Genomic DNA, 57671 nt, shown 5'->3' on the forward strand with positions numbered 1-57671 from the left:
TACGTTTTAACGGGCAGGTAGTGCGTAACAACGCCTTCCGACATCAGAATATCATCGAAAAGCCGGTCATAAAAGAGCTGATTGCCGCGCTGATTGGCCTCGTGCGCGTTGAGCCGCCCCCGAAAATAATGGGCATCAACAATCTGACATAACCGCTCATTAACTCCTTCTTCTTCAGCAACCTGACGGCGGATAAAAGCGTGCAGTCCTGAAATACTGATGCGGCTGCGTCGCTCGTGTGAATAATTATAATAGTTACTTACGTGTAGAAAATAATTACCGTCATAAAAAACCCCAATACGGGTCAACCTGGATGCTGCTGGCATAATTTACTGGTAGTTTATAAACATGTTTTTTTAAGAAAAATGGCGTCGTTCCTTTAGCTTTCTGTAAAACAGCCCGTACCCGGTAGCACTGCTCGGATAAGCGGCTGCGCATTAATCGATAATCAGTCTTATATACATACGATTGTCTAACCAGCCCGGACGGCGGAAAGAAAGACTATTATTAAGCGAGTGTGAATAGATAAATCAGGAAGTCAATAACGAATAAATTACGAACAGGCGCTACTACAGACTATATATAAACAGCTATAAAAAGAACTACCGCGCAAAAGTAGTACATTTTCGGTTGCAACCGTACGAGACCGTATCTTTGTCGATTTACAATGCTTCTCTATGCAAAAACTGTTGTTTGTTGACCGCGACGGAACGCTGATTGTTGAGCCCCAGCCCGACCAGCAGGTCGACTCGCTGGCCAAACTCGATTACGTTCCCAAAGCGATTTCGGCCATGCGCCGGATTGCCGAAGAAACTGACTTCGGTCTGGTAATGGTTACCAATCAGGATGGGCTCGGTACGGACTCGTTCCCCGAAGACACCTTCTGGCCCGCTCACAACAAGATGCTGGCCACATTTGCGGGCGAAAATATTCACTTTACAGCGGTTCATATTGACCGCCATTTCCCGCACGACAACGCGCCTACCCGTAAGCCCGGAACCGGTATGCTGACCGAATACTTCGGCGACACGTATGACCTGGCGAACAGCTACGTGATTGGCGACCGATTGACCGATGTGCAGTTAGCCGTAAATTTAGGCGCAAAAGCTATTCTGTTTCTGCCGCCCAACGGTCTGTCATCGGTGCAGAACGCGGATGTCGACGGGCTGACCGAAACCATGAAGCAGGCAATTGCCTTCACGACCGACGACTGGGACAACATCTATGAGTTTCTGCGCCTGCCCGCCCGTACGGCTACGGTAGAACGGAACACGAAGGAAACCCAAATCCGGATCGAGCTGAATCTTGACGGACAAGGCCGGGCCGACATGCATACGGGTCTTGGCTTTTTCGACCATATGCTCGATCAACTCGCCAAGCACTCAGGTGCCGACCTATCCATTCGGGTCATCGGCGATCTGCATATCGATGAGCACCATACCATCGAAGACACTGCGCTGGCGTTGGGCGAAGCGTACCGCCGGGCACTTGGCGATAAACGGGGGACTAACCGGTATGGGTTCTTGTTGCCCATGGATGAGGCCCTGGCGCAGGTAGCGATCGACTTCTCGGGACGACCCTGGCTCGTTTGGGAGGCCGAATTCCGGCGCGAAAAGATCGGCGACATGCCGACCGAGATGTTTTTTCATTTCTTCAAGTCATTTTCGGATACGGCGCAGTGCAACCTGAACGTCAAAGTGGAAGGCGATAACGAACATCACAAAATCGAAGCGATTTTCAAAGGATTTGCGAAAGCGATCAAGATGGCCGTTCAGCGCGACCGCAAAGCGCTGGATAACCTTCCCAGCACGAAAGGCGTTTTGTAATATCTACCCCAGTAAGGTGCTCATTTCAGCACGTTTCGTATTTTTGCACTCGATTTCAACCGAATACTGACATGGATTTATCAACCCCGTTGACAATTTTATTTTACGTCGTTCTGCTGGCAGCTTCGTTTATGACGGGCAAGTGGTTGGAGCGTAAAGACCGGAAGTATTAATTCAGGCAACAGGTAACCAGGAGCAGTCAGGTTTTCTGCTCCCGGTTACCTGTTCCAGCTTATAACATGCTCGGTCTGTTCACCCGTTGGTTATTTAAAGTTGCCGGCTGGCGCGTAGTTGGCCCGGTTCCCACTGTCCCGAAGGGCATCTGGGCGGTTGCGCCCCACTCCACAAACTGGGACTTCCTGATTGGCCTGGGCGTTCGGCCAACCATTCATATCTGGATTCAATACCTCGCCAAAAGCTCGCTTTTTACGTGGTACGCTGGTTGGCTTTTTCGCGTGCTGGGTGGCGTACCAGTATACCGTGACCGGTCAACCAACATGGTAGATGCCATCGTCGACGTGTTTAACCGTACTGACCAACTCCACATCTGCATTGCTCCGGAGGGCACCCGAAGCAACGTATCGAAACTGAAAACAGGCTTTTACTTTATAGCCTTGAAGGCCAACGTTCCCATCATTCCCGTAGTCTTCGACTGGCCGCGTAAACTCGTTATTTTAGGCGATCCGTTGTGGGTGACCGGAAATTACGAGCAGGACATGCTGCCCTTCTACCAATTTATTTCCCAGGGACACGGTATCAAAAAGGATTGGTTGCTGAAGTGGGAGAAGACCGGAGTTATTGAGTAAGGTTCTGGAATCTGGTGACCCGTTCAGAAGCTTTTACTGTCAGTTTGACCGGCTATGTCCATTACATCACACATCGAATTTTTAGGGATCAAGAAAATCAGCCAGGTGGTTGGCATAACGCTCAAGGAGATGCGTGAGTATGCCAGACCTGGCATGACAACCCGTGAATTGGATGACTATGGCGGCCAGATTCTTGAACGGTATGGCGCGAAATCGGCCCCCCGGCTCGCTTATGGCTTTCCCGGCTGGACGTGCATCAGCGTCAATACTGAAATTGCCCACGGAATCCCGTCGCCGAATACGGTACTTAAGGAAGGGGATTTAGTGAACATTGACGTATCGGCCGAATTGGATGGCTATTGGGCAGACAATGGAGGATCCTTTGTGTTGGGAGCTGACTTCTATCACCATACTGATCTGGTTGAAACCTCCAAGAAGATTCTGCGTAAATCGATTCAGCACATACGCGGTGGGGTAAAGATTGCCGACATCGGCCGACTCATCGAAACCGAAGCAAAGCGGTCGGGCTACAAGGTTATCCGCAACTTAGCGGGGCATGGTGTTGGTAGGAGTTTGCACGAAGAGCCCACCGAAATTCTCTGCTGTTATGACCGGTCCAATACGTACCGGTTCAAGAAAAACTCGGTTGTAGCCATTGAAACGTTTATTTCGACTCGCGCAACGTACGCGCATGATAAAGGCGATGGCTGGACACTGGTAACGCGGGATGGCAGTTACGTTGCCCAGCATGAGCACACAATCGTAGTAACTGACGGTCAACCCATCATTTTAACCGAAGCCAACCAAATCTGGGCGTAGCGCCGGCCTGATATGTTGGTTCTACGCACGATTGCTGCCAACAGATTCAGTACGTAATTCGTCCACCATCAGTCGACCTGCCCGTTCAGACGCGCCAGGGTCACCCATTTTTTTCTGCACCTCGGCATACCCGGTCAGCATTACGTCCCGGCTCGAACCGCCCGGTACGATTTTCGTTAACTCGGCCGCCACCCGATCCGGCGTAAGCTCGTTCTGAATTAATTCTTTTACCACTTCCCGGCCAGCAATCAGGTTGACGAGCGAGATAAAGGGAACGGCAATCAGTTGTTTGGCAATGGCGTAAGATATGCCGGTTGTTTTGTAGCAAACCACTTGCGGTACGTTCAGCAGCGCCGTTTCCAGCGTAGCCGTCCCCGACGTAACCAGGGCAGCCACCGCTATATTCAGCACGTCATAGGCCGCATCCGACACACGCTTAACGGCGGGATAGTCGGCCAGCAGGCTGTCGTATAACGCGTCAGGCAGATTGCTTACCGTACCAACCACAAATTGATAATCAGGGAAGTGACGCGTTGCGGCCAGCATGACCGGAAGGATAGAAGTAATTTCCTGGTGCCGACTGCCGGGTAATAGGACCGCAACCGGACGCGCGTCGAGGCCTAATCGCTGGCGAAACGTCGGGTCAGGTGTAAAGTCAGCCAGCGCGTCGAGCAGCGGGTTGCCAACGTATTCGACTTTGTAATCGTATTTAGCGAAGAATTCGGTTTCGAACGGTAAAATGGTGAACAGCCGGTCGACGGTAGCTTTAATTTTCAGAGCCCGGCGCTGATTCCAGGCCCACACTTTCGGCGAAATGTAATAAAAGACCCGGATGCCGTGCTTTTTTGCGAACCGGGCCATGCGAAGGTTAAACCCGGCGTAATCGATCAGGATCAGTACGTCAGGGCGGTTTTTGAGCAGATCAGCCTGGCACTCGCGCATAATCCGGCGGATGGTACCCAGGTTTTTAATGACCTCCAGAAACCCCATGAACGCCATCTCGCGGTAATGCCGCACCAACGTAGCACCGGCCGCTTCCATTTGCTCACCCCCGTAGGCCCGGCAACTTGCCGAGGGGTCCTGCTTCCGAATGGCCCGGATCAAATTACCGCCGTGTAAATCGCCGGAACGCTCACCGGCTATCAGATAATACGTCATTGCTCGTTATTCGTTGTCATACAGCGTCACTCATTGTTTTGACCAGCAATGACGTTGTATAACAACGAATGACGCTTATTCTCTATTCGCCAAAATAATCGACAAAGTTTTTCGGTGTTTCATACAGGCGAAGCTGGTGCAGATGCGCTTCGGTAACGGGTTCCAGAGCGCGCTCCAGAATCTTCCAGATCTCCATGATGAAGATTTCGCAGCTTGCCATCTTTCCCTGCATGAAGTCTACGTCGAGGTTCAGGTTTTTGTGATCAACCTTATCGATAACCTCCCGCCGGACAATATCACCCAGCATTTTTAGATCGATAACAAAGCCCGTGTCTGGATCAGGTTCGCCTTTTACGGTTACGATCAGCTCAAAATTATGGCCGTGCCAGTTCATGTTGGCGCACGGGCCAAAAACTTCTTTATTCCGCTCTTCCGACCAGGCTGGGTTATAAAGCCGGTGGGCCGCGTTGAAATGTTCGATTCTGTTAATATAGACCATTTTTCTGGTTTAGATAGGGCGGTTGCCAGAAACGCCGGGTATGAAATTAAGCGGCAAAGGTACAAATTCTCAAAGCGGGATAAAAATGACAATTGTTCTGTAGGCGTGGTTGTCATACGAGTCTACATATCAGAAAAATGCAAATTAATCCCTAAAAACGCTATTCTATAGTCCAATCGAAAAGCTGTATCTTTACAGCCAATTTCACTTCATTTCACCTGATTCCTACCTCTTTATAGCAATAAACACGTTTACGACTACCAATTTATGATTATCGTTACGGGGGCCGCCGGTTTTATCGGAAGCTGTTTGATCAGCAAGTTGAATCAGGAAAATTTCAATTTTGTCATTGCCGTCGATGACTTCTCGAACCCACGTAAAGAAGCGAACCTTACGGGGAAACGGATTCAGGAGCGGGTCGATCGGGAGGTGTTTTTTGACTGGCTCGATCAGAATTACCAGGAGGTGGAATTTATTTTTCACATCGGTGCCCGCACGGATACGACCGAGCAGGATTACCACATCTTCGATCACCTCAACGTCGAGTATTCCAAACAGATCTGGAAACGATGTATCGACTACCAGATCCCTCTGGTTTATGCGTCTTCAGCCGCCACGTATGGTTTGGGGGAGTTCGGCTACGATGATAATGAATCGGTGATTCCGCACCTGAAGCCGCTGAATCCGTACGGAGAGTCGAAAAACACCTTCGACATCTGGGCGCTGGAGCAGGAACAGAAGCCGTTTTTCTGGGCTGGTCTGAAGTTTTTCAACGTCTACGGTCCGAACGAATACCACAAAGACCGGATGGCGTCGGTTATCTTCCACGCCTATAACCAGATCTGTAGCTCAGGGCAGATGAAGTTGTTCCGCTCGCACAATCCGGATTTTGCCGATGGCGAACAGATGCGTGATTTCGTATACGTAAAGGATGTAGTGGAAGTCTGCTTGTTTCTGATGCATCACCGACGTAACGCCGGCATCTACAACCTCGGTAGCGGCAAAGCCCGCACCTTCCTCGATCTGGCCACTCTCACCTTCCAGGCCATGGGGCGCAGCCCTCAGATCAGCTTCATCGACACCCCATCCGACATACGAGACAAGTATCAGTACTTCACCCAGGCCAGTATGGGAAAGCTTCGTTCCATTGGCTACGATAAACCGTTTTCTTCGCTTGAAGAGGGCATTTCTGATTACGTAACGAATTACCTGATGAAGGGCCAGTACCTGTAATCGTTTGCCCGTTAGCTTACCATTTCTTAAAAATAAAGAAGACCGCCACCACGATAAAGAAGAAACCTACGAGGTGATTCCAGGCTAACTTATCGGTCTTGAAGAAATAAACGGTGATGATTGTAAACACCGTTAGCGACACAGCCTCCTGAATGGTTTTGAGTTCAAACAGCGAGAAAGGCCCACCTGTCTCGTTCGAGCCGATCCGGTTGGCGGGCACTTGAAAAATGTATTCGAAGAACGCCAGCCCCCAGCTTAGCATGATAATGCCGAACAGCGAAAGTTTCGCCAGTGTTGGGTATTGCTTAAGTTGAAGATGACCGTACCAGGCCAGAGTCATAAATACGTTGGAAAACGTCAGCAGCAGAACGCAATAAATCCCTTTCATTCTAGAACCAGCAAGTTCGTCTGATCAATCTATTCCCAGATTACCTCGATTACTTCTTTTTTGAGGTCAACTGTTGTTTGTTTCTCGTTATTCTCCCGACGCAGCGTCAGCTTACCCGCGTTGATTTTCGTAACCTCCTGCTGCAATACGTGCGTAGCATCTTTCTTATGGAAGACCGATACGGCCTGTTCACTGGTGGTTACAGGTAGGGTGAAGGTTTTTCCGGTGGCTTTTACGGAGCGTGCGCTGGCTGACAGGGGTTCGTTTCTAAGCAGCGTCAATGCCCGCGATGCCTGCGGAACTCCGTACCCAACGTAGTTATTTCCGTAGGGATACAGATGCGACGACTTTTCAATAATGTCCATTAACTGCTTGTTGGTCAACTTTGGATTGGCCTGCATCAGACAGGCGGCAAAGCCCGTAATTACCGGTGCCGACAACGAGGTTCCATAAAGCGAGAAACATGATACGTTCGGTTTCAGGTACGGCAGACTTTCCGGTCCGATGCTGCTGTAACCAATGCGGTTCCAAAGCTTGTTGTTGGTCGCGCCGATCGCTAACACCCCCTGCGCATCGGCGGGGGTGCTAATGATCCGCCAGGAGCGGTCGTCGCCCTCATTACCGGCCGATACAATAATCAGGATTCCCTTTTTATCAGCGGCAATCTGAGCCGCCCGACTAATCAGGCTGGTATGCCCGTCCATCTGCCCTGGCTCGTAGTTCTCTTTGGGATTGCTCATGCCTTTGGCGTAGCCCAGCGAGGTATTGATCAGCCGCACGCCCAGACTGTCCATCCACTCCATAGCGGCTACCCAGTTGTCTTCTTCACCCCGATACTCCCGATTTCCCTGGTCGGTACGGGCGAGGTAGAACGTAGCATCGGTGGCCAGACCGTACTGAATATTTTCGGTTGGGTCGCTGCCCGCGATGGCGGCCAGCACCTCCGTACCGTGCGTATCCGAAAACGTTTCCAGCGTACGAAACAGATTGTTGTGTGTTTTCTTTTCGTTCACGTAATCCCGAACGCGTTTTACGCCCTCGCGGGCGAAAACGTGCTTCAGCGCATTGGCGGAGTCGGCTCCGAAAAAACCCGCGTCGATGACGCCGATGGACACAAATCGCCCGGTCAAACCAGCCTGAGCGAAGTCGTTGGCCTGAATCTGGGTCATAACGGGGGCCAACTGCAGCTTGGCCGGAACGGGTTCGTCGGAGCGATTCAGGGACGTAATCACAATAGCCGGGTCAATCGCTTTGATTTCCTTAACGAACGGCAGGGCCGCCACCTGCACGTGTTGCTGGGCTGACAAGCGGGCCGATACGGCATTTAACCAGCGCGATTGACAAACGGGTTGAACGCCAAGCTGCTTCAGCTGAGTAAGGTACGCCGTCGAAACGGGCCGATCGGTATCGTCGATGGACAGGTTCTGAAGTTGGCGCTGCGCCAGGGCCTTCGGCGACAACGAGGGAGCCAGGGCCTGATCTTTTGCATCCAGCAAGATCCAGTATTTGGGCGACTGCTCAGCAACGCGGTTTGGTTGCGCGTTGCCAGCCAGCGTTAGCACACACAACAAAGAAATCAGGCGAACCTTCATGAACCAGTTTAGGTAAGTGTTAAGCGTATTTGCTACACGTGTAAACACGCAAATACTGAAAAACTCTTTCTGCTTTTTAGCTTTCTTTGCAAACGAATCAATTTTGCAGCCTGAATTTACTGCTGTATGCGTTATTTACCAATCGACAATCAACTCTTCGTTCAAAACCGCCAGCGGCTCACCGCTTTATTAAAGCCCAAATCCATGGTGATCGTGAACGCGAACGACATCATGCCCACCAACGCCGATGGCACCATGATGTTCCGCCAGAACAACGATTTGTTTTATCTGACGGGCGTCGATCAGGAAGAAACCCGGTTTGTGCTGTTTCCGGACCATCCCGACCCGAAACTCAGGGAAGTGTTGTTTCTGCGCGAGACCAGCGAGCTGATTGAGATCTGGGAAGGCCACAAACTCACCAAACAGGAGGCCGAACAGGTTTCGGGTATTCCACAAAAACAAGTGTACTGGACCCACCAGTTCGAGCAGGTCTTTGGCCAGATGGTGTTCGAAGCCGAATCCGTTTACCTGAACACCAACGAACATACCCGCGCCACCGTCGACGTACAAACGCGCGACGCTCGTTATATTGAGGAGTTCCGGCAAAAGTACCCCTTGCACCACCTGGAACGGCTATCCCCCCTTATGCACTTCCTGCGGGCCATTAAGCAGCCGCAGGAAGTGCAGCTGCTCCAGACGGCCATCGACATCACCGATAAGATGTTTCGGCGGTTATTAGGCTTCATCAAACCAGGCGTCTGGGAGTACGAGATCGAGGCTGAGATGATGCACGAATTTATCCGGAATCGCTCGCGGGGAGCCGCCTACTCACCCATTATTGCTTCGGGAGCCAACGCCTGCGTATTGCACTACATCGACAACAGCCAGCAATGCCAGGACGGCGACGTAATTTTGCTCGATATAGGCGCTGAATACGCGAACTATAATGCCGATATGACCCGGTCAGTGCCCGTGAATGGCCGCTTTACGGCCCGGCAGCGGGCGGTCTATGACGCCGTGCTACGGGTTATGAACGAAGCCAAACAGATGCTTCGGCCCGGCAACCTTTGGGACGACTACCACCGCGAAGTCGGTAAAGTGATGGAATCGGAATTGATTGGGCTGGGTTTACTCGACCGCGACGAAGTAGCCAGACAGGACCCTGATCTGCCGCTGTACAAGAAATATTTCATGCACGGTACGTCGCACTTTTTAGGGTTGGATGTTCACGATGTTGGCAATAAATACCGCAACATGGAGCCGGGAATGGTATTTACCGTTGAGCCCGGCATTTACATTCGCGAAGAGAAGCTGGGTATCCGGCTGGAAAACAACGTACTGCTTACCGAAACGGGTAACATCGACCTGATGGCCAATATCCCGCTCGAAGCCGAAGAAATTGAAGCATTGATGAACCGATAAAAAAGATTGACGTAGTACGATTTTTGAGGACGCACCCAGAAATCGTACTACGTCAACCGAACCGGCCATGCATTACTTCGCTTCGGCATGTTTTGCCGTTTCGCGTTCGAGGGCAATATTTAAGCTTGAATAAATTCGGCGAATCGCTGTTTCCAGACGTTCCCAACCGGCCTCCGACCGCAGATCAATGTCCACAACATGATCGCGCTGGCTGCTGGTCAGCACCAGGTACGTTACCGCCGATATCATCAGGCTGGTGATTGCGATCGGATCGTAATCAGAATAAGGGGCCAGTCTGTCAACCAGGTTTTTATAGGATTGATCCCTAAATTCAGCCAACCGCCGGGCCAGTTCCGTTTCGCCGTGCGTCATCTCCCAGCGAATCAACTCCTGCGACGGTTTGCGGGCACGAAACTCGCGCATAAACTGAATCGTATATTCTGACCATACTTTACTCCGGTTTTCGGCGGGTAAGTTATCAGGTACCGATTCGAGAAACTTTTCATTGAACATCGACAGGAAAAATCCGCGCTGAACATACGCTTCCAGCAAACCATTCCACCCCCCAAAGTAGCGGTAAATCAGTACTTTATTAACGCCAGCCCGTTCGGCAACGGCGTTAATCCCCGCCTTCTCAGTCCCACGCTCGGCCATTACGTCCCCCATAGCACGTAGAATACGCTCCATGGTCATCTGGCGATTTCTACGCTTGACGACTTTCATATTTGTAACAATTTTTAATTAGGTGTATGAGCTCTGTAAGCCCTGACAACTACAATAACTCTACTGAAATTGTAGTCTGGGTACAAATATGAGTATTCTAAGCGGTGTTACCAAGTGGTAACGTTAACGACGTACCGGAAAATTGAGAAACTGGTCTACCAACTGGTCGATCGCTTCGGCCAGTTTCCGCTTCGAAATGACTACAGGCAACCAAAATGGCGAGAACGGATCAGTGTGCCAGTCGGGCGCAATTTCGAACGCTAATTTAATCTGAAGCAGAAACTCGTCGGAATCCGCCGACAGGCACTCAAAGCTAAGGCAGGGCTCACTAAACAGCAGCCGCGACTGAGGCCGCCCCGTGGCATACAAATGGCGTAGCCAGCCAAGTAATACGTCAATTTCGTAGGTGTGGAGAATCGCTGCCGTTGAGGTAGACTGATGATGCTGCCAGCCCGATCGAACGGCTACCCACAACAAATTACGATCCGATGATACGGTCGCATCCGGTGCATGCTCGTAATCGAGAATGTTCAATTCAAAAAAACTCCGCTGACCGATTAGGAGCATAGTCGAAGAGACAGTTTACACTAGCTAACGCTTACACTAGACATAAACGCAAGGTATATACGTCGGCAAGGTAAGGCTCGGTTGAATAAAACACAAATCCCGGCTTATGAACCATAAACCGGGACTGGGTTGGGGTATTTAGCGCTGGTTAACGTTCTGGGTACGTATCAAGCTGCCGGGATAAATCGCCAATGGCTTCCTGCAACTCACTTTTGGTGAGCACAATATCCATTTCCATCGGAAAATCGGGGTAGCGGTGCCAGGCAGGCGTGAGCGCATGGTCGAGCTGAATTTGCAGGCGGTAACTGTCATTGGCCAGTGCGCTAGCTTCCACGCTTAAACCGGGCTCCGAAAAACTTAGCTGAATGCGGTTGACCAGTTTACTGGTCAGCGAGCGGAGGCCGGTCACTATCCGGCCAATCTCCCAGGTTTGCAGCGGAAGCGACTGCGTGTCACGCTGCTGACTCCAGAACGTTGAGAACCGGCACTGCAACTTATTACGTTCGCGCCAGTTTGTCGTTTTTTTACTGTAGCCGAGGATCGAGAGCTCAAAAGAGCCAGTAGGAGATATAAGTTTCATAACGAGGATGGCTGATAATCAGATTTATCTAGTAAACAAATATACTATTATTTTGTTTAGCAGCCTGTTTATAATTTCTACCACTGCTGATCAGCGATCTGAAGGATCTCTTTACCCAGCTTGCCGACTTTCTCTATCTTTGCGAGCAAAATAACGATCACCAACTAACGAACGTAGACTACATGGCAAACGTGCTCATTGTTGGAGCAGGTGGAGTTGGCAGCGTCGTAGCGCACAAATGCGCGATGAACAGCCAGGTTTTCACGAAGATTATGCTCGCCAGCCGCACTAGAGCGAAGTGCGATCGAATTGCGGCTGAGATTCAGGAAATGCACGGCGTACAGATTCAAACGGCACAGGTTGATGCTGATGTGGTCGCTGACATGGTCGACCTTATTCGCGCCTTTAACCCCGTATTGGTCATCAATGTAGCCCTCCCCTATCAGGACTTACCCATCATGGATGCCTGCCTGGAAGCGGGTGTGCATTACATGGATACGGCCAATTACGAACCCAAAGACGTCGCTAAGTTCGAATATAGCTGGCAGTGGGCCTATAAGGAGCGCTTCGAGCAGGCGGGCCTGATGGCGCTCCTCGGCTGCGGCTTCGATCCGGGTGCTACGCAGGTGTTTACGGCTTACGCCAATAAGCACCACTTCGACCGGATGGATTACCTCGACATTGTCGATTGCAACGCGGGTAATCACGGGAAAGCCTTTGCCACGAACTTCAATCCGGAGATCAACATTCGTGAGATTACCCAGCCGGGCCGGTACTGGGAGAACGGTGAATGGGTCGAGATTCCGGCGATGAGCATTCACAAACCGATTGAGTATCCCGAGATTGGCGAGCGGGAATCGTACGTATTGTACCACGAAGAGCTGGAATCATTGGTCAAGAATTTTCCGACCCTGAAGCGGGCCCGGTTCTGGATGACCTTCGGCCAGGCGTACCTGACTCACCTGGACGTGCTGCAAAATGTGGGTATGACCCGTATTGACCCCGTTAAATTCAACGGGATGGACATCGTGCCGCTCGAATTCCTGAAGGCCGTGTTACCCGCTCCCGATACGCTCGGCGAAAATTACACCGGCCAAACCAGCATTGGCTGCCAGATTAAAGGCGTTAAAGACGGCGCCGACCGGACGTATTACATCTGGAACAACTGCGACCATGCCGAAACGTATCAGGAAGTGCGCGGTCAGGCGGTTAGCTATACGACGGGCGTACCGGCCATGATTGGTGCCATGCTGATGGTTACCGGTGTCTGGATGAAGCCGGGCGTCTGGAACTGCGAGGAACTGGACCCCGATCCGTTTATCGACCAGATGAATAAACAAGGGTTGCCCGTTAACGAACGCGTGGATATCCCGCTCCCGCACGAATACCCGGCTTAATTTCAGACCGAATAAAATTACCAATCCCGTTACGTGACGTAACGGGATTTTTCGTTAGTTAGGGTAACAAACCCGACGTAAGACTCCATGAAAACCCTTATTTCCACACTTATCGTAGTTGCTCTGGCAGGTAACGGATTAGCTCAGATTCGTCAAAATCCCGACTCAACCAAAGCGACCAAGCCGATTAATCAGCCGTTTAACCCCAATACGCAGCGAAACGGCTATGAGACGTACCAGTCAACAAGCCAGATTGTCGGTACGGGACCATATACAATGGTGAACACCATCGACAATCGCTACGAAGGTCTACGCGGAACGCCGTACTTTCTGCCCGAGTGGAATAAAGGCAGAATTGACATGGTTGCCGGTCAGAACTACAAAGACGTTCCGATTAAGTTCGACGCCTTTCGGCAGCAGCTGATTTTATTACGTACCTGGGTAGGCAACGATTCGATTATTGTCAATGCCGATCAGGTGAAGGCTTTTCAATTCCAGAACGCAGCCGGCCAATCGTACTTGTTCGAGCGAATTCCTATGGCCAAAACCGACGATCAGGCGGCTAAAAATGGGTATTTCCTGGTGCTGTATAAAGGAAAATCAGCGCTGTTGAAACGCATTGTGAAACAGTTTAAGAAAGCGGATTACAAAGACCCGTACTCCAATGACGTCCGGTACGATACCTTCAAAGATGCGTTCGCTTATTACGTCCTGAAGCCCGACCAGACGCTGCTGAAAGTAAAACTCTCCGAAAAATCGCTGATCGATGCCTTAAACGACCGCCAGGATGCCCTCAAAGCCTTTGCGAAACAGGAGAAACTAAGCTTCAAAACGGAGAACGATGCCATTACGTTAGTGAAACAGTACGACAATTTGTAGGCTGGCTTATGGAATAACAGACCTGGCTACATCCATGCGGTATACACCAAATCCGCAAAAGCCATGTTTGTAGCTACCACCGCCGGGCGTACGTATACTAAGCTAATTTTTGCTCTGGAGTAACACAACTCACTTTATCAACTCCAGACGCATGCCTGCTTATCTTAACCGCAGCCGTCAACCAATATTCGTTTCTGCTCTAGGCTTAAGCCTATTTCTAATTACAGTAACCGACTGTTTAGCCCAATCTACCGATCAGCTCGACCGCGAGATTTTTACCATTGTCGAAAAGCCACCTGAGTTTCCGGGTGGTATTGAGGCCATGTGGGCTTATCTGAAAGAAAATATCCAATACCCATCAGCAGCGGTAAAAGCCAAAATCAAAGGCCGTGTTTTTGTTTCATTTGTGATCCGGAAAGATGGCCGACTCACCGATCTTCAGGTAATGCAGGGCTTAGGTCATGGATGTGACGAAGAAGCAATACGAGTGGTAAAAGCCATGCCCTTGTGGAAACCAGGTAGCCAATCGGGCAGATTGCTGCTCGTTAACTATACATTACCGATACTGTTTGGTATTGACTATCCACGACCTAAAGGCCATTAGTTTCGTACCTTTGCAGTATGAATACGACCTTACAGCAACACCTCCATACAACCATTCCATCGCCTTGCTTCGTGCTGGAAGAAGCTAAACTTCGGCGGAATCTCGAATTGATTGATTCGGTACAAAAGGCGGCTGGAATAACCATCATTCTGGCCTTGAAAGGCTTTTCTATGTACAGCGCGTTTCCGCTCGTACGCGAGTACCTGAGCGGGGCAACGGCCAGTTCACTCAACGAAATTAAACTGGTGAACGAGTACATGGGCGTAAAAGCGCATAGTTATATTCCCGCTTATCGTGAAGATGAATTCGATGAAGTCGTTGAACGTAGCAGTCATTTAACGTTCAACTCCTGGAGCCAGTGGGAGCGCTTCAGCGGTCGGGTGGCCGGCAAAGGGGTTTCGTGCGGCATTCGGGTGAATCCGCAGTATTCGGAAGTGGCGACGGATATGTATAATCCCTGCGTACCGGGTTCCCGGCTAGGCGCTACCCGCGACCAACTGCCCGATCAATTACCAGCAGGTTTAGAAGGGATTCACTTTCATACCCTTTGCGAAAATGATTCGTTCACCCTCGAACGCACTCTTCAGGCCCTGGAAAGTCGTTTTGGCGATCTGCTGCATCAGGTTAACTGGGTGAACCTGGGTGGCGGCCACCTGATGACGCGTGAGGGGTATGATACCAATCACCTGATTACGTTGCTGACGGCCTTCCGGCAGAAATATAACGTAGACGTTATTATGGAACCGGGTTCGGCCATTGCCTGGCAAACGGGCGTACTGGTGTCGACGGTGCTCGATGTACTGAACAGTCAGGGAATTGAGGTTGCCGTACTCGATACGTCCTTTGCCGCGCACATGCCCGATACGCTGGAGATGCCCTATAAACCCCGGATTATCGGCGCTTACCACGAACCCGTTGCCGATAAACCCACGTACCGGCTCGGCGGCATGACGTGCCTGGCAGGCGATTTCATGGGCGACTACTCCTTCGATCAGCCCCTCGAGATTGGGGATAAAATTGTGTTCGACGATATGATTCACTACACGATGGTGAAAACAACCACGTTCAACGGTGTCAATCTGCCCAGCATTGGTATCTGGAAAGAAAACGATACGTTCCAGCTCGTCAGATCCTATGGCTACGAAAGCTTCAAGGATCGGCTGAGTTAGTCAGGCGCTTGGGGTATAGCGCCCTGATTTTTTTGAAGTATATAAACAAAAAACCTGCGCACAAGAACGTTCGCAGGTTTCTGTCAGACAGCTAAAGGTGTACTGCTCTAAGGCAGTTCCGAGGTAAATTTACGAAGATTTTTAGCAATACAACATCTGCTTATCACTGCTTTACGAATTCGCGGTGATAAGCAGCCCGGTAAAGCTCTTCGTCGGGCAAACTCTTAAAATATTCATACGTAACGCGCAGTCCTTCAGCCCGCGACACTTTCGGCTCCCAGCCTAGAATGGCTCTGGCCTTCGTAATGTCGGGCTGCCGTTGCTTCGGATCATCTTTTGGTAACTCTTTGAAGATCAGCTTCTGCGACGTGCCCGTCAGCTTGATGATTTCCTCGCCAAATTCTTTGATGGTGATCTCGGACGGATTGCCGATGTTGACCGGATATGGATGGTCGCTCAGCAACAGGCGATAGATCCCCTCAACCAGATCATCGACGTAACAGAACGAGCGCGTCTGGCTACCGTCACCGAACACGGTTAAATCTTCGCCCCGCAGTGCCTGGCCAATAAAGGCGGGCAGCACCCGGCCATCGTTCAGGCGCATGCGGGGGCCATACGTATTAAATATCCGTACGATCCGCGTTTCCAGGCCATGATACGTGTGATACGCCATGGTCATCGCTTCCTGAAACCGTTTGGCTTCGTCGTATACACCACGCGGGCCCACCGGGTTTACGTTCCCCCAGTATTCCTCATTCTGCGGGTGAACGGTCGGGTCGCCGTATACCTCCGACGTAGACGCGATCAATACACGGGCGTTCTTCACCCGCGCCAGTCCCAGGCAGTTGTGAATACCCAGCGACCCAACTTTGAGGGTCTGGATCGGAATCTTCAGGTAATCGATCGGGCTGGCGGGCGAAGCAAAGTGCAGGATATAATCAAGCTCACCCGGTACGTGGATAAATTTCGAAACGTCGTGGTGGTAAAACTCGAAATTCGGCAGGTGAAACAAGTGCTCGATATTGCGAATGTCGCCCGTAATCAGGTTATCCATCGCAATAACATGATACCCTTCTTTAATGAATCTGTCGCACAGATGCGATCCCAGAAAACCGGCACCACCGGTTATTAAAACTCTTTTCATGGGTTAAACGGTATAATGAACACTATACAATGGATACGAGCAGCGGCTGCTACTCGTCATTATACATTATTTAGTGACGGATTGCTCAACGGGTGCCAGAACGGCCTCGCGACCAATGCTGTAGTACGTATAGCCCTGCTCACGCATGGTGTCGAGTTCGTATACGTTGCGTCCGTCGAAAATGACTTTATTTTTCAGCAGCAGATTCATTTTATCGAAGTCCGGCGTGCGGAACAGCGGCCATTCGGTAATGATTACCAGCGCATCAGCGTCATCGAGGGCCGCGTACTGCGTATGCGCGTACACAACAGCATTGCCGATCAGGTTCCGCACATTTTCCATTGCCTCAGGGTCATAGACGGTCACCTTGGCACCAGCATCGAGCAACGCCCGGATGTTATCGAGGGCGGGGGCTTCGCGGATATCGTCGGTATAAGGCTTGAAGGCCAGCCCCCAGATCGCGATGGTTTTGCCACGCAGATCGCCCCCAAAGTGGTCCAGAATGAGCGGCATGAGTTTCGTCTTCTGCTGGTAGTTGACGGCCATTACCGACTTCAGCACTTTAAAATCGTAATCATAATCTTCAGCCGTTTTGGCCAGTGCCTGAACATCTTTAGGGAAGCAGCTGCCGCCGTAGCCAATACCGGCAAACAGGAAGCGTTTTCCAATCCGGCTGTCGGTACCCAGTCCCCGGCGAATGTCGTCTACGTTCGCGCCAGCCCGTTCGCACAGGTTCGCGATTTCGTTCATGAACGTAATTTTCGTAGCCAGGAATGCGTTGGCCGCGTATTTGGTCATCTCGGCGGAACGTTCGTCCATGAAAATAACCGGATTACCCTGACGCACCAATGGGGCATAGAGTCGGTTCATCACGGCCTTGGCCCGCTCCGACCGGGTTCCAATCACCACGCGGTCGGGCTTCATGAAATCTTCAACCGCCACCCCTTCCCGCAGAAATTCGGGATTCGAAACCACGTCGAAATCAATGGTTGCGTTATCGGCAATGTGCGCGTGCACCTTTTCGGCCGTACCGACCGGCACCGTGCTCTTATCGACAATGACCGCGTACTGACTCAGAATTGGTCCTAAGTCGCTGGCTACTTTCAGAATATATTTCAGATCAGCGGAGCCATCCTCACCCGGAGGAGTGGGCAACGCCAGGAAGATTACTTCCGCGCCTTTAATGCCTTCTTCGAGGCTCGTTGTAAATGACAGTCGACCTTCCTCTACGTTCCGATGAAACAGCGTTTCAAGACCCGGCTCATAAATGGGAACAATTCCGTTATTCAGTTTTTCAACTTTCCGTTCGTCAATGTCAACGCACGTAACCTGGTTGCCGGTTTCGGCAAAGCACGTACCTGTAACAAGACCCACGTATCCGGTTCCAACAACAGCTAATTTCATAAATTGAACAGTATAAAGTTGCGTTCTACACGTATTGACGGCGTCTTAAACAGCCGGTCACACAGTACAAAAATAGGAGTTTTTTAATAACACGGCGGTTAAGCCCGACAATACTGACTTAGCGGCTATGTCCAGCGCTGCCGCCGGAAAATAAAATCTTGCTCACCACCTCGTACGCGTTCTATCGGAAATTACCAGCTTATAAGCGTGTGCATTACGGATGCGTTACTTTTTTAGCAACGAATTTAACTTATTCAGTATCTATTTTGGCTCAATTGTGGTTAGATAAGAAGATATTGTATGCAACCCTTATCTAAACAACTTCATCAATAAATCACTCCGGTGAACAACGGAAACTATGGTCAGTGAAATTGTAGAAAACCAAGTAAGTGCTTCTGAGCGGGCTGCCGTTGGGGAGCTTATTGTCCAGTCCGTACGTGATCTGAGCGATCGACTCATTCGCCCGAACCGGAGACAGTGGGACGAGGAGCAGCATTTTCCCGCAGATCTGTTCCGGCAGTTGGGCGAGCAGGGTCTGATGGGTATGCTCGTGCCGCTCAATTATGGCGGGGCCGGTTTAGGTTACCGCGAATACGTATCAGCCATTGTTGAACTCTCCCGTGTCGACGGAGCGGTCGGTCTGTCGATGGCCGCTCACAATTCGCTGTGCACAAACCATATTTTATTGTTCGGGAACGAAGCCCAGAAACAGGCATATCTCCCCCGCCTGGCGAGTGGCGAATGGATTGGGGCCTGGGGTCTTACCGAACCGAATACCGGTTCCGACGCGGGCAATATGCGCACAACCGCCGTTCGCGACGGGGATGACTGGCTTTTGAACGGAGCCAAAAACTTCATTACCCACGGCATAAGCGGCAACGTAGCAGTGGTCATCGCCCGAACGGGTGAGCCCAATACGTCCCGTAATGCCACTGCGTTTGTGGTTGAACGGGGTACGCCGGGCTTTTCGGGTGGTCGTAAAGAAGATAAACTGGGAATGCGGGCGTCGGAGACGGCCGAAATGCTTTTTCAGGACTGCCGCATTCCGGACAGCCAGCGCCTGGGCGAGGTAGGCGAAGGGTTTGTTCAATCGCTGAAAGTGCTCGATGGAGGACGTATTTCGATTGCTGCGCTCAGTTTGGGTATTGCTTATGGAGCTTATGATGCCGCCATTGCTTATGCCAAAGAACGCGAGCAATTCGGTCAGTCCATTGCGAAATTTCAGGCGATCAGCTTTAAGCTGGCCGACATGGCTACAGACATTGAAGCGGCTAAGCTGTTGACGTATCAGGCCGCAGACCTGAAAGATGAAGGAAAAACGGTTACAAAAGAATCGGCCATGGCCAAACTGTTTGCTTCCGAAACCGCCGTTCGCGTGGCGAATGAAGCCGTCCAGATTTTTGGTGGTTATGGTTATACGAAAGATTTTCCCGCCGAAAAGTATTACCGGGATGCTAAGCTGTGCACAATCGGCGAAGGGACCAGCGAAATCCAGAAAGTCGTGATTTCGCGGCAGCTGCTGAAGTAGTTCCTTACGAACGTAACAGGCAGCAAAACATGAAGGGCAGTCAGGTAATTTACCTGACTGCCCTTCATGTTTTGCTGCTAATCGTCTTATACCGTCCGGCGTGAGCCTTTGATCAGAGCGGCAATACCCAGAATAATAACGGCCCCGACAAATGAAGTCAGGATTTGATCGAAGACACCACCATCGCGGCCAAAGATCCAGCCACCAACAAAACCACCGGCGATACCAAGCAGAATTTCGGCGAATAAGGAGAATGAAAACCGTTTGAACACAAGGTCAGCCAGCCAGCCGGCGACTGCACCTACCAGAATTGAAACTAAGATTCCCATGATCGTATAACGTTGAGTTGAATGTTTGAAAAACAGGTATATAACGACTCAACTCTACATTTTGTTTAAGGTTTTATTCCGATCACGGCCAACATACGTCCGGTTTGGCCTTGTTCAGCCCGGTAGGAAAAATAGTCCTGGTTGTTCAGGACGGTTGAATAAGCCGATATGGCAATTTGCGCGGACGGAATACCGAAATCCGTTAACAAGCTGGCATTAGCGGCTTTCAGGTTGGCGCACGTTTTCTGCGTGAACGGGTCAACACGTTTGAAAGCTGGCCTGAACTGCTCAGCTACTTCGGGGCCGATCTCAAATGAAGCTTCGTCGATGCAAGTCCCGACATACGCAAAGCACGACTCCGCCAACGTACCAAACTGCTGCTGCATCGCTTCGAGAGTTCTGGTCACAATGCCACCAACCGTTCCGCGCCAGCCCGCATGAACAGCCCCAACGGCTCCATTGACCGAATCATAAATCAGGATTGGTACACAGTCGGCAACGGTTATGCCCACCAGCAAACCCGGCCTGTCGGTTATGAGTGCATCGTAGCCCTGGTAACGACCTGGCTCGGTAGTGTATAATACGTCTGCGCCGTGCACCTGATGCGCTGACGCAAACAGAGCACCCTCAGCACCGATAGCGCCCAAGAATCGGCGTCGGTTCTCGTCTACGTGTGCTGGATCATCGTTTGTGTTGATACCCAGATTCAGCGACGCAAACGGAGCCGGACTTACGCCACCATGCCGGGTGCTTTCGGCGGCAATCAGTTGGTCAAACTGGCGAAAAACGGCCGGAGAACGAAACAAAGGAGATAAATCGGCGGAAGTTGATACCATACTGAGTCGAGAATAATAAACAAATCTGCACCGAAAACAGGCGTTTTCCAATAAACCATTCGCTCAGTCGCATCAGTTTCCTGCCACTCATCCAGACGTTCAACCGTTCAAGTACTTTGTAATGCACAGTACCAAGTTTAGCCTGCATCTTTGTTTCACCAATCGGGACACACCCGACGAAGACAACCAAAAATCAAAAGCCATGAAAACCTACATCAAATCCCTGTTCGTTGCCCTTTCTATCGGTGTCGTTACGTCTGCCAATGCTTTCAACACGCCTAATCCCATCATTCGTCCAACAGCGGCTGCCAGTTACAAAACCGGTATCTACACCTCAAATACGGGCAAACTGAACATTGCGCTGGACAAACAAAAGGGCGGTACCGTCGATATTAGCCTGAAAAATGCCGAGGGCAAAGTTTTATTCAGCAAACACCTGAGCAAAAACGAAAGTATGTACCGCAGCCGCCTGAACCTGGATGAACTGGAAGATGGTGTATACTACGTCGAAATCTCGAACGGGGTTGAAACCACCCGCCAATCGGTTACAATCGCGACCAAAAAACCAAGTACGCCCGAACGCACCATCGCCATGACTACACCTTCAAACCCGTAATTTTATGAAGCACGTATTGTATCTGCCGGACCGATTGATCGGTCCGGCTTTTTTATTGCTGGGCTGATCGGTCCAGTGTTACGTTTGGCTAAGTTGTCGGTAACATCACGCGGTGGCATTTGTTATAGGTTGAAGGAATTCAAACATTCAGTCTGATAAACACGCGTTACGTCTTCTTAACTGATGTACTACCCACTACGCTATGACCTCAGTAAACACTTTAACGGCTCAGACCAACTGGCCTGAGCTGGCTCACGATACAACGTTCTGGTCGTCTTTAGCCGAAACCTTACTGCCGACCTATGTCAATACATGTCGCTGGTTTGCGGGGAAGGCCCGGCAGCAAACCGGCTTTGTTATTCGCACGGTGCACACGGTTCCCCTCGCCGATGGGGATGTGACGTATCTGCTGATTCTGGAAGCGACCTACGCGGATGGCGTTCCTGAAAACTATCTCCTGCCGCTTTCGTTCATCGCCGATCACATTGCCCATACGCTGCCTTTTCAGTTGGCCGACATCCCCGACAAGGGACGTATCGGTGAGGTCATCCTGGGCGGCCAGCCCGGCGTGCTCATCGATGCGATTTACGACGACCGGTTTCGGCAGGCGCTGTTCACGTCGATCTACCAGAACCAAAGCTATCCTCAATCGAATGGCCAACTGACCTTTCAACGGGGTAAAGGCCTCGACGAAGGAGACGAGAACTTGCCTTCTCAGGTGCTGCCGGTCGATTCGAGTAACTCAGCCATGACCTTCGGCGGCAAATATTTCATGAAACTGTATCGAAAGCTGTTTCAGGAAACCAACCCCGAAGTAGACATGGTCGCCTTTTTGACGGATGTCGGCAATTTCGACCATATTCCGGCCTTTGGAGGCAGTATCATCTGGGAGCAGACCGACGATCAGGCAGGAAGCCGCTCGACCGTAACACTGGGCATGGTTCAGCGTATGGTGCCGAACGATAAAGATTCCTGGGCGCAGACCGGCGATTACCTGAACGATTTTTTATACGCTGTTCCAAATCGCCTGTTCGCCATTCGCGAAGACGTGTTCGATAAGGTCGAACTGTTGGGAAAACGTACCGGCGAAATGCACTGCGCACTCTACAAACCCAGCCGCGAAGGAGCCCCGACCGAACCCGCCTTCGCGCCCGAACCTTTCTCGGATGATTACCGCGAGTTTTTGATCAAGCGGCTGGAAGACTTGCTGGAACGCCGATACACGCTCCTGATCGACAACTATACCAAACTCGACCCTCAGGCGCAGCGGCTGGCGTGGGTGTTCATGGAGGCCAAGGAGATTATTGATACGTTCATCGACGATTTTCGCTCTCGGCCGCTCGAATCACAACGGATTCGTATCCACGGCGATTATCACCTCGGCCAGGTGCTGGCTACCGGCAGCGATTTTGTGATCATAGACTTTGAGGGTGAGCCGGAAAGCAGCATCACCGACCGGAAAATCAAGCACTCGCCCCTCAAAGACGTAGCGGGCATGATCCGGTCGTACCACTACGCCGTTTCGGCCAAGTTGTTCAACTCAGCCGAAACCGAAGGTTTAGATCCCGAACATTTGCAGCGCGTATCGGACCGGTGGTTTTACCTTATCCGCGATACGTTCCTGAATGCATATATGGACACGTTCGGCGCTCCGCATCCGCTGTTCAAAAACAACAACGAGGTCAACTTCCTGCTCCAGATCTACCTGCTCGAAAAAGCGGTCTATGAACTGGGCTACGAAATAAGTTACCGGCCCTCGTGGGTGAAAATTCCGCTGAAGGGAATTATTGACGTGGTTCGGGATATTGAAAAGATACGACTGAGCGATGGCGACGTGAAACCCGGCGTTCCGATGCTGCAGACCAATCTGCTTCAGGCGAAACCGGAATAAACCCGAACTATCCTTATTACCATCCCACCGGGTGTAAACCGTTGCCCGGCGCGATGATTTCCTGAACCTACCTTGCCTCTACCCTTCTATGCATTCGTTTGAAAACACCACCGTAATTATCACCGGCGCAGGCTCAGGCATTGGCCGTCAGCTCACTATTCAGGCCGCCGAACAAGGTGCCCGTGTCGTGGCAACGGACATCAGCGAATCCGGTCTGGCCCAGACCAGACAGTTATCAACTGGCGACGTAACCACCGCTCACCTCGACGTTGCCGACGCAGCGGCTATCGACCAGTTCGCTCTCCATACGCTCACTACATTGCAGGGCCAGCGGCTGATTCTGGTTAACAACGCAGGCGTTGCCCTCGGCAGCGGTACGTTCAGCACGACTGACCTGACCGACTTCGAGTGGTTACTCAACATCAACCTCTGGGGCGTTATCCGCATGGCAAAAGCCTTTTTGCCGTATATGCTCGATCAGAAACAGGGACACATTGTCAACGTATCGAGTGTGTTCGGACTGGCCGGAGTCATGCACCAGTCGGCCTACTGCACGGCGAAGTTCGGCGTTCGGGGCTTTACGGATACGTTACGTATGGAACTGCTCGGGACCGGCGTTGGCGTTACGTGCGTTCATCCGGGCGGTATCAGAACAAATATCGCCACGAATGCCCGCGTTGGCCGGGGTGCATCGGTAACTGAATCGATGCACAAACAGGCAGCCGTCAGCTTCGAGAAAGCCGCCCGAACCACTCCCGAAGAAGCCGCCCGTCAAATCTGGACTGGGGTTCGCCAGCGCAAAGCCCGCGTACTGATCGGGGCTGATGCCCGGTTAATCGATCGGGTGACCCGCTTATTTCCGACTCGGTACGTAACGATGATGCGGGGGCAAATTGAAAAAGCGTTTAGCACGCAAGGGTAAGTTTTTTCTAACTTTCCGGCATTGATCGCGTTCAACAACGTAGCTACTCCGTCTTAACCAATGGCAAAACGCAAACCTACGACACCACCGACTGGCCCTGATTCGTCGACTACTGAACAGTTGGTACAGTCCATAGTCCCTCAGCAGGCACCCACCGAAACCGCTTCGGCAGTTCAGTTGGATGCTTATTCCCGCTTTACTGACTTTGATGTACACCTGTTCCGGAGCGGGACGCATTATAAACTCTACGAAAAATTCGGCTCCCACGTTGTTGAGCACAATGGCGTAACGGGTACGTACTTCGCCGTATGGGCACCATCGGCCCGCTACGTATCGGTGATCGGCAACTTCAACGGCTGGAACAAAGGCAGCCACCCCATGAACGTTCGCTGGGATTCGTCGGGCATCTGGGAAACGTTTATTCCGCATACGGGCCGGGGCGAAGTCTATAAGTATTTCATTGTGCACGAAAGTGGCCGCGAACTGGAAAAAGGCGACCCTTACGCGCACCGCTGGGAAGTTCCACCCCTTACGGCCTCGGTGGTATGGGATACGTATTACGAGTGGCAGGATCAGGAATGGATGGCCGGCCGCCATGCCAAAAATGCGCTCGACGCCCCCGTTTCCGTCTATGAGGTGCACATGGCTTCCTGGCGACGCGACCCGAGCAACCCCGAGCGGGAACTGAGCTACGGCGAAATTGCCGATGCACTGGTCCCGTACGTGCAGGATATGGGCTTCACCCACGTCGAGTTCATGCCGGTCATGCAATACCCGTATGCGCCTTCCTGGGGGTATCAGATTACGGGCTATTACGCCCCCAGCAGTCGTTTCGGCACCCCGCAGGATTTCATGCGGCTGATCGAGCGGCTTCACCAGGCGGGTATCGGCGTTCTGCTCGACTGGGTGCCTTCCCATTTTCCGGGCGATGTGCACGGTTTATACGAATTCGATGGGTCTCACCTGTACGAACACCCCGATTCGCGAAAAGGGTATCACCCGGACTGGAAAAGCTATATTTTTAACTACACCCGGCCCGAGGTACGTTCCTTCTTACTGAGTAATGCCTTGTTCTGGCTCGACCGCTGTCATGCCGATGGCTTACGCGTCGACGCGGTCGCGTCTATGCTTTACCTCGATTATTCCCGCAATGCCGGGGAGTGGGAGCCCAACATGTTTGGGGGCCGCGAGAATCTGGAGGTTATTACGCTCTTTAAAGAACTCAATCAGGCCATTTACAAGGAGTACCCCGATGTGCAAACCATTGCTGAAGAATCGACCGCGTTTCCGGGCGTATCGCGGCCGGTATATACGGGCGGTCTTGGCTTCGGCATGAAGTGGATGATGGGCTGGATGAATGATACGCTCCGCTACTTCAAAAATGATCCGGCGTTCCGCAAATACCACCAGGATGAGCTAACCTTCAGCACCGTCTACGCCTTCACCGAAAACTTCATGCTGCCTCTGTCGCACGATGAAGTGGTGTATGGCAAACATTCGCTGATCGGTAAAATGCCGGGCGATGAGTGGCAGCGTTTCGCCAACCTTCGTCTGCTGTTTTCCTATATGTTTACCCACTCCGGCACTAAGCTCTTGTTCATGGGCGGGGAGTTCGGGCAAACGTCCGAGTGGAAATTTGACGCCAGCCTGGACTGGCACCTGCTCGACTTCGCTCCGCATAAAGGCATGGCGGCCTGCGTAAAAGCGCTCAATACGCTTTATCGAACCGAGCCCGCCCTGTACGAACGCAACTTCTCGGCCGATGGCTTTGAATGGATCGACACTACCGACCGCGAAAACAGCGTGCTTACCTACGCCCGTAAAGGCAATAATCCGGACGAGGACCTGTTGATTGTCTTGAACATGACGCCTGTTCCCCGGCCGAACTACCGCATTGGCGTTCCCTCGGCCGGAACGTATCGGGAGGTTTTCAACAGCGATGCGGCCGAGTTTTACGGCAGCGGAACAGGCAATCCAGCCCCTGTGCAAAGCGAAAACGAGAAGTGGCACGGTAAGTCACAGTCAATCCGCATTACCATACCGCCACTGGCGGCTATTGTCTTGAAGAAGAGCTAATCCGTAACTGGATCAGGTGCAGTAGATGAGCCAGGTGTTCGTCTACTGCACTTCCTTCACTATCTTTGCCAGCCTGAATAACCTGATTCGCTTGCATGAAGTACGTACTCATTACGTTATTGACTTTCTTTTCTGCATATACCTTTGCTCAATCACCGGTAGCCGCCCGACTAAGCAGTGGATTTGACCTGGGGATGGGCTATTCTACAAATAATTACAACCCCTCCATTGCGTACTACCAACTGCTGAACATTGGCGAACGCAAGCTGTTTTCTGTTGGCTGGACCGCCCGCCTGGGCGCTTTCTACGGCGATAACATCAACTACTACACCGCACCTGCGCGGCTCACGCGCGGCAAAACCGGGTTCAATGCCTTATCGGCTCCCCTGATCGAAAATAATATTGATACGGTACGGTACGATTACGTGACCATGACTTCGTTCAATGTGGGCGTTCGGGCGCAGCTTAATCTGGGCATAGTCGAGATCGGGGCCAGCGCCGATGTGCTGGGGTTAACGCTTGGTAAATCACGCACTGGCCGATACCGCTCTTCAACGGGTGCCTTTCAGGTCGACTCAGCAGCGACGCGACCTTTTCGGGGTGAGGACGTTTTTCAAAAGGCCCGTCCCAGCACCCTGAACGCGCGGCTGCTAGGCGACAATGACATTGGTACCTTATCCACTGAGGTCTATGCCCGCGTTCGCATTAGTCAGCGCTTTGCCATTAAAGGTGGCTATCAGTGGCTAACTACCGAAACAACGATGAGCAACCGGGACGTAGTGGCCGATAATAATCGGTTCCGTAACCGGGCTGGCCTGGCTTACCTGGCTATTACGTTGCCTATCTTTTACTGATTGCGGCTGACAGTTCTATCTGACCAGTCCTGACTTCGTATACGTAGCATCGTTACAGGACAGAATTAAATTTGCTATTGCCATCTGGTGTAAGACTTGTCAGCTTTGCCGATTTGCCGATTGGCAAAAAATAAGTTTGCCTATTCAAATTCTAATTCAGGCTACTCGTCTTTATAAAAGACAAAACGTTCCCTAATAAGTAGCATGAACCGGCGATTTCTGGTATCTTACGGACATTCTCAACTCTGACAAGATTTTATTTATGAACTCCCCTATCACCTGCTTTCTGATCGACGATGACGAGGACGATCAGGAAATCTTCGCGCTGGCGTTGAAGCGGGTGAGTTCGTCTATTTCCTGCGCTTTTGCAGACGATGGCAACGACGCGATCCGGAGGCTTCAACAGGATGAGACATTCGTACCCAGTTACATCTTTCTGGACCTGAATATGCCGGGGATGAATGGAAAGCAATGTCTGCGGGAACTCAAAAAAATCAACCGCTTACAATACACCCCCATTATTATTTACTCGACGTCTTCCGAAATCAGAGACGTTCAGGAAACCCGGCAACTTGGTGCCAGTGGGTTCATCACAAAGCCGGTTCTGGTATCGACGCTGACGGATCAGTTGATTCAATTGCTGCTGGATTCCCCAAGCAGCTAAGGCCTGTTTATCATGGAAACGAATCGGTACGCTAAGATATCGTCTGCTTTCCCGAGTGGAGGTGGCGAAATGGGCGAACGCATCCGTTCGTATGACTGGTCGACGCATCCGCTGGGGCCCGTTGAGCACTGGCCGCAGCCCTTGTGCACTACCCTGAATCTCGTGCTAAATTGTCCGCTACCCATGGCGTTATGCTGGGGGTCAGATCAGTTTTGTTTCTTTAACGATGCCTACCAGCTTCGTCTCGGTTCAGATGTGGTCCATATAGCGGCTCCTGGGCAACCCATCGGCCCTCATTCACCTGATATCTGGCAACCGGATAACTCGTTGCTCGATGCGGTGTTGACTACCGGTGAAGCAGTTTGCCAAAGCGATCAGCGGGTTACGGTGTATCTGCACGGTGAGCGGAATGAGCTGAACTGGACTTTCAGCTATAGCCCAGTCGTTGGCGAAACCGGAAAATCAGCGGGTGTGCTCATAACCATCGTTGAAACCACCGAAAAAGTTAAGGCGTCCGGCCGTCGGGAAGCGCCCCATGAACCAATACAGCGGGCTGGATACATTGCCCAGCTTGCCCTCGAAGGAGCTGATGTCGGAAGCTTCGTTATTGATTTAACCGACAACAACCTGACCCACTCGCCTACCCTGGCGCGGCTTTTTACGGGTCGTGAGACTGTAAACTTAACGCGCGCTCAGTTGCTTACGTACGTCCACCCCGATGATCTATCCATTCGGGAGAAAGCGTACCGGGAGGCTGCTCGAACGGGTCGGTTAAGCTATAAGGCACGCCTTGTCTGGGACGATGGTACAATTCGCTGGCTGAAAGTACATGGCACGTATTTACTGGATGAACAGGGCGTCAGAACCCGGTTTTCGGGTATTGCCCAGGATATAACCGAAGAAGTACAGGCCCAGCACGAACAGCAGAAACTTTTGTCGCTGGTTGAGAACAGCGCCGACTACATTGCAGTATCGGATACGGAGGGGCGGCTGACGTACCTGAACCAGGCCGGGCGAGCGTTATCAGGCCTGGCGGATCAGCCCCTGGACAATCTCCGCATCCAGGATTTCACGGTTACTTCTGCGGACCAGCTTCCGCATCTGAATGACCTGTTAGGACCTACCGGCCACGATCGGCTGCCGCAGCTTGTCGATCTACGTCACCTTCAGACTGGCGAACTTATTCCCTGTCACGCCAATTACGTTGCCATTACTGACCCCATGAACGGGCAGTCTATCGGGCAGGGCGCTACGTTACGTGATTTACGACCGGAGCTAGCCTCCCGTCAGGAGCTGATCGAGAGTGAAGCCAAGTTACAGAAAGCGAACCAGCGGCTTGAGATGGCCCTGGACGCAGCGCGTTTAGGATCATACGAGCTGGACTGGGCAACGGGCCGGATGACGTGCAACCCGCAATGCAAGGCTAATTTTGGCCTGCCAGCTGACGCTCGGTTCGATTTTCCTGATTTGCTGAGCGTAATCGTGCCCGAAGACCGGAAACGGGTCGAAACGGTGGTTCAGGAGTCGATAGAGACGAATGGCGTCTATAGCTGCGAATACCGCGTCACCTGGCCCGATGGCTCGCTCCACTGGGTACGCGCTTCGGGGCGTAGTACGTATGACGAAAGCGGCAATCCGTTAAAGATGGTTGGTGTTTCGTTGGATATTACCCCGGAGCAAGTAACCCAGCTAAAGCTGGAGCGGCAGGTCGAAGAGCGAACAAAAGAACTGAAAACAGCGAACCAGGCGCTGCTGCGCACGAACAACGAGCTTGAACAGTTTGCCTACATCGCCAGTCACGACCTGCAGGAGCCATTACGTAAAATTCAGAGCTTTGCTTCACTTCTACAGGAGAGTCAGCAGAGTGAGGAGTTGACCGATTTGTATCTCGATAAGATTACAAAGTCGGCCCAGCGAATGTCAGCACTGATCAAAGCGGTGCTTAACTATTCACGCCTGTCTAAAACCGACGATCAGTTTAGACAAATCGACCTGAACGGCATCCTGGAAAGTGTCCTGACAGATTTTGAGTTATTGATTGACCAGAAAGAGGCCCATATCCAGTTCGACAGGCTACCGACGGTACTGGGCATTCCGCTGCAGCTTAATCAACTGCTGACCAACCTCATTGGCAACTCGCTTAAGTTCAGCAATACCGGGGCCCAGATTAGTATTTCGACCGGCCCAGCGACCGCGGACCAGATTAGCCAGCAGCCGAACCTGAACCCAGCCCTATCGTACGTATGGATCGCTGTGCAGGACAATGGCATTGGGTTCGACCAGCAATACGCTGATCGTATATTTACTCTGTTTCAGCGGCTTGGCAACAGCAAAACCTACAGCGGCACCGGTATCGGCCTGGCCCTTTGTAAGCGCATCGTCGACAATCACAATGGAGTCATTACGGCACACAGCATCGTTGGGCAGGGCGCTACGTTTACGGTATATCTGCCCACGACCCAGCCTTAGTCAACCCAATTTCTTCTGCCTACGCTTCAACCGGTTTCAAATCGAAATAGGTCTGAAAGATTGCCGCCCCTACTTCATTGGCCCGTGTCTGGAAGTTATCGAGATACTGGTGCAGGCCAGCTTTAAAAATATCAGCGGTTTCGGTAAACTCTAACTCGGCCCGCAGCTTTGATAACGTCCGCTCGGCACCATTGCCGAATCCGTGCGTGATGTTGTTGCCAGAAACTTCGTAGAGCGATAACTCAGCCTGCCGGATGCAGTGGGCTACCGCGCGGGGAAACATCTTATCCAGAATCAGAAACTCGACAATGCTCGACGGCGTCAGCATCCGGTACTGCTGGCGGTGCATATTGTAGGCACTGACCGACTTCAATACCGCCGACCAGATCATCAGATCGAGCGTCGACCCAACCGAATCCACTTCGGGCAGCAGAGTAAAGTATTTCACGTCCAGGAAGCGGGACGTTTTATCGGCCCGTTCCAGAAACCGCCCCAGTCGACCAAAATGCCAGGCATCGTTGCGGGTGATGGTTGCATCGATGATTCCGTAAAAAAGCTGCGTACCATTCCGAATTTCGGTAAAGAAATTCTGGGTCTGGCTTTCGCCCCACGGCTGCTTGGGCGACGTATCGCGGACCATCAAATAAAACTGATTGAGGTGCTCCCACATCTCTTTCGAGATAGCCTCCCGAATGGTGCGGGCGTTCTCGCGGGCATTGCTCAGGCAGGAAACAATCGAGTTCGGGTTGCGCTTATCGAACGTCATAAATTGAATCACGTTCTCGCGGGTGGGCTCGCCGTAATACCGATAAAACAAGTAGTTATCGGCCGTAGCAATCAGCAACGGCTCCCACTGCTGATCGACGTTGGGGGGCAAGTCGAGCGCCAGATTAAAATTGACACTCATAAAACGAGCGTAATTTTCGGCCCGTTCGATATAGCGGTGCATCCAGTAAACAGAGTTGGCAACGCGACTCAGCATAAGGTACTAGTTTAGAGTAAAGCCGTGGGTGACTAACAAAAATAGGACTTCGCTCGTGTTTTACAAGTAGGGAATGACTTGTCCGGCGTTTTTAGCTATGATTCATCTTAAAAAGAGTAATTTACCAACCTGTCTTTTTTATAATTCAACTATGTCTAAACGGTATCTAGTTCTTACGTTCGGTTTACTCTTCAGTGCGCTTGCCTTTGCAAACCCAACGCCGGTTAAACCTGTTTCCAGCGAACCTACGGCAAGTTCTAAGTTCTACGAAGTACGGATCTATTACCCCACGCCGGGTAAGTACGCCGAGATTGTCGATCGTTTCCGGCAGTATACCCTAAAGATTTTCGAAAAACACGGTATGGAAAACATCGGTTACTGGACTCCGACCGATACGACCCGCAAAGAACTTATCTATATTCTGGCGTATCCCAGTCGCGAAGCCCGCGATGCGTCATGGAAAGCGTTTGGCAGCGATCCGGAATGGAAAGCCGTGGTCGCCAAAACGGAAGCCAACGGCAAGCTGGTCGATCACGTCGATCAGATTTTCATGACCGAGTCAGATCTGTCGCCCGCCATTAAAGTCAACCAGCAATCGCCCGAACGGACGTTTGAATTACGTACCTATACGGCTGCTCCCGGCAAACTGAATGATCTGCTCACCCGGTTCCGCGACCATACCCGAAAGCTGTTCAGTAAGCATGGCATGACGAACATCGGCTATTGGATCACCCAGGAAAAAGATCCGGCGGCACAACCCAAACTGGTGTACATTCTGGCCCACCCGAGCGAAGCCGAAGGCAAACAGCATTTCGACGAGTTCCGCAAAGATCCGAAGTGGGTAAAGGCGAAAGAAGAGTCCGAAAAGAATGGCCCGCTGACCACAAAAGTGGAATCGGTTTACATGAAACCAACCGATTACTCACCAATGAAGTAACCGGCAACAGCCACGATCATTACTTGCTTGTTACGTCAAAAACGCAGAAAGACGCTGAGTCAGCGTCTTTCTGCGTTTTGCATTAATGGGGCAGCTAAGATCACTCTTCGGCACGACGTTGTCGCCGTTCAGGATCAGGCTCCTGCCAACAGTCGCCCATCCCCAATAAAAGCAGCTGAAACGCAGTGCGGCATCGCTAAAGCTCTTTAGCTAAGCACGTTGCGTGGTAGTCTAACAACTACCATTCGTGGAGTGATACGACCCTTCAACCCAATGAACGTATAGAGTAAGTCGGACACTTGTCTTTGAGGCATCCATTTCGTTTCAGATGCAATCGCTAACCTCCTCAAAACCCAAGTCCGATGAATACGTTTTTTGGCCTCCTGCTTATTGCCCTTAGTCTTAGCTCGGCAACCGCAGCAACTCCCGACTACCAGGGCTACGTACGCAACCCTCATCCGACCCGGCTTGCCCGTTACCAGATGTCGGCTTATTTATCGACAAACAACACGAAGCTTAACGTAAACGTCGATAAGCAACTAGGCGGACAAGTATACATCCATTTAAACGACCGGAGTGGCAACGTGCTCTTTGAGCGAATCGTAAATCCAGTAGAAACTAAAATTCGTTTAGCATTAGATTTAACGGATCTGAGCGATGGCGATTACCTGTTAACGGTATCGAACGGACTGGACACGATGGTGCGGGAGATAAAGATTGCTACCCCAAAACCCGTCGATAAGAGCCGGTCGATAACCGTAGAATCCTCCATGTAAAGCCGTTCCAACCCCAGCCTGCTCATGCAGTTCGTCACGTCAGAACGGTAAACACGTTTCTGTTTATCCTATTTGAAACGCGCATGCAGTCCGTTTACCGCCAATCGGACTGCATGCGCGTTTTCTGTATAAATTATGATGTCAAGCGAATCAAACAGTTCGAATATACCAGATGCGATACGTTTAACTGACGGGCTAAAGGGCGTAATGACACGTAACGTCGGCTACTTCGCGACAAGAGATACAGGTAATTGCTGTATCTGACGACTGTATCCGGAATCGACAAGTACGTGTCGTAAAACGGCCTGATAAAGGAAAATGCGCTATCAAAAAACCTTCCTTCTTTATCCAGTAATACTGTTCGTTACGCTGGCTTTTGTCGGATGTCCCAACGAAGCCTTACCGCAATCTGAACGTAAAAGCGTACCGAAACGGATCGTGATCTGGCCTTACCTACGAGCAATGGCCGCCCTCAGCAAAAATCAATCACAAACGAATCTGCTGATGACGTATCATCAGCTAGTTCCGAAGCCAGATCCTGGGGCAAAATCACCACTGGGAGACTGCGGCTCTAGTCCCTGGGACGATCCCTGTGATCCAGCCATTTTCGACGATCGAGATATTACCTCCGCACGATTAGATATTCCGCTCGTATTCGACGACGAGACGTTGTGGTTATCGATCAGCTTAACGTACCGACTCAGGACAGGACAGATTCTACAAACATCATCTTCCATTCGGGGCAATACCAGAACAACAACCTGGACTACTCTCAATAAAGGTTATCCAGTTGCGCATATAGCCCAAGGCAAGGCCACCATTATTACGTACATGGTATACAAAACCCCTATCAATGTGACCCATACATTTGGTGCGGGTGGGTCAGGTCGTGGCGAGGTTAGTGGCAGAGCGATTCAAATTAACCTGGCTGATGGGAAAGAAATAGAACAGACGCTAACCCAAACCGGTATTTTGGACAGTCGCATCGACATCGATTTATCAACAGTCAGGGGGGCTGGCTACATCCAGATGAACGACCTTAGCAGTCCAAAACTTACCTACCAGTTTAGCCCCGACAACTGAACAGCGCAGAGCTAACAAGTTTAACGTCACCAGAATAATAATCGCGTTACATATTTACGCTGGCTTACAACAGGGCCCGATCAGCACGTGCTGATCGGGCCCTGGTATGTTTGACCACAGCCGTTGAGCGGCTGCGCCGAACCTATTCAGCGACACGTTGCGAAGTTGTTTACAAGGCACTTAGTGGCCCGGCTTAGCTGGCCAACTGCTGCTCACACATTCGATAAACCTTATCCCGGCTTCGCTTGAGTCTCATTTTTACGGCGCTGGGGTTAATATTATACTGCTCCGCAATGGCATCAATGCTCATCCCCTTCTCATATTTCAGTTGAAGCATTGCCTTTTCTTCCATCGATAGTTTCGACATGGCCTGATTAAGCAGATGTAAGGTTTCCTGCTGCATCAGAGCGTCGTCCGAATCGGCCAGATCGTGGTCATCGTCGGCGTCGAACGCAACCGTATTCCGCCGTTTGGCAACCCGGAGTTGATCTAAACAATAGTTGGATGATATAGCGTGTAACCAGGTAGAAAAGGTTGAACGCTCTTTGAAGTTGCCGAGTTTGCTGAATACCTTGATAAAGATGTCATGCGTAAAGTCCTCAGCGAGTGCCGAGTCCTGCGTCATGGACAAACAACGTCTGTATACCTTAGTTACGTAGCGATTATACAGGGTCTCAAAACATTGACTGGGGTCCTCCGACAGGTATTGACGAATCAATTCTTCGTCGGTCAGGGTAGCGGCCATGGATGTTAATAAAATCGTGATTTGGTAGGTTAGTCGACAACTCTTTTGAGTTGTATTTACTTTAGACTCAAAAAGGTAAATTTAGATTCAAAATATTTACTAAACGGTGGTCATCAATGTAATGCTTTTATTCGCTACGCCTTGATTTATAGTTTCTATCATTCACGAGCTTATTGCAATACTTGCTGATAATGAACCGATTAGGTACATATTTAGCGCATCCGAATACAACAGATTTAAGTCACAACAATTTTTAGTAACTCCTGAATTTATTCCCGAGAAGGTAGCAGCGCATTGGCTTTTTCGCCGGTAACGGTTGCTCGTTCCACCTTGCCAACCAGGAATATGTATGAGCAGGCGCCAACCAGGCCCAGGGCCCCGATAAACACCAGCGCCGGTTTAAAATCACCGTCTTTAGCCAGATAGCCAATAACAATTGGAACCACGATGGACGCCAGGTTACCCATGAAGTTGAAGACGCCCCCCGTTAAACCGATCAGATGGCGGGGCGACAGGATGGAAACGAACACCCAGGAGATCAGGGCCATCCCTGAGCCAAAAAAGGCCAGCGCCATAAAGAAAATGATCAGGGCGGTATCGTTGCTGTAATTCGCACCGATGATACTCACCGATAACAGCAACCCGATAATGATCGGCGTCTTGCGGGCCATACCCACCGACCGCCCCTGCTGAACCAGCCGATCCGAGATAAATCCGGATAAGAGCAAACCGGCACACGCAGCCAGAAACGGCACCGACGCCAGATAACCCGATTTAATGAAGTCCAGCCCCCGGTATTTAACCAGGTACGTCGGGAACCAGGTCAGGAAGAACCAGAGCGTAGCGTTAACCGAAAACTGACCGATGTAAACACCCCATAACGTCCGGGTCGAAAACACCTGCTTGAAGTTATGCCAACTCCATACCGAAGCCTGACCCGGTTGTTGCTCTCTGGCGCGAATTAGTCCTCCGCCTTCTTCAATATAGTCCAACTCGGCCTGGTTCACCCCGTCGTGGTCCAGCGGATCGCGGTAGAAAAAGTACCAGACCAGCCCCCAGACGATACCCACCAGACCAGTCGTGATAAATAACCCTTTCCAGCCTGCGTAGTATTGAATTGTAGCCAGCACGGGCGTCAGAAACGCCAGTCCGATAAACTGCCCCGACACATACATGGCAATGGCAGACGCCCGCTCGTTGTCGGGAAACCAACTCGTTACGACCCGATTATTAATGGGGTATGAAGGCGCTTCGAACGTACCGGTGGCCAGCCGAAGCGCAAATAAACTCAGAAAGCCACTGGCAATAGCCTGAGCTAGTGTGGCAATCGACCAGGTTACCAAACAGAACGCATACAGAATCCGGGGGCCAAACCGATCAGCAATCAGCCCGCCCGGAATTTGCAGGGCGGCATAGGCCCAGCCAAACGCGGAGAAAATATAGCCCAACTCAACCGTGGACAGTTCCAGGTCTTTACCCAGTGCCGTAGCAGCCACCGAAATATTCGCCCGGTCCAGGTAGTTGATGGCTACGTTTACAAAGACGAGCGCCAGCATTGCGTACCGGACGCGAGTGGGTTTGGTTTTCCCGGTTGTCTGTTCCATACTAAAAAAGGGTAGGTAATACGTCTGGTGGTTTCTGAATATAGCCGAACAGTTAGCGGGCCGTCCAGCCCCCGTCGACAGTGAGCATGGAGCCAACCATGTAACTTCCGGCTTCACTGGCCAGAAAGATAGCCGCGCCCTGAATCTCACGCATCAACCCCCACCGGCCTAAAGCCGTAGCACCAACGACAAACTTCTTGCCTTCTTCAGTGTCGGCAATGGGAGCATTCATCTCCGTCAGAAAGGGGCCCGGACAAATTGCATTGACATTGATGTTGAACGGGGCCAGTTCCAGCGCCAGCGCACGGGTCATCTGCACCACGGCTCCTTTGCTGGCGGTGTAGGGTGTCCGATTCGCTAAACCCACTAAGCCCAGCGTGCTCGCCAGGTTAATGATGCTCCCCCGGCCGTTCTGTTTCATATAAGGCGTAACGGCCCGGCAGCACAGCCACGTACCGTTTACGTTCACCGTCAGCACCTTGTTGAACTCGTCGGCGGTCAGTTCATCAATAGCACCCCGAATGTTGATTCCCGCGCTGTTGATGAGAACGTCGATCTGCCCGAAAGCCGCTATGGCTGCCTTAGCCATCGCTTCGGTCTGGTCCTGCTGCGTAATATCGGCGGGGAAGGAAATGGCGTTGATGCCATACTGCTGGCTTAGCTGCTCGGCGGCTTTAGCCCCTTCTTCGGCGGTGCGGTTCACCAGCATCAGGTTCGCGCCGGCCGAGGCCAGGCCAGCGGCCATGGCATAGCCCAGTCCTTTCGATCCGCCGGTAACAATGGCGGCTTTTCCTTTTAAATTAAATTGGTCAATGCCCGGAAGGGTTTCGGTAGTCATGCAGGTACTAAATAAAGTGTTCACTACGTAGCCCCCGTAGCTACGTGATTTAGTTTCGGTAAATGAGCTTGTGTTGAATTGCCCTGGCAGTGTTTACCGGAGGGCTAATCGGTCTTTGCTGTACGTAAGGCAGGAAACGATATTTTTCTCCTCGGCAGCCAGCCGATCTTCGGGTCCCAGCTTAGCGATTCGGGGTAAAGCGGTTGCAGGCTTATGGTGGCGAACCATCTGCAATGTCCGGGCGAGATCGTTGCCCGGTACATCGCTAAACGTAGCCCAGTAGTCGTCTTTCAGACACGGAATTTCCAGCGGGTCGCGGGTGATCATCTCCAGATTGAAGGTCACGTTGGGATTATGCTGTTTGCAGAGCGCAATCATCTTCGGCAGGTCCAGGATTCCCTCACCTAAGGGCACCTCCGACAGCAAAAAACCATCGGCATACTCCTCCACACCCATATCTTTCACGTGGGTAGATACTACGTAAGGCACCAGGGTCTGCACCACCTCCATCGGATTTTCGAGCAGGGCGATACTGTTGCCAAAATCCAGCGTCACGCCAATCCACTCCGAGTTGAGTTGCTTCATCATAGCAGCTAGTTCCTTCGCCCGCCAGTCTTTATGATTTTCGACGGCCAGTTTGACCTTGTGTTTCCGCAAAACGGGTTCGGCCAGTTGAAGCGACGCCAGGGCATTTTTCTTTACCGTCTGAAATTCTTCGGCCGAGTGGTACGTCTCGTAGCGACGACCGCTGGAACAAACGGTCCGCAGAATCTGCACCCCGGCCTCTTTGGCGTTAATCACTTCCTGCTCGAAGCGGGCAACATCCCCGGCATTTTTCGGCACGCCGATTGACCCTTCGAGGTACAGACCGAGCTTTTCCCGTCGGTCGCGGACTTTCTTGGCGAAATCAGTCGTCCAGTTGCCGACTACCACCTGCGCTCCCCCTGCACCTAACTGGTGGCAATGGTCAATGAGGTCGATGGCATTGGCAAAAGCGGGATATTTACTACTTTCCACTTTAGAGTTCCAGCGCATACCGTACGAGTGTACGACAATGCCCATAGGTACGTCTTTAAAAAACCCCGGAAATTCTGGAAAAGAAAGGGCGGCTACACCTACAGAGGCCTTCTGCAAAAACGCTCGTCTGTACATTCGAGTAAGGGTTAGGGTCTTGTTTAGTTCGTACCAAAACTGAGCGGTTACTTTCCGCTGGTTGCTTTTGCCTCTACGACCTGCTTATTTAATTCTTTGGCCGTCCAGGGAATCACCCGCCCCTGCGACGTAACGCGGGTCATACCCACCAACCGTTTGCTGATCGGACCAGCATCGTTAGTCCAGGCGTTGCGGATGTACATTAGAATCGAGGAAATAACCGCGTCGTCCATGGTGGAGTGCGCGGGCATAACCGTCAATATATCCGGAGCATCGTAATGCTTGCCTGCTACGTCGATTGGCCCTTCCATACCATGCAACAGAATGAGGGCCAGTCGTTTTTCGTCGCCGGTTACCCAGTCCGAGCCGTTAAGTGGCGGAGCAAACCGCTTCAATCCGTTCCCGTCGGTGCCATGACAACCCGCGCAGGTCGTGAGGTAATGCTGCCGCCCCAGGGCAAACAGCTTCTGATCGTCGGGCCCCAACTGATTTTTTTTCACTGCGACATTAGCTTTGGCCGTATGACCCGGCCACTCGAAGAGCGTAGTCAACGGCATCAGTTTCGATGGCTCTATCTTGTTCGACGAGCGGGTCATAATCGCGGGGGCCGCAGCTAGTTTTATCGGTTTAGCTTTTTGATCGGTTCCGGTTGTGATGCCGTTCAACAGAGCGTTCTGCCGCCAACCGAATGATTTCCGGTCGCCATCGAGCATCGTCAGCAGGGCCGTCATCTCGGTTGGATTGCGCTTACGTACCACCGCCGTACTCAGCATTTCCAGAAAGATTTCTTTGTTGGCGTCGTTCGCCTGCCACTTCGGCGATGCCCACAGGTGCTGCAAAAAAGCAAATTCCTGATTTTGCAGACTACTCAGCGCGGCATCGCGGATCAGTGCTATGTCGCCATACCGCTCCACGATACCTGTTAGTAAAGGCTGAGCGGCTTTCGGAGCCAGCGCCCGGGCCGAAAGCGCCATTTGCAAAATCTGCTCAACGGGCGCTTTTTCCCAGTTTGCCAGTAAGATCTCTCCTACTTTAGCCTGCACCTGCTTATCGAGACTGGCGATGGGTTCGAGCAAACGCAGGGCTGTTGTCCGAACCAGGGCGTTTTGATCCGTAAGTAAAGGCATCAGCACCTCAGCCCGACTCAATTTCAGACCGTCCAGCGTCCACAAGGCATGAAACCTCCCCAACGGATTATCGCCTTTCGTAGCCAAGTCCGTAAGCGTCTGTTGTACGCTCTTATCGTTCCGTTCAACCAGCAGCCGCTGGGCCATATCCCGGTACCAGCCGTCGGGGTTCGACAAATAGCCGACCAGTTCCGGAGTTGAGAGTTTAGCTAATTTTTTAGGGCTAGAAGGCTGCCAGTTTTCGGGCACGATGCGCCAGATGCGGCCGCGGTTTACCGGCAGCACCAGCTTACGCGCCAGGGTCTGCTCGCGCAGGTAAGGCGTAATGTAGGCCCCGTGCTGCACCAGCCCCCGGTACATATCCGCTACGTAGAGCGCCCCATCCGGACCGGTGGCGAGGTTTACGGGCCGGAATCGTTCATCGGTTGAGGCCAGGAACTCCCGGCCGGGATGCGGGTCGCGGGCGGTAATCAGCACGCCCTGCTCATCTATTACGTTCCGTTTCACAAGATTACCGGCGGGTTCGCACACAAAGGCATTGCCGTAAAAATCCGCAGGCAGGGCTTTACCTCGATAGACCAGCGGAGAGCAGGCCGCCGTAAATTCCAGTAAACTGCCTTTGCTGTCCAACGTACCAGGAATGTAACCCCGGTTAACCGCCGGGTTGGGACGTATCGGATAGATGCGCCGGTCGGTTGTGACGCCGTAATCGATGCCGGTCGTTGGCGTATGGTTTTTATTGCGGGATAAATAATTCGGCGGAACCAGGTCGGCGTGTAGCTGCGACCAGTTGTAATTATAAAACAACCGGCCTTTGTCGTCGTGGCTAATGCCCCACTGCCCCCGAAACTCGGTAGAATCGCGCTGCCATGTTCCGGCTTCGGTCAGGCGGTACCGCAGGCGTGACTTGGCGTTGTAGTACCAGTTGTCCATACTCCGCCACAGCCCATTGCCGGCGTGTTCGGGTAGTCCTCCTCCGGCGTATTTCTGATCGATCAGGACTTTCGTATCGGCTTTCAGATCGCCGTTCAGGTCTTTGGTCAGCCAGAGGGCTTCGTTCTCAGCCACCAGCGCTCCGCCCGGAATCAAAGCCAGCGCCCTCGGCATAACTAAACTATCGAGGTATACGGTACTGGCATCCATAACGCCATCGCCGTTCTTATCTTCCAGAATTGAAATGCGACCCACCCGTTCCTTTTCGCCTTCTCCGTCGATGGTCGGCATAAAGCCTCGCATTTCAACCACCCAAAGCCGGCCGTCTTCATCGAACGTAATGACCACGGGGTCCTGAACCATCGGCTCAGCCGCAACCAGTTGTATTTTTAAGCCGGGTTCCAGTTGAAACGTAGTTAATTCCTGAGCAGGGGTGAGCGGGGGCGACGGCCCATCGTCCAGGGTTTCTCCAAACTTTGCCGTAAAGCTCAGGAGGCCTAAAAGGCAAACTCCGAGCACATATGTATACTGAGCAGGCTTAACCATGATACGTCGTTTCGCTATAGGCTAGTATCGGAATGTTTACGATTTATGTTTGTCTTCGTTGGTATAACAAAGCGGTTGAGCGATGGCAATTACTCCTACCGCTTCGTTAATAATTGCTATAACGATTGAGTAAGCCGTTACGTTGTTTTGGCTTCTATAGGCTGGCTACTTGCCTGCTGCGACCGAATCGTTGACAATCAGGTCGGCAATCACAGTCCTATTTTCAGGCATCCAATGTGCCAGAACCAATACGTTAATCCATCATTACAAGCGCATTTCGTTTATGTCAGAACGATTTATAAACCAGGTTGCGGTGATTACGGGCGGAGCCGAAGGCATCGGAAAAGCCATTGCGGGCCGACTCGCTGCGGAAGGTGCCCTTGTCGTGTTGATCGACATTAATCAGGCGTTACTGGAACGTACCGTCGGCGAACTCACCCAGCAAGGGTACGTCGTGTCCGGCCACGTAGTTGATATAGCGAAGGAAACGCCGGTTCAGGAGGTTATACGGGCCGTTGAAAAGACCTATGGCCGTCTGGATATTCTGGTCAACTCCGCCGGAATTGTGGGCCCGACCAGCACCAAAATCACCGACTATTCCGTAGAGGATTACGACCGGGTTTATCAGATCAATCTGCGCGGGGCTTTTCTGATGACGAAGTATGCCATTCAGGCGATGGAGAAGGCAAACTACGGCCGAATTCTTCACCTGGCATCCATTGCCGGTAAAGAAGGCAATCCGTTTATGGCAGGGTATTCGTCTATGAAAGCAGGCGTTATTGGTCTGGTGAAAGGCATCGGGAAAGAGTACGCCGAAACCGGCATTACGGTAAACGGACTGGCTCCGGCCGTAATCAGAACCGCCATGAACGAAAACACCGCGCCAGAACAACTGGCTTATATGACCGCGAAAATTCCGATGAAACGCCTGGGCACCGTAGACGAAGTAGCGGCCCTGGCGGCCTGGATTGTCTCGGCCGAAGCGAGTTTTACCACGGGCTTTATTTTCGACCTGTCCGGCGGACGGGCTACGTATTGACCTTAGCCGCTGTAAATCCACTTAAGGCGGTTCCGCCGTTTTGTACGGCTGGCCGACCTTAAATCCGTCACTTGACAGTCAGCAAGAGAGCAGACAAATAATAATTGTGTGTATCAATATCTCAACCACTAACTGAAAATAAGACACGGGCCCCCGTTGCGGTTGATTACTAAGATGGCAATACAAGACAGTAGCCATTTTCCAGGAATATCATTGTTTCGGGAAAACGGGCGTTTGGCGAGATGGCAAATTAACAAGAAATCAACCAGCCAAAGCGTCAGATTAAGTCGAGATTACTACAAGTTATCTCACATCAATCGGATACTGAAGCATTCTCAAGCAGTCCACAATAGCTTCTCTAGTCGCTGCGCGTCATCGCCATACGGGTACTTTGATGTAGCTGCTGTTGTACCACTTTATTTGCAACGGCTCTTTACCATCCAGTATAGTTTCCGTACTTACCTCTTTTCCTGTTCCATAATTCAGTTGGGAAAAAGGATTCTTGTTGACGTTGACGGCCAATACCAGCCGGCTTCCTTTGCTTATCTGTTTACTAACCAGATGCGTGTTTGAAAAATCAAGGGTCGTTCGTTCACCTGGCTTCAGCAAAGTTCGTTTCGTCATATCTTTTGCATAACTCGCCCGACCAATATAATAGGACAAATGAAAATACTTGCCACTCGGCGTTAACTCATATAGAGTCATGCCAAGATCTACATCTTTTTTATTGATACTGATGCTGAGTTGACCGAGGAATGAGCCATTCACCAGCAGGCGTTCCGGTAAGGGCTCACTGACGAATACAAAGCCATTGCTCGTGTCGACTTCCTTTCGCTCAATCGGGTCAGGATAATAGTCATTATTACTAGTTTGCCGGTCAGAGAAATCGACCTTTTGGCTTAGATAACCTGTTTTTGATGGCTTTTTTTGACTTAATGAATAGAATGCGTTTGTTTTTTGGTCGGTCAGGTAAAACGTTAAAAACCCATTGTTCATTTTAGCGAGCGAAGGAGCACTGCGCCATTCATTCGCACCCATAACCTCATAGTTGATCTTATCTTTCAACATGGCCGGTTTCGGGCCGCTTTTTAATACATAATCAAGCCACTGATAAGTTACTTTCTTAATGTCGAACAAGGCTACCGAATCCACCGGGTAACCGTTAACCACGCGTTCTCCGCCGATCTGGGTGCCAAAGTGTCCATAAGGGCCAATTACCAGGTAACAAGGTATTTTCGGATTGTATTTTTGAAGCTCTTTTAGATAATACAGACTCGAGTTTTGTGAATCATTGTAGTAGCCGTCAAAAGCCAGAACAGGAATGGTGATTTGTTTAAAGTCGCCTTCATAGGGAGCCATCGCCTGCCAATACCGGTCAAGGTCAGGATGGCTAATCCAACGTTGAAACCATTTGTTTGGTGCTCCGTCTATGCTGTCCATTTTATTATAGGCCGCTCCGCTTCGCCACCAGTCAAACATCACGTTTCGGAAACGCTTTCTATCCTTTCCGGTAAGGGTATCGAGGTACTTATTATTGCCAACGTAGAATGCCCATTCGTAATTAGGGTTTACAAATACGTTGTTTTCCATGGGTAATCCCATTCCCGGCCTGTTGGCGACATACGGCACAATAGTTTTCAGGGCCGGATGTAGTTTTTTACAAGCCGCCCATTGCGAAAACCCATTATAGCTACCACCAAACATGCCCACGCTGCCATTGCACCACGATTGTTTACTGATCCAGTCAATCACATCATAAGCATCGGCCGCTTCATGTTCGTAAGGGTATATCTGGTTAGGGCTGAATCGTTTCCCTCTTGTGTAGGCAATAACGCCCACATATCCGTTATCGGCTGCTTCTTTCAACGACTCAATATCTCGTCCAGAATCGCGCACATAGATGGTAAACTGAAAGACCACGGGCAGGGGCTGGGTTACTCCTTTTTTTCGGACCATCATAGCCGAGAGGGTTGCGCCATCCTGGGTTTTTATCAAGATGCTATCCTGTACGTCGTAATTACTTTGGGCCTCCTCTCTTTTCGTCCGGAGGGTCTGTTGGGCGTAGGTGAACCGAGCTACCAATAGAAAAAGGGCAATCCAACTAAGTCTTGTTGTGTTTATGGCATTCATACTTTTGACGTACTGTTATTGACTAGCAAGCGCTTCTGCTACTTCGTTGAATCAAGCCCGTTTCTTCAGGCCATCGGGTTTCTAAGGACAGCAACTGGTTGTTTTTGTTGCATACTAAAACCAATCCGGCGAAAAGTTAAAACAAGCCCTAGAAGTTACAAGGCCTCGCCAAACCCTCCCGAATGAGACAAATCAGTATTCATGTATCCGCTCATTAATTCGGGCGTATAAAGCGACATAGGACCAGCAAGTATTTAGCCAGGAAAGCGGCAGGTGAAGCTATAACAGCTGTAAGTAACTCCTTTCTAGACATCCTAAAGTTAAGCTTGGATAATCAGTTTTTGGATTTCTCTGAACTGAAGATATTGTCTTCCTGATAGCGCTGTGATAATTCCTGAACGTACCGTAACTGTTTATGGAAGAAGCTACCAATCTGGAACATCCGTATTGTTTATATGCACTCCTATTCTTTTCGATAAATTTTTGAAGCCAGGTTGGATGGGAAACGTCAGCCTGTTGCTCAGCGATTCGCCCTGAGGACCGCGTCCTATCAAGCGTCGGCGGGGACCGTGGCTAATACCCCTTTGCAAGGCCTAGAGGGATTACCCTGGAAACACCGCTTTTTTTGTTAGATGTACGGCAGATACATCGAAAAAGTAGCCCCTTTTTCTACCTGAGTGGTGACCGTAATGGCTTCGCCGTGATTCGTTACTACTTTCTCACCAATGGCCAGGCCAATACCTGTTCCGGCAAATTCACCTTTACCATGCAGCCGTTGGAACACCTGAAAAATGCGGTCCGGATCTTTCTCCTCAAACCCAATGCCATTGTCCGTAACCTGGATTAGGTAATAGCTTTGTGCCTGCCGGACGGGCTTCACCGAAGGGGGTACCTCCTCTAGGTGTATCAGCTGCCCATTCCAAAATGAATCGGTTAGTAGGCAAGCTAAAGGTAATCGACCAAGCCGGTCTACACGCTGGAAGGAGCAGGATAGTATTACGCTTCCCGTTCGTGTAAACACAAACGACGCGGCAAGGGTAAGCCCTTAACGAGATTACTTAGATACCGGCAGACCACCCAGTCTTTCCGTCAGTCTGTTCTCTAAGCTCCCGATTGAGGTCGGCATGATCATCCGCACAATCCGCTGTTGATAAGACCTCGCAAAATGGGTGTAGCCGAAAAGGTGCCCTTTGGGTACTACCTTTTTATCCGTACTGAATGGAATTGTGGACGGATGGCTGACTATTTCAATTTAAACCGTAGGAGTGGATTCAATTCAGTATCTTTGACTAAAAGCACCTAGTAGTAGGGTAAAGCTTATAGGCAGTATACCGTAACGATGACCCACTCGATTAGGAACCGCTACAACATTACAATCACCGGTAACGGCACCCAGCCGATTTTATTTGCCCATGGCTTTGGGTGTGACCAGACTATGTGGCGTTACGTGGCCCCCGCCTTTGAAGAAAACTATCAGGTCATTCGATTCGATTATATCGGCCATGGGAAGGCTTCCCGGGATGCCTATAACCGCGAACGCTACGCCAGCCTGCAAGGCTATGCTCAGGACGTACTCGACATCTGTCAGGATCTAGCTCTTAAAGAGGTTATTTTTGTAGGTCATTCGGTCAGCAGCATGATTGGCCTATTAGCTTCGATCCAGGAGCCAGACCGCTTCGAGCGGCTGATTATGGTAAGTCCCTCGCCCCATTATATCAATGAGAAAGGTTATACCGGGGGGTTTGAGCGAGTCGATATTGAGGAACTGCTGGACACGATGGACAGCAATTTTTTGGGCTGGGCAACTGTCATGGGGCCCGCTATCATGGCCAATGCGGAACGGCCTGAATTAGGTCAGGAACTCACCCAACGCTTTTGCGCCACGGACCAGGCTGTAGCGCAGCAGTTTGCCCGGGTCACTTTCCTGGGCGATAATCGACTGGACTTAGCCAAGATCGGGCATCCTGCCTTGATTATTCAATCGATCGCCGATGATATTGCCCCCGTTGGCGTGGGCGAATACATGGTGCAACACATGCCTCAGAGTACCCTGCGGGTGATCCAGGTCCAGGGACACTCCCCTCACTTAAGTGACCCGGCTGAGACCATTGCAGCTATCCAGCACTACCTGCAATCCGTCAACTAAGTCGTCTATGCCGGAAATAGCGACGCTGATGCCGGGGGGACTGATCACCCTGAATGTCCAGCATGAGATTATTTACCTGAATCCCTTTGCTGAGCAGTTGCTGGGTTACGGGCCGGGCAGGCTGGTAGGGCAACGAATGGATGTGGTGTTAACCCGGGCGAGTCGAATCTATTTTCAAACGAACCTGTACCCCTTGATCGCCTTGGGTAAGCTCGCTAATGAACTCTACCTGACCCTACAGACCCAGTCTGGCGTGCGCATTCCGGTTCTGCTCAATGCCATTCGGCAGGAGGATGCATTGGGAGAAAGCTTTACCTACCTGTGTCTGATGCCGGTTTATCAGCGTCGACAATACGAGCAGGAGCTGCTCGCCAGTAAGCAGGCAGCCGAGCAGGCGCTGCAACGAAATGAGGAGTTAATAGCTCTCCAGCAGCAACTGGATCAGCACCAGGCCGATATGGACCGCCAGGTGACTTACCTGAAGCAGCGGAATGACGAGTTGGAGCAATTCGGGCGCATTATCGCTCATGACTTACAGGAGCCATTGCGCAAGATCAATCTGTTGGCCAGCGCACTAAACCAGGAAGATACCAATCGGTTGAGTTATCTTGGTCAGCGGGGAGTAAATGGCATTGTTCGGGCTAGTACCCGCTTGCGCCAGCTTATTCACGATTTGCAGGTATACTTCACCTTTGAGCCAATCCGATCGGCGGATGAATTGGTCGATTTAACGGCCTTAGTGGAGCAAGCGGTGGCCGCGTATAGTGCAACGGGTATTCGGTTCGAGGTAGCCAGTTTACCAACGATTATGGGTAACCGAGCCGAGTTACTGAGTTTATTTGGTCATCTGTTAGACAATGCGGTGAAGTTTCGTCGGCTGGAACTGCCCTCGGTAGTGGTCGTCAGCGGTAGTGTGGTGAGTCAGAATCGGTACCAGACCACGCCCGACAAATACCAGTACATTGACTATGCCCGAATTCTGGTGAGCGATAATGGGATGGGGTTTAACAATCAGTATCGGGAGGAAATCTTTGGCATCTTAAAGAAACTAGATCCGCACACGCCAGGGATCGGGTTAGGGCTCTCCTTAGCCAAAAAGATTGTGGAACGTCATCATGGGGTAATCCGGGCCGATTCCTATGAAGGACAGGGCACGACGATGACTCTATTTTTACCGTTGACATCCTAATCGTATGTTTTCTCGCTCGTTCGGAAGGGGCACACCTATTATTGGGTTGTCCTGTCTCATCGGTGTGCCCCTTCCGAAAGTTATTGGCTATCAATACCCGACTGCAGCTGTCAATGGTCAACTTACCGTAGGGGTTTCAACATCTCACAAATCGCTCTATAATCGATGAATTCGACCGTGAGCGTGTGAATATCCATGGATTAGTAGCCTCCAAAATCCCAAAAAGCATGGTTTTAGTATCTTCAGAGTCTAATTCTACTTCGGCTACCGTAGGATTTTTATTGGATAAAGCTTCTTCATATCGGAAAAGTGACCAACCCCAGTTCGTTAGTGAACTCGTCCAGATGGAAGTGCCCGTCCTGCTGAAAGCCACGTTTGGCCAGCCCAATCTGCGGGTGTTCATCAATGCCGGTCCGGTCGCTACGTATGCAATCAACGGCACCGTTTCAGCGCAGGAAAGCGGCCAGTCGGGTTCTCAGGCGCTCGACGTGACCAACGAAGGTCGGCTCGCCTACGGCGCGACGGGTGGCCTGGGCATTGCCTTGCAGGCTGGTCCGGGTAAGATTCAGCTCGAAGATCGGTACAGTTACCTGGTGTCGGGGCAGAACGACGGGGGATCGCAAACGAAACCGCAGAACACCATGCTATCCATCGCTTACCTGCTGCCGCTCGGCCGGTAGATTCCCCATATTTATTCCGTTTTCATAGAAGGCTGCTGATTACCGTTCAGGTAGTCAGCAGCCTTTACGTTGTCCGGAGCAGCCTGCTGCTGGTCTTCCTGAACGATCTCCTGATCTGATGCTTCAGTAGCCGCGCGTGGTTGAATGTACTGCCGACGTAACCAGCGGCTGAGACCATCCAGGCCCGGGAATAGCACACGTTCGTTCACATTCGCCTGATCTAATTTGTCCCGGATTTCCCACTTGAGTCTGTGGTCAATAACGATCCGGCGAAACATATCTGGGCGCGTTTCCAGCCATTGACTCATGCCTATTGCCGGATTGGACACTACCGAAAAAAGCGCGTATTGATTGATAATCCGTTCATCAATGGAAGGCGGCTCAAAGAAAAGCGCGAACGAATCATCGGCCAGGTTGTCAAACTCGCGCAGGGAACGCAGCTGGCTCAGCATATCGACGGTGAACACGTCGGCACCTTCTTCTTCAAGCAGCTTACTTAATGAGCGTGGCAGTTCGCGGTGAACCTTTTTGTAATCAACGCACCAGATAGCGCCATCGCGGTCGTAGAGCTCCAGAGCCGCCGTTACGAAATGGAGTGCTACGTAAGGTGAGAATGTCCAGTCCAACAACCGCGTTGGCAATCCATGGTGCTGTGCTACGGACAGCCAGTACCAGAACGAGTCGCGTTCGGCGACGTTGTTGAGAGCGTATTTTTTAAAATTACGGAGCAGGTGCCCTTCAATAGTTCCGCACTCGTCGCCCATCCGCATCAGCGACGTATCGAGCGTAAAATTGACATCGGCGAGTCCGCGAAACGCAAACGACGGTCGAAATCGGCCTAGTTCGGGCGTCCAGGCGTTTTCGTACAAATAATCAATCAACTGAACCCACGACGTGGCGCGTGTCTCATCCATAGCTGCTCACAGTTAAGGCAATTGGCCAGTGGGCCACATCAACTGTCCTGATCAACTCTTGTTAGGAACCAGAGTTGCCTACAACCCCAGTCTGGCGGTAAAAAGTTAGGCTACTGTACAGAACGGGTCCAATACTCTTCAAGAGACACTGCGGACTTCCTGCACTCCCTTCCCCAAACGCTAGTTCTGCTGCCCCCCTCCCAACCTCTCCCCGAAAGGCAGGAACAGAACCAGCCGGTTAAAACTCCTCCTCTCGAAGGGGAGGCCGGGAGGGGTAACTAACCGCAGTACGTATCTGAAACTGGTATATGTTGATCTAATTTACCCTTCTCTTACCGGGAGAAAGGCAAGGGGTGAGGGGATGGAATATACGCAAAAAAAATGTCCCAAATAGCATACTGCCAGTTGGGACAAAAACCGTTACTTCTAACGTATTAATAGCGTTCGTTTCCTTCTTCCTCGTCTTCGGCGAGTTCGGATATTTCCTGATCCAGCTCATCGTCGGAGAGGTCGTCATCCAGCAAATCACTGGGCAAATCGTCCATATCTTCGGCGTTCGATACTTCATCCGTAGCATGGCGGGCCGTAGCGGTATCGGTATACAAAAGCGTATCGATTGCTTCATCGTCGCCCCGATTCATTACGTCGGGGTCGTTGTTTACGCCTAAACCAGCGTACGCAATTACGTCCTCTTCGTTATTGTTTTCGGGCATATTAGTATGCTGGGGCGACATACCTTCCAGGGGGCCACCCGTATTTTCATCTATTGGCTGCTGATCAGCATTGTTTATATTTTCCATATAAAAAACGACTTTCGGCGAGTAACCGCCAAGGTTAGTAATACGTAAGTAATGACCTGATGCCTGCCCCAATAACGGGGTTCACCGGCAGGCAATGCGTCAACAGTTCACTAACCACGAATCCGGAAAAGAGTTTGCCGTTATCGCCAGACAACTACTTTCTGCACCTGCGCCGGGCGGTTGTCGGCCAGCAATCTCAGAATATACGTACCGTCGGGCACACTGCTTAGATCGAGTACCGTTTCTGCCTCCGCCCGAACCGCCTGAACGGGTAACATCGACTGACCCGACAACGAAATCAACTCCAGGCGACCCTCGTAAGGCGGACGTACCGTGAGGTACCGATCCGTTGGATTCGGGAACGCCCACGGACCAGTCGGCTCTTCTACAATACCCGTCACGACGACCTTTTGCGAGGTGTTTTTGAGGTACCGCAGCCCACCCGTCCGGCTCCCCAGCATCAGGTCGGGCAGTTGATCGCCGTCGAGGTCGGCGGCAGTGGCAATCAACTCCAGACCGGGCGTTCCGATGGACACAAGCGAATCGAGCAGGGTCAGCGACTGGTCGGGCCGGTCGGGGAACTGGTACACACGTACCTGCCCATTCTGCGTAGCCGCGATCAGTTCGTTTTTCTGATCGCCGTTCAGGTCAGCGACCACCAGCGACCGCGCCTTCGTATCGAACGAATTGGCAACCGTGAACCCACCAAAATTCTGATTCTGCAGTTGAAAAACGGGGGCGGTTGCCGTTCCGGCATTGCGGAAATAATGGATTGTTCCGTCGGCTTTTCCAACCAGCAGATCCGGCTTTCCGTCCCGGTCCACATCGACCACCGTCGGCAATTCGCTGAGCTGCACCCGATCGGGCGTGGGCCACTTGGCCGCACTCGCTAAACTGTACTGAACGGCCGCTCCTTTCGGCGCTGCATTGAACAACACCCGAATGTCGAGCCCCTGGCTGCCGTTTCCGGTCAACACCAGATCGACGCTGCCATTGCCGTCGACATCCGCAAGCGAAGGCACTACGTTGCTTAAGGCAATGGTTTTACTGATACTCAGGTAATCGGTGGTTACGAGGGCGAAAGCTGGATTCTGAAGGGTACCCTTATTCTCAAAATGCCATATACCCGCCCGATATTCCTTGCCAACGGACGTACCACTATAGCCGACCAGCAGATCCATATCCCCATCGCCATCGAGGTCAGCCAGCGCGGGAGCCGCCCGTTCGCCCAGGTCGATCATGTCATCCTGCAAAAAATTCTTCTGGACCAACTGAAAGTCCGGTTTCTGATTCGTGCCTGTATTTTTGTAGTACCAGGCCGAGGCTTTAAAATCGTAGGCCAGCCCATCATTCAGGTCGACATTAGGCGAGGCCAGTAAATCTTTTCGTCCGTCGCCATCGACATCCTCCCAGAACGTAGCGGGAAAAGCCGGGAAGCGAATGGGCTCGCGGGCTGGGTACAGACTATCGAAACTCGTGAAATTGGCTCGTTCTGAGTTGGGGCCCGTGTTACGTAGCAAGGCGGTGTTTTCGCAGGCGACAAAGCCGAACAGCAGGTCTTTGGTTCCGTCGCCGTTGGCATCGATCGCCATGAGCGTATTGCCCGTATGCTGAGGCCGGGCTCCGCTCGGTTTCGGATCAACTCGGCCCGCGCCCGTACCTGTATCGCACTGAACGCCGAAGGTAAAGTCGTTGCAGAACTCTTTCGTGAAGTGTCCCCAGCAAAGGCCGCCCATGCGTTTGAAATCCGAAATGTCTTTTTTGCCAGTCGTTTCAATGCTCATATTCTGCTGATACGACACCAGATTTCCGCTCGGATCGAACGTAATGATGTCGATATCGCCGTCGCCGTCATAGTCCGTGATGGCGGGCATATCTGTTCCTCCTACGTACAAAGGCAGCTTTCCGTTGAATCCCTCAGTAATGAGCCGGTCACTGACGAGCCGAAACAGAGGCTGGCCGTTCTGACCTTCGTTGCGAAAAACGCGTACCGTACCTGTTCCGTAGGTAAACATGTCTTTGCGTCCATCACCGTCGTAGTCGACCAGGAGCATCCAGCTGTACACAAACGGAAATGCCGCTTCGTATTCGGGGGCGTACTGCCAGGCGGTGCCGGTACCGGTTGGGTTATCGATGGCGACGAACGTATGTACCTTGTTGATGGTCCGGTCGAACACAACCAGATCGTCGCGTGAATCGTCGTTCAGCCGCATGGTCGAGTATTGAGTTGCATTCAGGCCACCCACCCACGGATTCAACACGGCACGCCCGTCAATGCTGACGGTGGGCCGCTGATCGTACCGAAACGAAATTTTTCCGCCAGACTGCGCCTGAGCAACTACGGCCAGCAGACAACCAACCAGCGTAAACGCCTTTTTCATCTATATTTGAGGGATTCTTATCATCATCCGGGGGCCCTACTGACAGGCTCTTGACAAGTTGGATGATACTCTTACCAAAGAACGAAGAAGCCCCGCTTTTGTGATGCTGTCTACCGAACAACTATACCATAAATTTCAGGAATGCCTCGGTGTATCGACGGATACCCGCCGGATTACGCCCGATTGCCTGTTTGTGGCCCTTAAGGGCGCGAGTTTCGATGGTAATCAATTCGCCGAACAGGCCCTGGCCGCAGGCGCTCGCTACGCCCTTGTCGACGATCCGGCCGTTGCCCACCGTGATCGGCGCTGCCTGCTCGTTCCGGATAGTCTGACGGCCTTGCAGGATCTGGCCCGCCATCACCGCCAAACCTTTACGTTCCCGGTCATTGGCCTGACCGGCTCCAACGGCAAGACCACGACCAAAGAACTGATTGCCGCGGTGCTGTCGAAAAACTACCGGACTTATGCCACCGTCGGCAACCTCAACAACCACATTGGCGTACCGCTTACGCTGCTGTCGCTGAATGAACAGTGCGAGCTGGCGGTGGTGGAAATGGGCGCAAACCACCAGAAAGAAATCGAGTTGCTTTGTTCCATCGCCCAGCCTTCGCACGGCCTGATTACCAACGTCGGTAAGGCGCACCTGGAAGGCTTCGGTGGAATTGAAGGCGTCCGTAAAGGCAAGGGGGAACTCTATGATTACCTGGCTCAAAACGCCAGAACAGTCTTCATCAACTCCCGCGATACGGTGCTAACGGCCATGTACCGCGAACGGCTGAAACGCATCCGGTCAGAAACTACGTTTGCCGAAGCGATTTTTTACCCCGGCGACCCCACCGAACTGCTTCAGGAATCGCCGGTGGTTAAGTATCGTGACGCGACCGGCGAAGAAGTCACGACGCACTTACCCGGCCGACACAACTTCGAGAACATCCTGGCCGCACTGGCCATCGGTCAGTATTTTGGTATATCACTCCAGGACGCGAACCATGCCGTGGCCGACTATAATCCAACCAATAATCGGTCGCAGATTGTTGCAAAAGGCACGAATACCGTTCTGCTGGATGCGTATAACGCCAACCCCAGTTCGATGGCCGCGGCTATTCGGCAGTTTGCGGCCATGCCCGCTAAACGCAAAATGGTGATCCTGGGCGATATGTATGAGCTGGGCGACGAAAGCGAAGCCGAACACGCAGCACTGGGTAAGCTAATCGCCGAAGCTAAATTCGACACCGTTATTCTGGCAGGTAAAGACATGAAATTCGCCCTAAACTATCTACCCAAAGCGTATTACTTCCCCGATAAATTTTCGTTGCATAACTGGGTGATGGACAACCCTATGACTGACACCTACGTATTAATAAAAGGGTCGCGGGGCATGAGTTTAGAGACCGTTGTGCCTTTCATATAACAAGCGAGTAGGTAATTGATGACGCGGGGATATGCATCAGCAACTTCTATTCCGACCATCTGACGGGCCGCTGACACGGCCGGTATTAAATCAATTAATATGCATTACATGATTCGGGTTGTTAACGTAGTCTTGCTGGTTTTCGTAGCCGGGTTCACCCAGGCCCAAACGCAGCCCCGGTATGAGCCGGAAATTCAGGCATTCGAGAAATCTGACAAAACGACTCCTCCCCCGCAGCACCCTATCGTATTTACGGGCAGCTCATCCATTCGCCTATGGTCCAGTCTAGCGACCGATTTCCCCAACAAACCCGTGTTGAACCGGGGATTCGGTGGTTCGGAGCTAAGCGACGTGATCCGGTTCGCCGACCGACTCATTGTCAACTACCAGCCGAAGCAAGTGGTGGTGTATGCCGGTGAAAACGACATTGCATCGGGCAAACAAACCGGCAAGCAGACGTACAAGCGGTTCGTTACGTTGTTCCGTTACGTTCGCAAAAAGCTGCCCGACGTTCCGTTTACCTTTATTGCGATCAAGCCGAGTCCCTCGCGCCGGAAATATTTTGCCGAGGTTGATGAAGCCAACAAGTTGATTCAGCGTTTTCTGGCCCGCAAATCAAACACAAGTTTTGTCGACATCCGGCCTACGATGCTCCAGCCAAACGGGCAGCCCATCCCCGAATTGTTCAGATCCGATAGCCTGCACATGACCGAAAAAGGCTATCAACGGTGGACCCAGGTACTGGCCCCGTACCTTAAGTAAAGCGATTTGTGGTCAACGATAACATCACTTACACGTAGCGTCTTGCTGGTGCATAGCGTCGCCACGGCAAGCTATTAAATTGACTTATAAATTTATTTCCATTCGGATGTCGGCGCGGGCGTAGGGGGTTTCTACACGGGGAACCTCCCGAAAGCCAACGTTCTGGTACAAGGTTAAAGCAGGCGTTAAGCGCCGGTTCGATTCGAGCCAAACCGTTTTTATGCCGATCTGACGGGCGTAACTGAGGGCAGCTTCGCAGAGCATCCGGCCAACACCCCGCCCCTGAGCTGTTGGCGATACCGCCATTTTCGCAAGCTCAAAACCCGATGCCCCCATATTTACCATAGCGACGCAACCTACGATTTCCTCCTTCGTCGGTCCATTACCGGATTGGTCAGACAAGCGTTTGGCAAGAAAAATTTGTCCCTGATTAGGCAGCACATACCTCTCCGGGTGATCCAACTGCTCTAAGTCATGGGGTTCGACTGTGAAGTAGTGCGAGATCCATTCAATATTCAATCGTTTAAAATCGGGTTGATAATCGGCTGTATATGGAATAATTGAAATGGCGCTCATGCGTAATTAAATAATTGGGTCCACTAATTCGCATACACTAAGGCATCGTTGTCATAAAACCGAAATCCAGACCAGGTAATTCATTACCAATCGCTCACCTGCTCAACAAACGTATTGACAAAATCGACGCGGCCATACTGAACACGTAGTAGATTGTACTGTTTGGGTAATTTACAGCCCTTATTTCAAGAGATACGATCCTCTTGTGTTAATCGGCAGGGGCATTCAGGGTGTATCCGATACAGATTCCGGGCTTGAAATTGAAGCGATTGCCTGATTAAATCACCTCTGGTGGAGTAAACGGTTAGCCTTTCTGAGATACGCCTTGTAAATTTGCATTTTAGTAAGAACTCAAGCCGGTTTTGGAAGATCAGTCCGATCGCTCTGAAACCGAAAACGAAAACTATAGTATGGAAACCTCCACGTACGTCCCCTACAAGGTTAAGGACATCGCGCTGGCCGAATGGGGCCGCAAGGAAATCCGGCTTGCCGAAGCCGAAATGCCGGGTTTGATGGCCCTCCGCGCCGAGTATGGACCGTCGAAGCCGTTGGCGGGTGCTCGCGTCGCCGGGTGTCTGCACATGACCATCCAAACGGCCGTTTTAATTGAAACGCTCGTCGAGCTAGGGGCTGATGTCACCTGGTCGTCGTGCAATATCTTTTCTACGCAGGATCACGCGGCTGCCGCCATCGCTGCGGCTGGTATTCCGGTGTATGCCTGGAAAGGAATGACCGAAGAAGAATTCAACTGGTGCATCGAACAGACGTTGTTTTTCGGCGAAGATCGCCAGCCGCTCAACATGATCCTGGACGACGGCGGTGACCTCACCAACATGGTCTTTGATGTGTATCCTGAACTGATTCAGGGTATAAAAGGCCTGTCGGAAGAAACAACAACCGGCGTTCACCGACTGTATGAGCGGATGAAGAACGGTACGTTGCATCTGCCCGCTATCAACGTGAACGACTCGGTAACGAAGTCGAAGTTTGACAATAAATACGGCTGCCGTGAGTCGCTGGTCGACGCAATCCGGCGGGCAACCGACCTGATGCTGGCGGGTAAAGTAGCGGTTGTTGCCGGTTATGGCGACGTAGGCAAGGGATCGGCCGAATCGTTACGGGGTGCCGGTTGCCGCGTGCTGGTAACCGAAATCGACCCAATCTGCGCCTTGCAGGCCGCTATGGATGGCTACGAGGTTGTTCCGATGGATGAGGCTGTTCCCCGCGCCCAGATTTTTGTGACGGCGACCGGAAATGTTCGCATCATCAAAGATCGGCACTTCAAGGCTATGAAAGACAAAGCCATTGTCTGCAACATCGGTCACTTCGACAACGAGATCGACATGGCGTGGCTGAACGAAAACTACGGTCATAGCAAGAGCCAGATCAAACCACAGGTCGACATGTACGAAGTCGACGGCAAGGAAATCATCGTCCTGGCCGAAGGTCGTCTGGTGAACCTGGGCTGCGCAATGGGTCACCCTTCGTTCGTAATGTCGTGTTCGTTCTCGAACCAGACACTGGCGCAGTTAGAGCTGTGGGCCAACTCGGACAAGTACGAAAACAAAGTATACGTACTGCCCAAGAAACTTGATGAGAAAGTAGCTGCCCTGCACCTGGCCCACGTTGGAGCCAGACTCGAACCGCTGGAGCAGGAACAGGCTGACTATATCGGCGTAACGGTCGAAGGTCCATTCAAATCAGAGATGTACCGGTACTAATCGTCTGAACCGCACGGGTCACCCCGTGCGATCTGGATTTACGCGCGGCTCTGGAAACGGGGCCGCGCTTTTTGCATTATATTTGCTTAGGTTTGGTGTTGAACGTATTGATTTACAATTGCCTCACATCACTACCTTTGTGGACGTCCTTTCCCTCAGAACTGGTATGAACCGACTGCTCCTGATGCTACTGTTGTCTCCTCTCCTGTGCATGGCGCAGCAGACGACAATTGATACGCTGCACTGGAGCGCTGCCCGTCGACTTGAACTGGCTGATTTTCACGCACCCATTCAACCGGGCCTGGGTGGATCAGAATTTTATTACCAGATCGGCTACGAAGTACGGCCGACATCCATCTGGAACCCGCCCGCTATCGACGCCTTCTGTTTAATGTTCCGGAATTTGTCGTGGGTATCCGAAACGGCACGTAATCAACGGACGCTGGCGTACAATCAGGTGCTGTTCGACCTGGTAGAAGTGCATACCCGGCAGATGAAAGCCAAGCTGATTGCGCTGGGTGCCGACCGACGATTTAAACAGCAGGCCACGCAGATTCAGTACCTGACCAATGCTGAGCTAGGGGCCGAGGTTAACCGGTTCCGGGCCGAAACCGGTGGGGGCGATGATGCGGCCGCTTTGCAGCGCTGGCAGAAGCAGGTCACCCAGCGGCTCTATGATGTGCCCGATCTGGTCACGACGTATCAGGCGTCGAAAATAGGCTACGGGGTATTTTTCGGGGCCGGGGGTGCCTTGCCCGTTGGTCCGCTGGCCAGTACCCTCAACCCACCGGCCGGCGTGGTAAT

General features: G+C 51.7%; 52 protein-coding genes (2 of these 52 running past the window's edge). 28 read left to right on the forward strand and 24 right to left on the reverse strand.

The features are described 5' to 3' along the window. On the reverse strand, positions 1–326 hold the start of the coding sequence (locus ACYVBJ_RS19725) for an NYN domain-containing protein (protein ID WP_460984024.1). It extends 679 nt beyond the left edge of the window; only the first 326 of its 1005 coding nucleotides appear in the window; it begins with the start codon at positions 324–326; its stop codon lies beyond the left edge, outside the window. A 351-nt stretch (positions 327–677) separates the two neighbouring features. Here ACYVBJ_RS19725 and hisB point away from each other — a divergent pair, with 351 nt between their 5' ends. The 3 genes from hisB to map all read left to right on the forward strand — a co-directional run bounded on the left by hisB (position 678) and on the right by map (position 3451). Beyond that, the gene (hisB, locus tag ACYVBJ_RS19730; RefSeq protein ID WP_460984025.1) at positions 678–1826 is read left to right on the forward strand and encodes a bifunctional histidinol-phosphatase/imidazoleglycerol-phosphate dehydratase HisB; all 1149 of its coding nucleotides are present in this window, start codon (positions 678–680) and stop codon (positions 1824–1826) included. Positions 1827–2065: 239 nt separating this feature from the next. Beyond that, on the forward strand, positions 2066–2632 hold the full coding sequence (locus ACYVBJ_RS19735) for a 1-acyl-sn-glycerol-3-phosphate acyltransferase (protein ID WP_460984026.1): 567 nt from the start codon (positions 2066–2068) through the stop codon (positions 2630–2632). Positions 2633–2686: 54 nt separating this feature from the next. Beyond that, a complete protein-coding gene (gene map, locus ACYVBJ_RS19740) occupies positions 2687–3451 on the forward strand; it encodes a type I methionyl aminopeptidase (RefSeq protein WP_460984027.1) in 765 nt (254 codons plus the stop codon). A 21-nt stretch (positions 3452–3472) separates the two neighbouring features. Here map and lpxB read toward each other — a convergent pair whose 3' ends face one another. Together lpxB and ACYVBJ_RS19750 are read right to left on the reverse strand one after the other, a co-directional pair. Beyond that, positions 3473–4609 carry a lipid-A-disaccharide synthase gene (gene lpxB / locus ACYVBJ_RS19745; RefSeq protein WP_460984028.1) on the reverse strand — a complete coding sequence of 379 codons (1137 nt, stop codon included), beginning with the start codon at positions 4607–4609 and terminating at the stop codon, positions 3473–3475. Positions 4610–4691: 82 nt separating this feature from the next. After that, positions 4692–5108, reverse strand: coding sequence for a 6-pyruvoyl trahydropterin synthase family protein (locus ACYVBJ_RS19750; protein ID WP_460984029.1), 417 nt, complete (start codon positions 5106–5108; stop codon positions 4692–4694). A gap of 267 nt (positions 5109–5375) precedes the next feature. Between ACYVBJ_RS19750 and rfaD the strand changes: the two genes are divergently transcribed. Beyond that, entirely contained in the window at positions 5376–6341 is a 966-nt protein-coding gene (gene rfaD / locus ACYVBJ_RS19755) for an ADP-glyceromanno-heptose 6-epimerase (RefSeq protein ID WP_460984030.1), read from the forward strand. A 16-nt stretch (positions 6342–6357) separates the two neighbouring features. Here rfaD and ACYVBJ_RS19760 read toward each other — a convergent pair whose 3' ends face one another. Both ACYVBJ_RS19760 and ACYVBJ_RS19765 read right to left on the reverse strand, forming a co-directional pair. Then, the gene (locus tag ACYVBJ_RS19760) at positions 6358–6729 is read right to left on the reverse strand and encodes a DMT family protein (protein WP_460984031.1); all 372 of its coding nucleotides are present in this window, start codon (positions 6727–6729) and stop codon (positions 6358–6360) included. Positions 6730–6758: 29 nt separating this feature from the next. After that, positions 6759–8321 carry a S8 family serine peptidase gene (locus ACYVBJ_RS19765; protein ID WP_460984032.1) on the reverse strand — a complete coding sequence of 521 codons (1563 nt, stop codon included), beginning with the start codon at positions 8319–8321 and terminating at the stop codon, positions 6759–6761. 126 nt (positions 8322–8447) lie between these two features. On the opposite strand from ACYVBJ_RS19765, the gene ACYVBJ_RS19770 reads away from it, so the two are divergent. Next, a complete protein-coding gene (locus ACYVBJ_RS19770; RefSeq protein ID WP_460984033.1) occupies positions 8448–9743 on the forward strand; it encodes an aminopeptidase P N-terminal domain-containing protein in 1296 nt (431 codons plus the stop codon). 72 nt (positions 9744–9815) lie between these two features. On the opposite strand, the gene ACYVBJ_RS19775 is transcribed toward ACYVBJ_RS19770, so the two are convergent. The 3 genes from ACYVBJ_RS19775 to ACYVBJ_RS19785 form a co-directional block, all read right to left on the reverse strand. Then, positions 9816–10466 carry a TetR/AcrR family transcriptional regulator gene (locus tag ACYVBJ_RS19775; RefSeq protein ID WP_460984034.1) on the reverse strand — a complete coding sequence of 217 codons (651 nt, stop codon included), beginning with the start codon at positions 10464–10466 and terminating at the stop codon, positions 9816–9818. Between the two features lie 123 nt (positions 10467–10589). Continuing rightward, a complete protein-coding gene (locus tag ACYVBJ_RS19780; RefSeq protein WP_460984035.1) occupies positions 10590–11033 on the reverse strand; it encodes a WapI family immunity protein in 444 nt (147 codons plus the stop codon). Between the two features lie 148 nt (positions 11034–11181). Continuing rightward, positions 11182–11613 (reverse strand): WapI family immunity protein, encoded by a 432-nt coding sequence (locus tag ACYVBJ_RS19785; protein WP_460984036.1) that lies wholly within the window; start codon positions 11611–11613, stop codon positions 11182–11184. A gap of 182 nt (positions 11614–11795) precedes the next feature. On the opposite strand from ACYVBJ_RS19785, the gene ACYVBJ_RS19790 reads away from it, so the two are divergent. The 4 genes from ACYVBJ_RS19790 to nspC all read left to right on the forward strand — a co-directional run bounded on the left by ACYVBJ_RS19790 (position 11796) and on the right by nspC (position 15662). Then, positions 11796–13010, forward strand: coding sequence for a saccharopine dehydrogenase family protein (locus ACYVBJ_RS19790; RefSeq protein WP_460984037.1), 1215 nt, complete (start codon positions 11796–11798; stop codon positions 13008–13010). A gap of 87 nt (positions 13011–13097) precedes the next feature. Continuing rightward, complete coding sequence (locus tag ACYVBJ_RS19795) at positions 13098–13889, forward strand: hypothetical protein (protein ID WP_460984038.1); 792 nt, start codon at positions 13098–13100, stop codon at positions 13887–13889. 151 nt (positions 13890–14040) lie between these two features. Then, positions 14041–14493 (forward strand): energy transducer TonB, encoded by a 453-nt coding sequence (locus ACYVBJ_RS19800; RefSeq protein ID WP_460984039.1) that lies wholly within the window; start codon positions 14041–14043, stop codon positions 14491–14493. 17 nt (positions 14494–14510) lie between these two features. After that, the gene (gene nspC, locus ACYVBJ_RS19805) at positions 14511–15662 is read left to right on the forward strand and encodes a carboxynorspermidine decarboxylase (protein ID WP_460984040.1); all 1152 of its coding nucleotides are present in this window, start codon (positions 14511–14513) and stop codon (positions 15660–15662) included. 163 nt (positions 15663–15825) lie between these two features. Here nspC and ACYVBJ_RS19810 read toward each other — a convergent pair whose 3' ends face one another. Together ACYVBJ_RS19810 and ACYVBJ_RS19815 are read right to left on the reverse strand one after the other, a co-directional pair. Next, the gene (locus ACYVBJ_RS19810; protein WP_460976083.1) at positions 15826–16806 is read right to left on the reverse strand and encodes a UDP-glucuronic acid decarboxylase family protein; all 981 of its coding nucleotides are present in this window, start codon (positions 16804–16806) and stop codon (positions 15826–15828) included. A 66-nt stretch (positions 16807–16872) separates the two neighbouring features. Further along, positions 16873–18210 carry a UDP-glucose dehydrogenase family protein gene (locus ACYVBJ_RS19815; protein ID WP_460984041.1) on the reverse strand — a complete coding sequence of 446 codons (1338 nt, stop codon included), beginning with the start codon at positions 18208–18210 and terminating at the stop codon, positions 16873–16875. A 358-nt stretch (positions 18211–18568) separates the two neighbouring features. On the opposite strand from ACYVBJ_RS19815, the gene ACYVBJ_RS19820 reads away from it, so the two are divergent. Then, positions 18569–19738 carry an acyl-CoA dehydrogenase family protein gene (locus ACYVBJ_RS19820; protein ID WP_460984042.1) on the forward strand — a complete coding sequence of 390 codons (1170 nt, stop codon included), beginning with the start codon at positions 18569–18571 and terminating at the stop codon, positions 19736–19738. A gap of 86 nt (positions 19739–19824) precedes the next feature. On the opposite strand, the gene ACYVBJ_RS19825 is transcribed toward ACYVBJ_RS19820, so the two are convergent. Beyond that, entirely contained in the window at positions 19825–20067 is a 243-nt protein-coding gene (locus ACYVBJ_RS19825) for a GlsB/YeaQ/YmgE family stress response membrane protein (protein ID WP_460984043.1), read from the reverse strand. Between the two features lie 65 nt (positions 20068–20132). Then, entirely contained in the window at positions 20133–20903 is a 771-nt protein-coding gene (gene pgeF, locus ACYVBJ_RS19830; RefSeq protein ID WP_460984044.1) for a peptidoglycan editing factor PgeF, read from the reverse strand. A gap of 121 nt (positions 20904–21024) precedes the next feature. Here pgeF and ACYVBJ_RS19835 point away from each other — a divergent pair, with 121 nt between their 5' ends. The 7 genes from ACYVBJ_RS19835 (at position 21025) to ACYVBJ_RS19865 (ending at position 30395) form a co-directional block, all read left to right on the forward strand. Continuing rightward, positions 21025–21519 carry a T9SS type A sorting domain-containing protein gene (locus tag ACYVBJ_RS19835; protein WP_460984045.1) on the forward strand — a complete coding sequence of 165 codons (495 nt, stop codon included), beginning with the start codon at positions 21025–21027 and terminating at the stop codon, positions 21517–21519. 202 nt (positions 21520–21721) lie between these two features. Next, on the forward strand, positions 21722–23410 hold the full coding sequence (locus tag ACYVBJ_RS19840; protein ID WP_460984046.1) for a putative maltokinase: 1689 nt from the start codon (positions 21722–21724) through the stop codon (positions 23408–23410). A gap of 88 nt (positions 23411–23498) precedes the next feature. Next, positions 23499–24332, forward strand: coding sequence for an SDR family NAD(P)-dependent oxidoreductase (locus ACYVBJ_RS19845; RefSeq protein ID WP_460984047.1), 834 nt, complete (start codon positions 23499–23501; stop codon positions 24330–24332). Positions 24333–24392: 60 nt separating this feature from the next. Further along, entirely contained in the window at positions 24393–26408 is a 2016-nt protein-coding gene (gene glgB, locus ACYVBJ_RS19850) for a 1,4-alpha-glucan branching protein GlgB (protein WP_460984048.1), read from the forward strand. 95 nt (positions 26409–26503) lie between these two features. Beyond that, positions 26504–27262 carry a hypothetical protein gene (locus ACYVBJ_RS19855; RefSeq protein WP_460984049.1) on the forward strand — a complete coding sequence of 253 codons (759 nt, stop codon included), beginning with the start codon at positions 26504–26506 and terminating at the stop codon, positions 27260–27262. A 262-nt stretch (positions 27263–27524) separates the two neighbouring features. Continuing rightward, positions 27525–27926 carry a response regulator gene (locus ACYVBJ_RS19860; RefSeq protein WP_460984050.1) on the forward strand — a complete coding sequence of 134 codons (402 nt, stop codon included), beginning with the start codon at positions 27525–27527 and terminating at the stop codon, positions 27924–27926. A gap of 12 nt (positions 27927–27938) precedes the next feature. Then, a complete protein-coding gene (locus ACYVBJ_RS19865) occupies positions 27939–30395 on the forward strand; it encodes a PAS domain-containing sensor histidine kinase (RefSeq protein ID WP_460984051.1) in 2457 nt (818 codons plus the stop codon). Between the two features lie 19 nt (positions 30396–30414). Here ACYVBJ_RS19865 and ACYVBJ_RS19870 read toward each other — a convergent pair whose 3' ends face one another. Beyond that, positions 30415–31377 (reverse strand): alpha-E domain-containing protein, encoded by a 963-nt coding sequence (locus ACYVBJ_RS19870; protein WP_460984052.1) that lies wholly within the window; start codon positions 31375–31377, stop codon positions 30415–30417. A gap of 151 nt (positions 31378–31528) precedes the next feature. On the opposite strand from ACYVBJ_RS19870, the gene ACYVBJ_RS19875 reads away from it, so the two are divergent. The 3 genes from ACYVBJ_RS19875 (at position 31529) to ACYVBJ_RS19885 (ending at position 34173) form a co-directional block, all read left to right on the forward strand. Next, positions 31529–32314, forward strand: coding sequence for an NIPSNAP family protein (locus tag ACYVBJ_RS19875; RefSeq protein ID WP_460984053.1), 786 nt, complete (start codon positions 31529–31531; stop codon positions 32312–32314). Between the two features lie 362 nt (positions 32315–32676). Then, a complete protein-coding gene (locus tag ACYVBJ_RS19880; protein ID WP_460984054.1) occupies positions 32677–33090 on the forward strand; it encodes a hypothetical protein in 414 nt (137 codons plus the stop codon). A 318-nt stretch (positions 33091–33408) separates the two neighbouring features. Further along, a complete protein-coding gene (locus tag ACYVBJ_RS19885; protein ID WP_460984055.1) occupies positions 33409–34173 on the forward strand; it encodes a hypothetical protein in 765 nt (254 codons plus the stop codon). A gap of 193 nt (positions 34174–34366) precedes the next feature. Here the strand turns inward: ACYVBJ_RS19885 and ACYVBJ_RS19890 are convergent, their stop codons facing one another. The 5 genes from ACYVBJ_RS19890 to ACYVBJ_RS19910 all read right to left on the reverse strand — a co-directional run bounded on the left by ACYVBJ_RS19890 (position 34367) and on the right by ACYVBJ_RS19910 (position 41118). Then, positions 34367–34918 carry an RNA polymerase sigma factor gene (locus tag ACYVBJ_RS19890; RefSeq protein ID WP_460984056.1) on the reverse strand — a complete coding sequence of 184 codons (552 nt, stop codon included), beginning with the start codon at positions 34916–34918 and terminating at the stop codon, positions 34367–34369. A gap of 269 nt (positions 34919–35187) precedes the next feature. Then, positions 35188–36522 (reverse strand): MFS transporter, encoded by a 1335-nt coding sequence (locus tag ACYVBJ_RS19895; protein WP_460984057.1) that lies wholly within the window; start codon positions 36520–36522, stop codon positions 35188–35190. 52 nt (positions 36523–36574) lie between these two features. Next, positions 36575–37360: an SDR family NAD(P)-dependent oxidoreductase gene (locus ACYVBJ_RS19900; protein WP_460984058.1), complete on the reverse strand. Its 786-nt coding sequence runs from the start codon at positions 37358–37360 to the stop codon at positions 36575–36577. 93 nt (positions 37361–37453) lie between these two features. Further along, positions 37454–38512 carry a sugar phosphate isomerase/epimerase family protein gene (locus ACYVBJ_RS19905; protein ID WP_460984059.1) on the reverse strand — a complete coding sequence of 353 codons (1059 nt, stop codon included), beginning with the start codon at positions 38510–38512 and terminating at the stop codon, positions 37454–37456. Positions 38513–38559: 47 nt separating this feature from the next. Continuing rightward, complete coding sequence (locus ACYVBJ_RS19910; protein WP_460984060.1) at positions 38560–41118, reverse strand: DUF7133 domain-containing protein; 2559 nt, start codon at positions 41116–41118, stop codon at positions 38560–38562. Between the two features lie 283 nt (positions 41119–41401). Between ACYVBJ_RS19910 and ACYVBJ_RS19915 the strand changes: the two genes are divergently transcribed. After that, positions 41402–42157 carry an SDR family NAD(P)-dependent oxidoreductase gene (locus ACYVBJ_RS19915; RefSeq protein WP_460984061.1) on the forward strand — a complete coding sequence of 252 codons (756 nt, stop codon included), beginning with the start codon at positions 41402–41404 and terminating at the stop codon, positions 42155–42157. 372 nt (positions 42158–42529) lie between these two features. Here ACYVBJ_RS19915 and ACYVBJ_RS19920 read toward each other — a convergent pair whose 3' ends face one another. Together ACYVBJ_RS19920 and ACYVBJ_RS19925 are read right to left on the reverse strand one after the other, a co-directional pair. Next, a complete protein-coding gene (locus tag ACYVBJ_RS19920) occupies positions 42530–44239 on the reverse strand; it encodes a CocE/NonD family hydrolase (RefSeq protein ID WP_460984155.1) in 1710 nt (569 codons plus the stop codon). Positions 44240–44915: 676 nt separating this feature from the next. Continuing rightward, a complete protein-coding gene (locus tag ACYVBJ_RS19925) occupies positions 44916–45167 on the reverse strand; it encodes a sensor histidine kinase (RefSeq protein WP_460984062.1) in 252 nt (83 codons plus the stop codon). Between the two features lie 459 nt (positions 45168–45626). Between ACYVBJ_RS19925 and ACYVBJ_RS19930 the strand changes: the two genes are divergently transcribed. The 3 genes from ACYVBJ_RS19930 to ACYVBJ_RS19940 all read left to right on the forward strand — a co-directional run bounded on the left by ACYVBJ_RS19930 (position 45627) and on the right by ACYVBJ_RS19940 (position 48302). Then, entirely contained in the window at positions 45627–46433 is an 807-nt protein-coding gene (locus ACYVBJ_RS19930) for an alpha/beta fold hydrolase (RefSeq protein ID WP_460984063.1), read from the forward strand. Between the two features lie 7 nt (positions 46434–46440). Further along, positions 46441–47622, forward strand: a complete 1182-nt coding sequence (locus ACYVBJ_RS19935) for a sensor histidine kinase (protein WP_460984064.1) — start codon at positions 46441–46443, stop codon at positions 47620–47622. A gap of 344 nt (positions 47623–47966) precedes the next feature. Then, positions 47967–48302 (forward strand): outer membrane beta-barrel protein, encoded by a 336-nt coding sequence (locus ACYVBJ_RS19940; protein WP_460984065.1) that lies wholly within the window; start codon positions 47967–47969, stop codon positions 48300–48302. Positions 48303–48313: 11 nt separating this feature from the next. Here ACYVBJ_RS19940 and ACYVBJ_RS19945 read toward each other — a convergent pair whose 3' ends face one another. The 3 genes from ACYVBJ_RS19945 to ACYVBJ_RS19955 form a co-directional block, all read right to left on the reverse strand. Next, on the reverse strand, positions 48314–49216 hold the full coding sequence (locus ACYVBJ_RS19945; protein WP_460984066.1) for an FRG domain-containing protein: 903 nt from the start codon (positions 49214–49216) through the stop codon (positions 48314–48316). A 434-nt stretch (positions 49217–49650) separates the two neighbouring features. Then, complete coding sequence (locus ACYVBJ_RS19950) at positions 49651–50016, reverse strand: hypothetical protein (protein ID WP_460984067.1); 366 nt, start codon at positions 50014–50016, stop codon at positions 49651–49653. A gap of 140 nt (positions 50017–50156) precedes the next feature. After that, on the reverse strand, positions 50157–52397 hold the full coding sequence (locus ACYVBJ_RS19955) for an FG-GAP-like repeat-containing protein (protein ID WP_460984068.1): 2241 nt from the start codon (positions 52395–52397) through the stop codon (positions 50157–50159). 103 nt (positions 52398–52500) lie between these two features. On the opposite strand from ACYVBJ_RS19955, the gene ACYVBJ_RS19960 reads away from it, so the two are divergent. Together ACYVBJ_RS19960 and ACYVBJ_RS19965 are read left to right on the forward strand one after the other, a co-directional pair. Next, positions 52501–53808 (forward strand): UDP-N-acetylmuramoyl-tripeptide--D-alanyl-D-alanine ligase, encoded by a 1308-nt coding sequence (locus ACYVBJ_RS19960; protein WP_460984069.1) that lies wholly within the window; start codon positions 52501–52503, stop codon positions 53806–53808. 99 nt (positions 53809–53907) lie between these two features. Then, entirely contained in the window at positions 53908–54570 is a 663-nt protein-coding gene (locus ACYVBJ_RS19965) for an SGNH/GDSL hydrolase family protein (RefSeq protein WP_460984070.1), read from the forward strand. A gap of 84 nt (positions 54571–54654) precedes the next feature. Here ACYVBJ_RS19965 and ACYVBJ_RS19970 read toward each other — a convergent pair whose 3' ends face one another. Then, the gene (locus tag ACYVBJ_RS19970) at positions 54655–55146 is read right to left on the reverse strand and encodes a GNAT family N-acetyltransferase (RefSeq protein WP_460984071.1); all 492 of its coding nucleotides are present in this window, start codon (positions 55144–55146) and stop codon (positions 54655–54657) included. A gap of 410 nt (positions 55147–55556) precedes the next feature. Between ACYVBJ_RS19970 and ahcY the strand changes: the two genes are divergently transcribed. Together ahcY and ACYVBJ_RS19980 are read left to right on the forward strand one after the other, a co-directional pair. Next, positions 55557–56867, forward strand: coding sequence for an adenosylhomocysteinase (ahcY, locus tag ACYVBJ_RS19975; RefSeq protein WP_460984072.1), 1311 nt, complete (start codon positions 55557–55559; stop codon positions 56865–56867). Between the two features lie 166 nt (positions 56868–57033). Next, positions 57034–57671: the 5' portion of a hypothetical protein gene (locus ACYVBJ_RS19980; RefSeq protein WP_460984073.1), read on the forward strand. The gene runs 511 nt beyond the window's last position; the window shows 638 of its 1149 coding nt (coding positions 1–638); its start codon is at positions 57034–57036; the stop codon falls past the right edge of the window.

It is taken from the genome of Spirosoma fluminis, from assembly GCF_054778895.1.

Coding starts and splice junctions, on each gene's coding strand:
- ACYVBJ_RS19940 (WP_460984065.1), top strand. CDS start 47,967: ATGGAAGTGCCCGTCCTGCTGAAAGCCACGTTTGGCCAGCCCAATCTG.
- ACYVBJ_RS19950 (WP_460984067.1), bottom strand. CDS start 50,016: ATGGAAAATATAAACAATGCTGATCAGCAGCCAATAGATGAAAATACG.
- ACYVBJ_RS19960 (WP_460984069.1), top strand. CDS start 52,501: ATGCTGTCTACCGAACAACTATACCATAAATTTCAGGAATGCCTCGGT.
- ACYVBJ_RS19780 (WP_460984035.1), bottom strand. CDS start 11,033: ATGCTCCTAATCGGTCAGCGGAGTTTTTTTGAATTGAACATTCTCGAT.
- ACYVBJ_RS19880 (WP_460984054.1), top strand. CDS start 32,677: ATGAATACGTTTTTTGGCCTCCTGCTTATTGCCCTTAGTCTTAGCTCG.
- ACYVBJ_RS19750 (WP_460984029.1), bottom strand. CDS start 5,108: ATGGTCTATATTAACAGAATCGAACATTTCAACGCGGCCCACCGGCTT.
- ACYVBJ_RS19835 (WP_460984045.1), top strand. CDS start 21,025: ATGCACAGTACCAAGTTTAGCCTGCATCTTTGTTTCACCAATCGGGAC.
- lpxB (WP_460984028.1), bottom strand. CDS start 4,609: ATGACGTATTATCTGATAGCCGGTGAGCGTTCCGGCGATTTACACGGC.
- ACYVBJ_RS19765 (WP_460984032.1), bottom strand. CDS start 8,321: ATGAAGGTTCGCCTGATTTCTTTGTTGTGTGTGCTAACGCTGGCTGGC.
- ACYVBJ_RS19785 (WP_460984036.1), bottom strand. CDS start 11,613: ATGAAACTTATATCTCCTACTGGCTCTTTTGAGCTCTCGATCCTCGGC.
- ACYVBJ_RS19770 (WP_460984033.1), top strand. CDS start 8,448: ATGCGTTATTTACCAATCGACAATCAACTCTTCGTTCAAAACCGCCAG.
- map (WP_460984027.1), top strand. CDS start 2,687: ATGTCCATTACATCACACATCGAATTTTTAGGGATCAAGAAAATCAGC.
- hisB (WP_460984025.1), top strand. CDS start 678: ATGCAAAAACTGTTGTTTGTTGACCGCGACGGAACGCTGATTGTTGAG.
- glgB (WP_460984048.1), top strand. CDS start 24,393: ATGGCAAAACGCAAACCTACGACACCACCGACTGGCCCTGATTCGTCG.
- ACYVBJ_RS19810 (WP_460976083.1), bottom strand. CDS start 16,806: ATGAAAAGAGTTTTAATAACCGGTGGTGCCGGTTTTCTGGGATCGCAT.
- ACYVBJ_RS19875 (WP_460984053.1), top strand. CDS start 31,529: ATGTCTAAACGGTATCTAGTTCTTACGTTCGGTTTACTCTTCAGTGCG.
- ACYVBJ_RS19815 (WP_460984041.1), bottom strand. CDS start 18,210: ATGAAATTAGCTGTTGTTGGAACCGGATACGTGGGTCTTGTTACAGGT.
- ACYVBJ_RS19910 (WP_460984060.1), bottom strand. CDS start 41,118: ATGGTTAAGCCTGCTCAGTATACATATGTGCTCGGAGTTTGCCTTTTA.
- ACYVBJ_RS19935 (WP_460984064.1), top strand. CDS start 46,441: ATGCCGGAAATAGCGACGCTGATGCCGGGGGGACTGATCACCCTGAAT.
- ACYVBJ_RS19845 (WP_460984047.1), top strand. CDS start 23,499: ATGCATTCGTTTGAAAACACCACCGTAATTATCACCGGCGCAGGCTCA.
- ACYVBJ_RS19890 (WP_460984056.1), bottom strand. CDS start 34,918: ATGGCCGCTACCCTGACCGACGAAGAATTGATTCGTCAATACCTGTCG.
- ACYVBJ_RS19885 (WP_460984055.1), top strand. CDS start 33,409: ATGCGCTATCAAAAAACCTTCCTTCTTTATCCAGTAATACTGTTCGTT.
- ACYVBJ_RS19930 (WP_460984063.1), top strand. CDS start 45,627: ATGACCCACTCGATTAGGAACCGCTACAACATTACAATCACCGGTAAC.
- ACYVBJ_RS19870 (WP_460984052.1), bottom strand. CDS start 31,377: ATGCTGAGTCGCGTTGCCAACTCTGTTTACTGGATGCACCGCTATATC.
- ACYVBJ_RS19860 (WP_460984050.1), top strand. CDS start 27,525: ATGAACTCCCCTATCACCTGCTTTCTGATCGACGATGACGAGGACGAT.
- ACYVBJ_RS19900 (WP_460984058.1), bottom strand. CDS start 37,360: ATGACTACCGAAACCCTTCCGGGCATTGACCAATTTAATTTAAAAGGA.
- ACYVBJ_RS19970 (WP_460984071.1), bottom strand. CDS start 55,146: ATGAGCGCCATTTCAATTATTCCATATACAGCCGATTATCAACCCGAT.
- ACYVBJ_RS19895 (WP_460984057.1), bottom strand. CDS start 36,522: ATGGAACAGACAACCGGGAAAACCAAACCCACTCGCGTCCGGTACGCA.
- ACYVBJ_RS19825 (WP_460984043.1), bottom strand. CDS start 20,067: ATGGGAATCTTAGTTTCAATTCTGGTAGGTGCAGTCGCCGGCTGGCTG.
- ACYVBJ_RS19905 (WP_460984059.1), bottom strand. CDS start 38,512: ATGTACAGACGAGCGTTTTTGCAGAAGGCCTCTGTAGGTGTAGCCGCC.
- ACYVBJ_RS19955 (WP_460984068.1), bottom strand. CDS start 52,397: ATGAAAAAGGCGTTTACGCTGGTTGGTTGTCTGCTGGCCGTAGTTGCT.
- ACYVBJ_RS19775 (WP_460984034.1), bottom strand. CDS start 10,466: ATGAAAGTCGTCAAGCGTAGAAATCGCCAGATGACCATGGAGCGTATT.
- ACYVBJ_RS19760 (WP_460984031.1), bottom strand. CDS start 6,729: ATGAAAGGGATTTATTGCGTTCTGCTGCTGACGTTTTCCAACGTATTT.
- ACYVBJ_RS19965 (WP_460984070.1), top strand. CDS start 53,908: ATGCATTACATGATTCGGGTTGTTAACGTAGTCTTGCTGGTTTTCGTA.
- ACYVBJ_RS19865 (WP_460984051.1), top strand. CDS start 27,939: ATGGAAACGAATCGGTACGCTAAGATATCGTCTGCTTTCCCGAGTGGA.
- ACYVBJ_RS19820 (WP_460984042.1), top strand. CDS start 18,569: ATGGTCAGTGAAATTGTAGAAAACCAAGTAAGTGCTTCTGAGCGGGCT.
- rfaD (WP_460984030.1), top strand. CDS start 5,376: ATGATTATCGTTACGGGGGCCGCCGGTTTTATCGGAAGCTGTTTGATC.
- ACYVBJ_RS19790 (WP_460984037.1), top strand. CDS start 11,796: ATGGCAAACGTGCTCATTGTTGGAGCAGGTGGAGTTGGCAGCGTCGTA.
- ACYVBJ_RS19840 (WP_460984046.1), top strand. CDS start 21,722: ATGACCTCAGTAAACACTTTAACGGCTCAGACCAACTGGCCTGAGCTG.
- pgeF (WP_460984044.1), bottom strand. CDS start 20,903: ATGGTATCAACTTCCGCCGATTTATCTCCTTTGTTTCGTTCTCCGGCC.
- ACYVBJ_RS19800 (WP_460984039.1), top strand. CDS start 14,041: ATGCCTGCTTATCTTAACCGCAGCCGTCAACCAATATTCGTTTCTGCT.
- ACYVBJ_RS19915 (WP_460984061.1), top strand. CDS start 41,402: ATGTCAGAACGATTTATAAACCAGGTTGCGGTGATTACGGGCGGAGCC.
- ACYVBJ_RS19855 (WP_460984049.1), top strand. CDS start 26,504: ATGAAGTACGTACTCATTACGTTATTGACTTTCTTTTCTGCATATACC.
- ACYVBJ_RS19795 (WP_460984038.1), top strand. CDS start 13,098: ATGAAAACCCTTATTTCCACACTTATCGTAGTTGCTCTGGCAGGTAAC.
- ahcY (WP_460984072.1), top strand. CDS start 55,557: ATGGAAACCTCCACGTACGTCCCCTACAAGGTTAAGGACATCGCGCTG.
- nspC (WP_460984040.1), top strand. CDS start 14,511: ATGAATACGACCTTACAGCAACACCTCCATACAACCATTCCATCGCCT.
- ACYVBJ_RS19735 (WP_460984026.1), top strand. CDS start 2,066: ATGCTCGGTCTGTTCACCCGTTGGTTATTTAAAGTTGCCGGCTGGCGC.
- ACYVBJ_RS19945 (WP_460984066.1), bottom strand. CDS start 49,216: ATGGATGAGACACGCGCCACGTCGTGGGTTCAGTTGATTGATTATTTG.